At 32.4% G+C, this 57,671-nt stretch carries 46 protein-coding genes (1 of these 46 running past the window's edge); 31 read left to right on the plus strand and 15 right to left on the minus strand.

Annotated elements, in window-relative coordinates:
- Together WA340_RS06040 and pbpC are read right to left on the minus strand one after the other, a co-directional pair.
- On the minus strand, window positions 1–5,307 hold a 5,307-nt coding region (locus WA340_RS06040; protein ID WP_336127893.1), incomplete at its 3' end, for a choice-of-anchor L domain-containing protein.
- Window positions 5,308–5,489: 182 nt separating this feature from the next.
- Complete coding sequence (pbpC, locus tag WA340_RS06045) at window positions 5,490–7,841, minus strand: penicillin-binding protein 1C (RefSeq protein WP_336127895.1); 2,352 nt, start codon at window positions 7,839–7,841, stop codon at window positions 5,490–5,492.
- Between the two features lie 88 nt (window positions 7,842–7,929).
- Between pbpC and WA340_RS06050 the strand changes: the two genes are divergently transcribed.
- A complete protein-coding gene (locus WA340_RS06050; protein WP_336127897.1) occupies window positions 7,930–9,801 on the plus strand; it encodes a T9SS type B sorting domain-containing protein in 1,872 nt (623 codons plus the stop codon).
- Between the two features lie 6 nt (window positions 9,802–9,807).
- On the opposite strand, the gene WA340_RS06055 is transcribed toward WA340_RS06050, so the two are convergent.
- The 3 genes from WA340_RS06055 to WA340_RS06065 form a co-directional block, all read right to left on the minus strand.
- A complete protein-coding gene (locus tag WA340_RS06055) occupies window positions 9,808–10,284 on the minus strand; it encodes a hypothetical protein (protein ID WP_336127899.1) in 477 nt (158 codons plus the stop codon).
- Between the two features lie 161 nt (window positions 10,285–10,445).
- Complete coding sequence (locus WA340_RS06060; protein WP_336127901.1) at window positions 10,446–16,022, minus strand: alpha-2-macroglobulin family protein; 5,577 nt, start codon at window positions 16,020–16,022, stop codon at window positions 10,446–10,448.
- A gap of 106 nt (window positions 16,023–16,128) precedes the next feature.
- Window positions 16,129–17,196 (minus strand): isoaspartyl peptidase/L-asparaginase family protein, encoded by a 1,068-nt coding sequence (locus WA340_RS06065; protein ID WP_336127903.1) that lies wholly within the window; start codon window positions 17,194–17,196, stop codon window positions 16,129–16,131.
- A 116-nt stretch (window positions 17,197–17,312) separates the two neighbouring features.
- Here WA340_RS06065 and amaB point away from each other — a divergent pair, with 116 nt between their 5' ends.
- The 3 genes from amaB to WA340_RS06080 all read left to right on the plus strand — a co-directional run bounded on the left by amaB (window position 17,313) and on the right by WA340_RS06080 (window position 20,535).
- The gene (amaB, locus tag WA340_RS06070; protein WP_027879688.1) at window positions 17,313–18,866 is read left to right on the plus strand and encodes an L-piperidine-6-carboxylate dehydrogenase; all 1,554 of its coding nucleotides are present in this window, start codon (window positions 17,313–17,315) and stop codon (window positions 18,864–18,866) included.
- A 190-nt stretch (window positions 18,867–19,056) separates the two neighbouring features.
- Entirely contained in the window at window positions 19,057–19,971 is a 915-nt protein-coding gene (locus tag WA340_RS06075; RefSeq protein ID WP_336127905.1) for an OmpA family protein, read from the plus strand.
- A 12-nt stretch (window positions 19,972–19,983) separates the two neighbouring features.
- Complete coding sequence (locus WA340_RS06080) at window positions 19,984–20,535, plus strand: hypothetical protein (RefSeq protein WP_336127906.1); 552 nt, start codon at window positions 19,984–19,986, stop codon at window positions 20,533–20,535.
- A gap of 196 nt (window positions 20,536–20,731) precedes the next feature.
- Here the strand turns inward: WA340_RS06080 and WA340_RS06085 are convergent, their stop codons facing one another.
- From WA340_RS06085 to WA340_RS06095, 3 genes are read right to left on the minus strand one after another with little or no spacing between them, the layout of a single operon-like run.
- Complete coding sequence (locus WA340_RS06085) at window positions 20,732–21,862, minus strand: ATP-binding protein (RefSeq protein WP_336127908.1); 1,131 nt, start codon at window positions 21,860–21,862, stop codon at window positions 20,732–20,734.
- A gap of 34 nt (window positions 21,863–21,896) precedes the next feature.
- On the minus strand, window positions 21,897–22,526 hold the full coding sequence (locus tag WA340_RS06090) for an HD domain-containing protein (RefSeq protein ID WP_336127910.1): 630 nt from the start codon (window positions 22,524–22,526) through the stop codon (window positions 21,897–21,899).
- A 3-nt stretch (window positions 22,527–22,529) separates the two neighbouring features.
- Entirely contained in the window at window positions 22,530–23,279 is a 750-nt protein-coding gene (locus WA340_RS06095; RefSeq protein ID WP_336127912.1) for an SDR family NAD(P)-dependent oxidoreductase, read from the minus strand.
- A gap of 76 nt (window positions 23,280–23,355) precedes the next feature.
- Between WA340_RS06095 and WA340_RS06100 the strand changes: the two genes are divergently transcribed.
- Window positions 23,356–24,177, plus strand: a complete 822-nt coding sequence (locus tag WA340_RS06100) for a DUF4382 domain-containing protein (RefSeq protein WP_336127914.1) — start codon at window positions 23,356–23,358, stop codon at window positions 24,175–24,177.
- On the opposite strand, the gene WA340_RS06105 is transcribed toward WA340_RS06100, so the two are convergent.
- Window positions 24,178–25,044: an aldo/keto reductase gene (locus WA340_RS06105; RefSeq protein WP_336127916.1), complete on the minus strand. Its 867-nt coding sequence runs from the start codon at window positions 25,042–25,044 to the stop codon at window positions 24,178–24,180.
- Window positions 25,045–25,212: 168 nt separating this feature from the next.
- Here WA340_RS06105 and WA340_RS06110 point away from each other — a divergent pair, with 168 nt between their 5' ends.
- From WA340_RS06110 to WA340_RS06170, 13 genes are all read left to right on the plus strand, one after another.
- Window positions 25,213–26,214: an AAA family ATPase gene (locus tag WA340_RS06110; RefSeq protein WP_027879681.1), complete on the plus strand. Its 1,002-nt coding sequence runs from the start codon at window positions 25,213–25,215 to the stop codon at window positions 26,212–26,214.
- Window positions 26,215–26,327: 113 nt separating this feature from the next.
- Window positions 26,328–27,194: a DUF58 domain-containing protein gene (locus WA340_RS06115; RefSeq protein WP_336127919.1), complete on the plus strand. Its 867-nt coding sequence runs from the start codon at window positions 26,328–26,330 to the stop codon at window positions 27,192–27,194.
- 36 nt (window positions 27,195–27,230) lie between these two features.
- Entirely contained in the window at window positions 27,231–28,892 is a 1,662-nt protein-coding gene (locus tag WA340_RS06120; protein ID WP_336127920.1) for a hypothetical protein, read from the plus strand.
- Complete coding sequence (locus tag WA340_RS06125) at window positions 28,892–29,896, plus strand: vWA domain-containing protein (protein ID WP_106677080.1); 1,005 nt, start codon at window positions 28,892–28,894, stop codon at window positions 29,894–29,896. Before WA340_RS06120 ends, WA340_RS06125 begins: the two co-directional genes overlap by 1 nt.
- Window positions 29,897–29,930: 34 nt before the next feature.
- Window positions 29,931–30,968, plus strand: coding sequence for a VWA domain-containing protein (locus tag WA340_RS06130; RefSeq protein ID WP_336127922.1), 1,038 nt, complete (start codon window positions 29,931–29,933; stop codon window positions 30,966–30,968).
- A 77-nt stretch (window positions 30,969–31,045) separates the two neighbouring features.
- On the plus strand, window positions 31,046–31,246 hold the full coding sequence (locus WA340_RS06135; RefSeq protein WP_336127924.1) for a hypothetical protein: 201 nt from the start codon (window positions 31,046–31,048) through the stop codon (window positions 31,244–31,246).
- Window positions 31,247–31,390: 144 nt separating this feature from the next.
- Window positions 31,391–31,867 carry a tetratricopeptide repeat protein gene (locus tag WA340_RS06140; protein ID WP_336127927.1) on the plus strand — a complete coding sequence of 159 codons (477 nt, stop codon included), beginning with the start codon at window positions 31,391–31,393 and terminating at the stop codon, window positions 31,865–31,867.
- 47 nt (window positions 31,868–31,914) lie between these two features.
- On the plus strand, window positions 31,915–33,699 hold the full coding sequence (locus WA340_RS06145) for a BatD family protein (protein ID WP_336127928.1): 1,785 nt from the start codon (window positions 31,915–31,917) through the stop codon (window positions 33,697–33,699).
- A 12-nt stretch (window positions 33,700–33,711) separates the two neighbouring features.
- The gene (locus WA340_RS06150; RefSeq protein ID WP_336127930.1) at window positions 33,712–34,470 is read left to right on the plus strand and encodes a tetratricopeptide repeat protein; all 759 of its coding nucleotides are present in this window, start codon (window positions 33,712–33,714) and stop codon (window positions 34,468–34,470) included.
- 58 nt (window positions 34,471–34,528) lie between these two features.
- Window positions 34,529–34,819 carry a hypothetical protein gene (locus WA340_RS06155; protein ID WP_336127932.1) on the plus strand — a complete coding sequence of 97 codons (291 nt, stop codon included), beginning with the start codon at window positions 34,529–34,531 and terminating at the stop codon, window positions 34,817–34,819.
- Between the two features lie 87 nt (window positions 34,820–34,906).
- Window positions 34,907–36,493 carry a SulP family inorganic anion transporter gene (locus tag WA340_RS06160; RefSeq protein WP_336127934.1) on the plus strand — a complete coding sequence of 529 codons (1,587 nt, stop codon included), beginning with the start codon at window positions 34,907–34,909 and terminating at the stop codon, window positions 36,491–36,493.
- A gap of 23 nt (window positions 36,494–36,516) precedes the next feature.
- A complete protein-coding gene (locus WA340_RS06165) occupies window positions 36,517–37,146 on the plus strand; it encodes a carbonic anhydrase family protein (protein WP_336127935.1) in 630 nt (209 codons plus the stop codon).
- A 7-nt stretch (window positions 37,147–37,153) separates the two neighbouring features.
- Window positions 37,154–37,819 (plus strand): DUF2490 domain-containing protein, encoded by a 666-nt coding sequence (locus tag WA340_RS06170; protein WP_336127937.1) that lies wholly within the window; start codon window positions 37,154–37,156, stop codon window positions 37,817–37,819.
- A 45-nt stretch (window positions 37,820–37,864) separates the two neighbouring features.
- On the opposite strand, the gene WA340_RS06175 is transcribed toward WA340_RS06170, so the two are convergent.
- The gene (locus WA340_RS06175; RefSeq protein ID WP_336127938.1) at window positions 37,865–38,395 is read right to left on the minus strand and encodes a CvpA family protein; all 531 of its coding nucleotides are present in this window, start codon (window positions 38,393–38,395) and stop codon (window positions 37,865–37,867) included.
- 52 nt (window positions 38,396–38,447) lie between these two features.
- Between WA340_RS06175 and WA340_RS06180 the strand changes: the two genes are divergently transcribed.
- The 7 genes from WA340_RS06180 to WA340_RS06210 all read left to right on the plus strand — a co-directional run bounded on the left by WA340_RS06180 (window position 38,448) and on the right by WA340_RS06210 (window position 46,962).
- Window positions 38,448–38,804 (plus strand): hypothetical protein, encoded by a 357-nt coding sequence (locus WA340_RS06180; protein ID WP_027879668.1) that lies wholly within the window; start codon window positions 38,448–38,450, stop codon window positions 38,802–38,804.
- Between the two features lie 165 nt (window positions 38,805–38,969).
- A complete protein-coding gene (gene pheS / locus WA340_RS06185) occupies window positions 38,970–39,989 on the plus strand; it encodes a phenylalanine--tRNA ligase subunit alpha (RefSeq protein WP_027879667.1) in 1,020 nt (339 codons plus the stop codon).
- Window positions 39,990–40,135: 146 nt separating this feature from the next.
- Complete coding sequence (locus WA340_RS06190) at window positions 40,136–40,636, plus strand: GbsR/MarR family transcriptional regulator (RefSeq protein WP_336127940.1); 501 nt, start codon at window positions 40,136–40,138, stop codon at window positions 40,634–40,636.
- 4 nt (window positions 40,637–40,640) lie between these two features.
- On the plus strand, window positions 40,641–41,780 hold the full coding sequence (locus WA340_RS06195; RefSeq protein ID WP_336128257.1) for an efflux RND transporter periplasmic adaptor subunit: 1,140 nt from the start codon (window positions 40,641–40,643) through the stop codon (window positions 41,778–41,780).
- Window positions 41,781–41,807: 27 nt separating this feature from the next.
- Window positions 41,808–44,945, plus strand: coding sequence for an efflux RND transporter permease subunit (locus WA340_RS06200; protein WP_336127941.1), 3,138 nt, complete (start codon window positions 41,808–41,810; stop codon window positions 44,943–44,945).
- A gap of 4 nt (window positions 44,946–44,949) precedes the next feature.
- Complete coding sequence (locus tag WA340_RS06205; RefSeq protein ID WP_336127942.1) at window positions 44,950–46,359, plus strand: efflux transporter outer membrane subunit; 1,410 nt, start codon at window positions 44,950–44,952, stop codon at window positions 46,357–46,359.
- 6 nt (window positions 46,360–46,365) lie between these two features.
- Window positions 46,366–46,962: a TetR/AcrR family transcriptional regulator gene (locus WA340_RS06210; RefSeq protein ID WP_336127943.1), complete on the plus strand. Its 597-nt coding sequence runs from the start codon at window positions 46,366–46,368 to the stop codon at window positions 46,960–46,962.
- Between the two features lie 56 nt (window positions 46,963–47,018).
- On the opposite strand, the gene WA340_RS06215 is transcribed toward WA340_RS06210, so the two are convergent.
- Window positions 47,019–48,116, minus strand: a complete 1,098-nt coding sequence (locus tag WA340_RS06215; RefSeq protein WP_336127944.1) for an HmuY family protein — start codon at window positions 48,114–48,116, stop codon at window positions 47,019–47,021.
- Between the two features lie 12 nt (window positions 48,117–48,128).
- Entirely contained in the window at window positions 48,129–50,261 is a 2,133-nt protein-coding gene (locus WA340_RS06220; RefSeq protein WP_336127946.1) for a TonB-dependent receptor plug domain-containing protein, read from the minus strand.
- A 90-nt stretch (window positions 50,262–50,351) separates the two neighbouring features.
- Here WA340_RS06220 and WA340_RS06225 point away from each other — a divergent pair, with 90 nt between their 5' ends.
- From WA340_RS06225 to WA340_RS06250, 6 genes are read left to right on the plus strand one after another with little or no spacing between them, the layout of a single operon-like run.
- Window positions 50,352–51,254: a DUF6607 family protein gene (locus WA340_RS06225; protein WP_336127947.1), complete on the plus strand. Its 903-nt coding sequence runs from the start codon at window positions 50,352–50,354 to the stop codon at window positions 51,252–51,254.
- Window positions 51,255–51,257: 3 nt separating this feature from the next.
- Window positions 51,258–52,730, plus strand: a complete 1,473-nt coding sequence (locus tag WA340_RS06230) for an ankyrin repeat domain-containing protein (RefSeq protein ID WP_336127949.1) — start codon at window positions 51,258–51,260, stop codon at window positions 52,728–52,730.
- Window positions 52,731–52,740: 10 nt separating this feature from the next.
- Window positions 52,741–53,223: a DUF2271 domain-containing protein gene (locus tag WA340_RS06235; RefSeq protein WP_336127950.1), complete on the plus strand. Its 483-nt coding sequence runs from the start codon at window positions 52,741–52,743 to the stop codon at window positions 53,221–53,223.
- Between the two features lie 8 nt (window positions 53,224–53,231).
- Entirely contained in the window at window positions 53,232–55,421 is a 2,190-nt protein-coding gene (locus tag WA340_RS06240) for a PepSY domain-containing protein (protein ID WP_336127951.1), read from the plus strand.
- Between the two features lie 16 nt (window positions 55,422–55,437).
- On the plus strand, window positions 55,438–55,794 hold the full coding sequence (locus tag WA340_RS06245; RefSeq protein ID WP_336127953.1) for a DUF6686 family protein: 357 nt from the start codon (window positions 55,438–55,440) through the stop codon (window positions 55,792–55,794).
- Window positions 55,795–55,835: 41 nt separating this feature from the next.
- A complete protein-coding gene (locus WA340_RS06250) occupies window positions 55,836–56,231 on the plus strand; it encodes a hypothetical protein (RefSeq protein ID WP_336127955.1) in 396 nt (131 codons plus the stop codon).
- Between the two features lie 34 nt (window positions 56,232–56,265).
- On the opposite strand, the gene WA340_RS06255 is transcribed toward WA340_RS06250, so the two are convergent.
- From WA340_RS06255 to WA340_RS06265, 3 genes are all read right to left on the minus strand, one after another.
- On the minus strand, window positions 56,266–56,724 hold the full coding sequence (locus WA340_RS06255; protein WP_336127956.1) for a hypothetical protein: 459 nt from the start codon (window positions 56,722–56,724) through the stop codon (window positions 56,266–56,268).
- Window positions 56,725–56,797: 73 nt separating this feature from the next.
- Window positions 56,798–57,154, minus strand: coding sequence for a hypothetical protein (locus tag WA340_RS06260; protein ID WP_027879652.1), 357 nt, complete (start codon window positions 57,152–57,154; stop codon window positions 56,798–56,800).
- A gap of 52 nt (window positions 57,155–57,206) precedes the next feature.
- Window positions 57,207–57,671: the 3' end of an NAD(P)H-dependent glycerol-3-phosphate dehydrogenase gene (locus WA340_RS06265; RefSeq protein WP_106677130.1), read on the minus strand. The gene runs 537 nt beyond the window's last position; the window shows 465 of its 1,002 coding nt (coding positions 538–1,002); the start codon falls outside the window, past its right edge; its stop codon occupies window positions 57,207–57,209.

Here is a 57,671-nt window from a genome sequence, read left to right on the forward strand (position 1 = left end):
ATCATTTTGGTCATACCATACAATACTTACCTCGTTAGATGTGTAATTATCCGGTATCGCTGTTACTGTTATAGGTGTTGTAGCATTTGGACATACCTCATAAACTACATCGGTGTCAAAAATTGTTTCTGGTTGAATACCAAAGAATAAGTCAAATGTAGTTGTTTCAAAACAACCATCTGCATTTTCAGCTCTTACGTAAATTGTCGTAGCGCTTGATGCATAATTGGTAATGTTTGTTATTGCATTTGTACTTGTATCTGCATCTGTTTGGTCTAAATAGTAGCTAAAAGTTAACCCTTCTTGACCATTTGCTAACAAGGTTTCGTTTACTGTTAAGTCATAATCTGCTATACCGTCGTCATTATTATCACATCCTAATATGTCTTCAGGTGTTCCTAATACAGGTTTTGGAGCTAAATCAATATTAAAAGTTTCAACTTTATAACATCCAGTAATATCATTAGTTAATCTAACAAAAATCACTGCTGGTCCAGAAGTATAACTTGTAGGGTTTGTAATAATATTAGTTTGATCTATTGCATCTTGTTCTGTCTCATAATAATCAACAGTAATATCTGTTTGAGTACCTAAAATAATAGATTCGTTTTCAGTTAAATCAAAGGTTGTTATTCCTGTGTTGTCAGTATCACAAGCTGTAATAGTTGGAATGTCACCTACTTCTACTTCAGGGTTAGGGAAAAATTCAACTACAATATCATCAGAATAGAAACACGCAGCACTAACACCAGCAAAAGTGATATCAACTTGGTAAACTCCGCCTTCTGTTACTGTTAAAGATGTTCCGTTTTCTCCAGGAATTGGCTCTGTAATTCCGTTTGCTACAGTGTACCAAGTAATTGTTGCGTTGGTTGGAGGAGCAATACCTAAATCTAATACAACATCATCACCTTCACAAGAAGCAGTACCATTACTTATTAAAATGTCATTACCTAAATCTATTGTACCAATATCAAAACTACTTGCTTCTAAGAATACTGCAGAATCATAAGCAGTATCACCATCATCAGCAATTACTAATTTAATATGATAAGGATTATTAGGGATAACTGTAGAAGATGCTGTTAAAGGAACAGTTCTTCCTCTAAAGTCAATCGGACTTGCAATCGGGTTAGAGCCTACTCCAGGATAATCAAAAACATCAGAATAAAAATCGAAAAGAGCAGGATTAGATGATGCACAACCACCATTATACGCGTTATCTCTAATAGTTAATACAGAGACTGGTGTAGTTGTACCAGGTACTACAGCTAAATTAGTAGTTACTCCAGTAGTTAAATCGGTTAATAAGAAAACAAATGCATCAGAAAAACTACATTGGAAAGATCCATATTCTTCTGAAGCGAAGATAAAGTTAAATGACATTTGATCAATTAAAGGAGTAAAATCAAATTCTAATACAGATGCATTATTTGTAGTACCTTCATTAATAACAGCCTCTAAATCTGCATCTCCTGGCCATCCAAATCCGCCGCCACTTTGAGTTCCTGTTTCAGGACCAGGTACATCATTTACATTTCCTGTACTTAAAACGATTCCGCTTTGGAAAGGGAATGAAGATCCATTTCCATCAAAATATCCTATACCATTATCTGTTCCAAAATCAGCACCAGAAGACCAAGTAACATTATTTACAATAGCACAAGGTGAATTAACTAAAACATCTGTAACTAACTCAGGTACTGTGTATTGAGTGTCATTTGTTGTTATTGGTGGCGGAATTGTAAATACACATAAATCAAAACTCACATCTTGAAAAGCTATATCACTATCCGTATAAATTCTTATGTAATAAGTGGTATCTATAGTTAATCCATTAGCAATACTAGAGTTGCCTGTTTCACAATATAGATTAGTAAGGTTATTACAATCTGTACCTTCAAATAATCCGTGGTTTAAGTTTGTAGTATCTCCAACAATGTTAGTGATATCTATACCATGATCTGTAGCTGTAGCTGTAAACTGGAACCAAACATCATCATTAGCTGTGCCTGGACAAGTGTTAACTTGTGAAGAAGTTGTAGCTCCGTAAAGCGATGCACTTGTTATATTTGTACAATTTTCGTCAGGGTTAGGTGTTACAACTATTGCGTTTGAACACTCGTCATTTGCAGGTGGACAAACAGGTACATTTAATGTTGAACTTGTTACAACACAATTATTATCATCCGTATTCGCAACAGTTACAATAACATCAGTATCTAAAGGATAAGGACCAACTTGAGTTGTACCTGTACCAGAAACCACAATAGGAGTACTACCTTGGTTGTCTGTTATTGTTAGAGAGTTAGAGTCTCCAGCATCAGTCACGTTAACATCAACAAAAAACTGATTATTACCATTTGAACAATCTGTAATTGTCGTAAAGTCTACTGTTTGATAAATACAAGTAGCACAACTTACCGTTACATCAATAGATGTGTAACCTTGTGATCCACAATCGAAAATCCCATCAGACTGTACCTGAAATGAAATTGAAGAACCGGTAGATTGATATTGGATGCCACTAACGTCACCTCCATTACCATAAGGTGTAGCTGCATTTAAATCTGTTGTTCCGTCAGAGTCTAAAACTACTAGTTCATCAAAGTTTTGTTCTACTTGACCAGCATTAAACGTTATGTTTAATGGTGTTGTACCGTCTGCACTTGTAAATGTGAATACATTAGTATCATTATTTTCATAACAATAAGTTAGTGTTTGTGGTCCACCATTAACACAATCTAAAACAAAATTGGTTTGTACTGGTGTAGTGAAGAAATAAGGTCCTGCCCATACACTAGTATCTGCTCCACAGATTGCTTGTACATATACTTCATAATCTGTTTGAGGTGTTAGTGCTGATTCTGAAACTGTTGTTGTTCCAACTGTTGTTCCTGAGGTTGGTGTTCCTGTTCCTGCTGGTTGTACTATATAGTTCCATTGTGTTTCTGGTCCACTTGGTGTCCAAGAAATATCTGCTGAAGTTGCTGTAATATTCGAAGCTATTAAGTTTGTTGGTGCAATACAGAACGTTCCACAAGTTTCTACTTGTATTTGGTCAATAGCAATATCACCTTCAAATCCTGTTCCTGCACCTCCGTAACTAAATTCTACATAAATTACTTGTCCTAAATAAGCATCTAAGTTTATACCTATTGGTACCCATGCTTCTGTAGCGTCTGTTTGGTAGTCTCCTATCCAAGTATATTCTGTTGTAAATGGACCCGTTGGAGATGTAGACACACCTACATTTAAAGTTCCTATATCACCACCAAATGCATGCATATAAAATGATAACTCTGCGCCATCTACCGCTGGTGTTAAATCTATTGCTGGTGAAATAGCTGAGGCTATATCTGAAGCACTACCAGATGCCTCATATTCTAAGTGCGCTCCTGCATTACCATCCCATGTTACGTTTGGTCCCGTTCCAAATGAATTTCCGTTTTCTTCTGTAATACGCCAATTTCCGTTAGAACCATCAAAACCTGTTCCTGTCCATCCTGCTGGTGCTGTACCTGAAGTTGCTCCAAAAGTTTCTGTAAACACAAAAGTAGATCCTCCAGAAGAACATGTTACACCTACTGGTGGTGGTGGTGGTGTATTTAATGTTGTAAAGTTTATTGGTCCTGCCCAAACACTTGTACCGTTACCACAATCTGCTAATACGTATGCTTCATAAGCAGTACTCGAGTTTAATAATGTTGCAGTATATGGGTTTGTTGTTACAGCTGTTCCTGCTCCTGTTGGTACGCCTGTTCCTGCTGGTTGCACAACTACTTCCCAAGCAGTTTCACCATTGTTAGCTGTCCAAGAAATATCTGCTGTAGTATCTGTAACATTCGCTACAGCTAATCCTGTTGGAGCTACACAAAAGTTACCACAAGTTTCTACTCTTACTTGATCAATAGACATATCACCTTCAAATCCTGTTCCAGCTCCTCCGTAGCTAAACTCAATGTAAATGACTTGACCTAAATAGGCATCTAAATTGATTCCTATTGGCACCCAGGCTTCATCTGCTGTAGACTGGTAATCACCAACCCAAGTATATTCTGTTGTAAATGGTCCTGTTGCAGAAGTAGATACTCCAACATTTAAGGTTCCAATATCGTCTCCAAATGCATGCATATAAAAAGATAACTCTGCACCATCTACTGCTGTTGATAAATCGATTGCAGGTGTGATTGCTGAAGCGATAGCTGTTGCATCTCCTGACGCCTCATATTCTAAATGTGTTCCTGCATTACCATCCCATGAAATGTTTGGTCCTGTTCCACCTGAGTTACCATTTGGAGTTGTAATATCCCAATTACCATTACTATCTGCAAAGGTTGTTCCTGTCCAACCTGTTGGTACATAGTTTGTATCATTTCCAAAATCTTCTGTAAAAATAAAGGTTGATGTTCCACTAGAACATGTTACACCTACTGGTGCTGGTGGTGGTGTGTTAAACGTTGTGAAGTTTACTGGTCCTACCCAGTTGCTAAATCCGTCTGCGTTACAATTTGCTCTTACGTATACTTCGTATGCTGTACTTGGTGTTAAACCTGTTGCCTGATATGGATCATTAGTTGAAGTTACAACACCATCTGTTGTTGGTTCTCCTGTTCCTGCTGGTTGTATCCAAATTTGCCATTCAGTCTCTGATCCGCCTGTTAACCATGTTATATCTGCAGTGGTATCTCCTGTAGTTACAGCCGATAAGCTTGTAATATCAGGACAAGGTGGTGGCATTTGAGAATATAGTGTTGGAGAACTAAAACACATTCCCCATCCCCAAATTCCTCCGTCATCATAAAAAAGGCGGTATTTAAAGCCAGATAATTGAGTTGCTGTAAAACCAGCAATATTTAATTGGTCTGAAGTGTACGGCACTGAAGTACCTGAACAGAAACTGTCTGTTGGTGGAGTTGGTGAATCTGCTTGAATTGGAGCTCCCCAAGGATTCCAAGTTCCAGCATCTGCATCCCAATATTCAACTCCTATAGCGTCTGAACTAATCCAGTCGAAAACATAATCTGTGTCTACAAATAACCAAGTTTCACCTGCACTAAATGCTGCTGTTAAATCAATTACTGGTGATTCTGCTTGTATGGCATCTGTGCTACCACTACCTGCATCATCATCATCAAATGCAAAGTTTGCTGTTGTTGTAGGGTCTGCTTCAAAAGCTGTAGGATCTGTATTGTAAGTTCCTGTTACAATCCAATTGGTATTGGGCCAGTTTGCTGGCTGATTAATTACCTGAGCTTGTGCAATTATACTAAATAATAGTAAAATTAGGAGAGTAGTTTTTTTCATAAGTATGAAATGATTGTGTTAGTTTAATTTATGTGATAAACATCCCAAAATTTCATTTGGAATCTTAAAGGTATATTTTTTTATGAGACTATCTAAATTCAGATAGATATAATGCTTTTTTTTTCGTTGAAATGTTAGTGTTTTGTTAAAAGTAGTATTTAATTTTCTGTGTTTTAGCTTTTTTAATGGGAAATTTCTATGTTTTTTTTGATTTCGTTGCCGAATTCGTCAGTGACTGTAATTGTATATTTGCCTTCTTTTGGCTGGATTGCCAAATTATGAATTGTAGTTGTTTCACCTAAAAAAATATGGTCTAAATACCAATATAATTTTGTGTTTGGTTTAGAGTGTGTAACTTTTAAAATCAGATCGTTAGTTTTTTCATTGAAATCTTTAGGTAGAAAAATCTTTTTGATATCTTTAGGATAGATAAATTCCATTGTTTCTTTTTTAGAATTAATGCAATCCTCTCTAAAAGCAGGTAAGGGTTTGTAAAATGGATGTTTGTCTTTGTAGTAGTAAGCCATTAAAGGAGGTAAAACAAACCAAGATGTGTTTTTAATTTCGGTTATATTTTCGCAAGAAGAATTTACTTGAAAACTCTCAGTTTTATCTAAGTGTATTAATTTGTGATAAGGGCAAGCTTCTGTCTTTAAGCCACTTTTTTGTATATATTTTTCATCTACATTATTACAATTTACAGAAGCTCTGTAACCACTAGTTAAGCATATCTTTACCTTTTCCATTTCATCAAAAGGTTTTTGAAACCATTGACTATTAGGTAATAAATCAAACACATCAAAAAGTATTGGTGCAGCTGTTTGTACACCAACTAAGCCAGGTCTTCCTTCTCCATCTGCATTACCAACCCAAACACCAACAACATAATCTTTGGTTGTGCCTATTGCCCATGCATCTCTAAAGCCATAACTGGTACCTGTTTTCCAAGCAATTTGTTTAGAATTATCAAAAAACTCCCAATTATCATCGCCTTCAGGTCTATTTACTTCTTTTAAACTTTCATAAGTTAAGTAGATAGAAGCGGCGTCAAAAAGTGTTTTTTCGTTGGATTTTTTACCAAAATCTATTTTTTCGTCTTCGTAGAAAGTAGGCTCACAAAATTCGTTGTTAAAATATTCGCTTGATGTTTCATTAAAATGATTAATGGTTGAAGAAAACGCAGCATAACTTTTACATAAATCCCAAAGGTTACTTTCTGCTCCGCCAAGCACTAAAGATAACCCGTAGTGGTTAGCATTAAATCTAATATCTTTAAGATGAAGATTTTTTAAATAATAATGAAATCTGTCCAAGCCAAAATCTTGTAACATTCTAACAGCAGGAACGTTTAATGATCTTGATAAAGCTTGTTTTGCAGGTACAGCACCATCAAACTCTTTATTGAAATTTTCTGGTGAATAATCGCCAAATTGTGTTGGTACATCTGCAACTAAAGTATTTGGTAAAATATCTCCAGCGTCTAGCATTGCAGCATATAAAAATGGCTTTAAAATACTACCTGTGCTACGTGGTTTGTTTATAATATCTACACTGTTTTGATGATTTTTATCGGTTGGAGCATTACCTACATATGTTAAAACTTTTCTGGTTTTTACATCTAAAACGAGTACCGAAATATTATAAATTTCGTTTTGTTTTAAGGTATTATAATGATTAAAAACAATAGTGTTAGTTTGCTGCTGAAGTCTCTTGTTAACACTAGTTTTAATGCGTTGTCCTTTGTTGTTTTTTGAAATGGTTTGCAGTAAATGTGGCGCAATTTGTGGTAAAGGATAGGGTTTTTGTGGTAATCCTTCGGATATTGATAGTCTGTAAGTTAGACTATCAATAGTTTGATTATCTAAAAGTTTTTTTAGTAATCTATTACGTTTGTTTAATAGTTGTAATTGGTTTTTACCAGGATATATCAAACTTGGTGCATTTGGTAAGACTGCTAATGTTGCACTTTCTGCCCAAGATAAATCTTCAGAATTTCTATTAAAATATCGCCATGAAGCTGCATCTAAGCCAACAACATTTCCGCCAAAAGGCGCATGACTGGCGTACAATGCTAAAATTTCATCTTTATCGTATCTTAATTCTAGCCGCGTTGCTAAGATAATTTCTTTAAATTTTTCCCAGTAAGTACGTCGTTTTCCTTTTCGCGATAAGCGTATAACTTGTTGTGTAATGGTACTTCCGCCTCGTTTAATTTCACCAGAATTTATATTTTCTTTTAAAGCTTTAAAAATTGAAATTGGATTAAAACCAGGATGATTGTAAAAGTATTCGTCTTCAAAAGCTATGATACAAGTTTTAAATTTATCAGGAACCGAATCATTTTCAGGAAAACGCCATTGGCCATCATCTGCAATTATAGCACCTAATAACTCATTTTTATTACTTGTAATAACCGTTGCAGTTGGGTCTTTAAAAAGGTGTTTGGGTAAACAAAAATAGTAAGCCACAACCAGTAAAAATAATACAATTGTTTTCTTTTTATTGTTTTTAAAGTAGGCTAACAGTCTTTGCATTAAAAAATTATAGTTTGTAACAAAGTTTTAAAAAGTGAATTTAAGCATTTAACATTAAAAATGACTAATTAATATTTATCTTTAAAACGTGAAAAAAGATAAGTTACTTCTTAAAATAATTATAATTTTTATTGTTCTATTTTCTTTTGAAGATGGATATGCTCAGTTAGGTTTTTGTAACGGAAATTCTGGTGACCCAATCTTCACAGAAACCTTTGGGGCAGGTACAACACAAACACCTTTACCAGCAGGTACAACAACTTACACCTTTTCCTCTGCGACACCAAATGATGGGTTTTATACAGTTTCAAGTTCAACTGCGTTTTTTGATTGGCACGATGTATCAGATCATACAGAAGGTGATAGTAATGGGAAATGCTTAATTGTAAATGCAGATTTTACTGCTGGCGAATTTTACAGAACAACAATTACAGGACTTTGCGAGAATACATCTTATGAGTTTTCGGCATTCTTAATAAACCTTTCAAGAAGTACGGGTTGTGGAGGAAATAACATCCCAATAAACGTAAGGTTTGAAATTTGGGACGATACCGATACTACACTTCTTGCAAGTGGTGACACTGGAGAAATTGACGCACAATCCACACCAAATTGGGAGCAGTATGGATTAGTTTTTCAAACATTACCAGCGCAAACCGAAGTGATTTTAAAAATGAGAAATAATGGCGCAGGTGGTTGTGGTAACGATCTTGCAATTGATGATATAGTTTTTAAATCATGTGGAGATAATGTAACCATAGAAGACACAAGTAATGAAAGTGATGTTTTTATTTGCGAAACACAAGCACCTTACAATTTAAACTTACAAGCTAATCCTGACGGCACAATATTTAATTCCTATGCTTACCAATGGGAAACCTCTACAGATGGTATAAATTGGACAGAAATTGTAGGTGAAACCAATCAAAATTTAAACATCAATGTTAACACAACATCCTTATACCGTGTTAAAGTAGCCGAAGATGCTATAAATCTAGCTAATGCTTTGTGTAATGTGATTTCGGATGAATTTTCTATCACGATAGTACCAACGCCATTAGCACCTGTTAGTAACGGAGATATCACAATTTGCGAAAACGAAAATCAACCTTTAGAAGTTACTGTACCAACAGATGTAACAGTAAATTGGTACGATGCTGTTTCTGGAGGAAATTTGCTTGAAGAAAATAATACCAGCTTTTTGCCCGAAAATGAAGGTGTTTATTATGCTGAAGCCATTTCAATTAACGGAAATTGTATTTCAAATAGCAGAACAGCAGTAACACTTACTTATTCCCAATCGCCACAAGTTTTTGATGAAGCAGTCTTTTTCTGTCAAGATGAAAGTGTTGAAATAAGTGCAAACATCAATAACATGAGTTACCTTTGGAATACAGGTGAAACAACCGAAAGTATTACAGTTTCAACCGAAGGTATTTATACTGTAGACGTCACAAATCTTGATGGTTGTACTGTGACAAAAACAATTGAAGTAACACAATTAGATGCGCCTATAATTGCTGAAGTTTTTACTGAAAATAATGACTTAATAATTACTACCGAAAACCAAGGTAATTTCTCTTATTCTGTCGACGGAATTAATTATCAAAACACGCCAGTTTTTGAAAACCTTGAAGGAGGAAGATATACCGTTTACGTTAGAGAAAATAGTGATTGCGGCATAGATACTCAAACTTTTATTCATTTTATAGTACCAAAATTTTTCACGCCAAATAATGATACTTACCATGATACTTGGCGATTAAAAGATATAGAATTTTATGCGTCCTCTGAAGTGCAAATTTTTGACCGTTACGGTAAATTACTTTTTTATAGAAAGAACAAACCAATCTCTTGGGATGGAATGTTTAGGAAACAACCATTACCAACTTCAGATTATTGGTACGTTATTACTATTAATGGACAACGTCGTGTTGGGCATTTTACATTGAAACGATAAAATAATTTAATCTAAACTATCTAAAAAGGCTTTTAGTTCGTCAATTTTTTGAGAACCGATTAAAAACTTTTTTCCGTTTTTAAGCTCTAAAGCTAAACCCATTTTTCCTTTAATGTTGTAAACTGTTCCGTAATTGGTCCATAATCTAATTCCCCAACCGCCAACAAAACCATAATTTACAATTTGTGCTTTTTCAACTTCAGACCATTTTACAGCTCTTTTGGTTAACGGGAAGAAGTGTACTTTAATGTCTTGTTGCGTGATTTCGGTTCGTAATTGTATCATCCAGAAAAAAGTAATTAACGCAAAAACAAAAACAGAAAATACAATAAGCCCTTCATCAGACATAGGTTTATCTCCCATAGGTTCTCCTAAATAAAGTTGTTTGTAAATACCAACAACAGGTAAAACACCAATACTAAATAAGATTAGCCAAAGCCACCATTGTGTAAATTTTTGTTTTTCTATGAATAGTTTTTTCATGGTTTAATAAAATTCGTCAGTTTGAGTGAATTTTTACGATTGAAAAGAGTGAAAATTTGTATCGAAAACAAGAATTTAAATTTAGTTCTCGATACATTTTTTCGTTTTACTTCGACTACGCTCAGTAACCACTCAAAATCACTCAAACTGACGCTTATTTGTTATTTCTCAACTTCAATCCATTGTCCTTTATTTCTAACAAAAAACTCGTTATCATACATGGCTTCTGCTTGTATTCCTGGTAAATAATAAGAGCCTAAGTAAGATGCATTAAGCATAACGTTAAAGGTTTTGGTTTCTTTTTGTTTTAAATCAAAATAGAAATTAACACGGTCGTCTCTAATATCTGTAAAACGGGCTTGACTTGTGGTATTGTTCCCAAAATCTGTAAAACGTGTGTTTACAATTTCCCAACCAGAAGGGAAAATTTGCGTTAATGCCACATCATTAACGCTATAGTTTTTAGCATTAGTAATTTGTACTGTTGCAACAAAATCTTCACCTTGTTTAAGTTTTGAAATGTCTATTTTATCACCTTTTAAGTTTTTAAAGACAACGTTTGCAGTTAAGCCTCTTTGCTCGGTTAACTCTTCGCCTAAAGGTAATTTACCAGAAGTTAATAGGCGTATATAAACTAAATTGTCGTAGTTGTTTTTAATGCTAATTTGGTTAGCGCCATCTTTGATTTTCAAATCACGTTGTGCTAATGCATTATTACTATTTACGGTTTCAGATTTACCATTAATACTGTAGTTAATTTTTATGCCTTTTCCGCCATTAGCAATAACCATTTTACCCATTGCAAGTAAACTGTATGCTGTAGTTTGTGTACTCATCCAACGTTGACTAGACAATTCTTTAGCAATAGTTTCGGCTAAATCTTTAAGGCGTTTGTCTTTAGTAATAACCATAGTTTCTAGCGCCATAGCACGATTTCTGTCTACAGATCCATAAGTGTAATAATTATGTTTTACAGGTTGAAACTCGATATTAGCAGTTTTAGCAACTGCGTTACTAGCTTCGGTTTGACCTGCTAAAGCATAAGCTGCTGCAAGACGCCATTTGGCTTCGTTAGATAATTCTGAAAATTCGCGTAAGCGGTTCATTGCTGCTAAATCAGGACTATCAGCTAGTGCCAATGTATATAATCTGTAAGCTTGTGCTAAATCTGAGTTGTAGTTACTGTAACTAGGTCTCCAGTTTTGCGCTGCTTCTTTTTGATATTTTATCCAATTGCTTTTAAAAGTTAGTGGCAATACAAAACCTTTCTTTTCGGCTTCAATCATAAAATGTCCAGCGTAACTTGTTCCCCAATCGTTAGCGTTATTTTCTCCAATCCAATAACTCAGACCGCCATTTGGTCTTTGGAAGTGACCAAGACGCTTAATACCGTTTTTAATATTATCCTGAATTTTTAATTGTTGATCTTGAGGTAAATCAAAAATATCTGTCAAAAATAATTGCGGGAATACGCTAGATGTTGTCTGCTCTACGCAACCATGAGGATATCTAATTAAATATTCTAAACGACGTGTAAAGTCCATTGGAGGTAATGTAGAAAACTCAACCGTTGCGCTGTTTGTACCTGTAACACCAAAGGTTGAAAAATCTATAGTTTTACTGTTGTTAGCTGTTAAAGATTCGTTGTAACTTTTAGTAGATATTGGATTAACATTTTCAACATCAATTTCAACTTTGTAAGTTGAAGTTTCGCCATTTCCAGATGCTACAACTTCAATTGTATTGATACCTTTTGCTTTGCTAACGTCCAGTTCAAAATATTCCATTTTTTCATCTGGTTTTTCAAAACTTAAAGATTTTGAAGACTCGCCAACTACTGAAATTCCGTTGCTTAATTTCAATTTAAGTGATACGTTTTTCACCTTAGGTTCCATAGCAAAAACAGTTACCGGAAGTGTTACTTTTTCGTCAGGACTTAACTTACGTGGTAATGATGCTAATACCATTAAAGGTTGTTTAACTTGTACCGATTTTTCGGCATTACCGTAAGCTTCATTTTCTACATGACTAGCCACAACCATAGTTCTTACTGCACCAATATAATTTGGCATTTTTATGGTGTGCGATTTGCGGTCTCCAGCTTCTAACTTAAATGGACCTAAAAAGGTAACAACAGGTTTAAAACGGTTGGCTTTTTTGTTTTTTCCTGCTGCTGCATTGCCATCTCCACCAATTGCAAAGACTTGATCAATACTACCGCTGTAAGCGCCAATAACATCATCAAACATATCCCAAGTTTTTACGCCTAAAGCTTCGCGAGCATAAAATGCATCCCAAGCGTTTGGAGTTTTAAATCGGGTTAAATCCAGCAAACCTTCTTCTACAACAGCAAGTGTGTACGTCATTGGTTTGTTGTTTTTTTCTGAAACAAATACCGTGTAATCTTCTTTTGGTTTTAAGACACTTGCCATTTTAATTTCTGGATGTAAAATAGTGTTTGGATCTTCTACCATTATTGGGATTACACCATACAAACGCAACGGTAAATCGTTAGCAGTAGAGGCATGCGGTTGCAGTAACGATATGTTTACAAATACGTTTGGCGCCATTTGTTTTGTAATAGGAATATCTACTGTTGTTTCTCCAGTTTCCGTTTTAACCCATCTATGTTCTATAACTTCAGAGCCATTTTCTATACTAATTAACGCGCGACCAGAAGTACCAGACGGGAAAGTGATTTTTGCAGTTTCGCCAACATTGTAATTTTCTTTATCTGCAGAAAACACAAGCATACTTGCAGCTTCCTTGTCGTTTGATGGTTGACGTTTCCACCAATTTTTATAGAAATAAGCCGTTTGACCTGTAGAATGTCCAGAAACAGGATCTTTGATTGTGATGTAATAACGACCACCTTCTTCATCAGGGACATTAATATTAAAAGACGTTTTTCCTTTAGAATTGGTGTTTAATTTGCTTTCTAAAAATGGTTTGTAAAACGAACTTGAGGTGTATTTTGATAGATTATCTTCTGAAGAATTCCACCACCAACGCCATTCAATTTTATAAACTTTTACTTCTAAACCATTACGTTGTATAGCATTACCTTGATCATCTACAACGACTAAATCGAAGTTGTTATTAGCATCCGTTTCATAAGAACCGTAACGTTTTGGTTCTGGTGATTTTAAACCAACAAACGAGTTGTAAGGTGCGTAAGGCATTGTGAATGCATCCATAGAGAAATCGCCACCATTTTCAAAAGCTCTAACTAAAAATTGTGCATTTAACATACCTGGTGCGCCTTTACCAATAGATAAGTTTTTGGTAATGTTAGCTAAACCATCGGCATCTAAATTGCCTTCAAAAATGGTTGTTTCTTCGGTATTGAAAGATTTTGCAGGATCTCTAAATTTGTAATCTGGATAGTTTTTAAATCCTGAATACGAATTAGAAAACTTTGCTTTTACCTCTGCTTTTAAATTTTTTGCTGGAGCGCCATGTAACCAGTTAACGGCTAATTTTCCTTTTAAATTAGAATTGCTTTTTAGGATTTCGTCATTAAAATCTATCTTAATTTTTAGACGGTTAGGTTTAACGGTTTCAACTTTTAACCCTTTATAAAAATTAGCGCCACCAACGGTTACTTTTGCATTCCAATTACCAGTTTTGTCTTCGGTAGCTGTAGGAACAGTAAAGGTGTAAACATTGTTTAATCCGTTGCTTTTTACTTTTTTAAAGGCTAATTTTCCGTTAGGATCTGTAATTTCAAGTTTTACAGGATGACCTTTAGGTAGTTTATTTGCCGCATCATTAAGCATAAATGATAAATGAATCGTATCTCCAGGTCGCCAAACACCACGTTCTCCGTAGATGTAACCTTTTAAACCACGTTGTAGCGTAGTACCAGAAACATCAAATTTACTTAAAGATAAAGAGTTACCATCGTTAAGTTTTACATAAGTAGTGTTGTAGCCTTTTGTTACAGTTGCAAAAGCAGCGTGCTTATTAGCGCTTATAGTTGCAAAACCATTACTGTTAGTGGTTGAACTAACTATCTTTTGTTGTTGAAAATTATATAATGCTATAGTTGCTCCTGCTTCTGGATTAGTATTTAAGATATTGCTTACTGCAAATAAATAGTTGTTATTAGCTCCTTTTTTAACAATAGTACCAAGGTTAGAGCTAATTAAATTTTGAGCAATAACACGGTTAGAATTATAGTACGATTCGTGGCAAGGATTGTTGCGTTCTCTCCAGTTGTAGTTATCGTTGCGATAGCTATAGGTTAGATTATCCCAATACTCTTCTTCTTTAAGGTCTTCGTCTTCGGTGTTGGTTTGGTTATAATTATCGTTGTAATAATCGTCGTAATAGTAATCGTCTTCATAGTAATAATCTTCATCTTCGTCATCATTACTACTAGAAGCTGTGGTATTACAGTCGTAAAGTGAATAGGCTTTTTTAAAGTCAATTTCAACTCTATAAATAGCGCCAGGATCTGCTTTAATATATTTTGAAAGATCTACGCTGTAGGTTTTCCATTTTCCGTCGTTATCTAAAGGGTTTTCAATTAGGTTAATGGTGTGTTTTGCAATGCGTCTTCCTACACGTCTAATGGCTCTATTATTGTTGCTATACAGTTCATTGTCTTGAAGAAATTGAAGTACGTTATCTTCAAAAATTTTGATGACTCTAAGGTCTACAGCTTTTAAATTTACTGCTTTAAAGTTGAATTTTAATTCTTTAGAATTTGGTAAAAACACACCGCTATTTACCAGTTTTACTTGTGGTTTTATATCTTCAAAAGCAATAGTTTGACTGTAAGGTGTTTTTAATTTGTATCCATATGTGTTTTTTATACCTTGAAATACATCAATTTTTAAATTACCTGACATTTTGGATTGCGGATACACTTTAAGTACATTACCATCTACAATAAATTTTGGGTTTTTAGCATTTTGAATAGTTACTAAACCATCAAAATTTTGTTGTTTTTTTATTGGGTCTGAAAAATTAATAGATAAAAATTGCTCTGGTAATTGAAACACTTCTACACCAACAATTTTAAAGTTGTTAATACCAGGAATAGTTACTTTGTTCTCTCCAGAATTGTCTGCATTTATTGGCTTTCCGTTCCATTTTACTAAGATATCTGCATCATCAATTTTTCTTGTAATACTATCAATTTTAAATTCAAAATATTTTGAAGGAAGCAGTTTTTCATCCCAAACAATATTTAATTTTTTTCCATCTTGACTGGCTTCAACCAGTAGCTTTGCTTTATCAATAGTAGTGATATCTGCTAATTTTAACGCGCCATTTAAATACTGTAATTCTTTGGTGTAAGATTGTAGGTTGTTGGTTTCAATAATAAAATTTGGTGTAATAGTTTTAAAGCTAAAATCATAAGTGTCAAAACCATCTGGTAAATCGTTATAAAGATCTTTTAGTTTTACAGAAACGGTATATTCTGTGTCTGGCGATAAGTTTTCGTCAGGAATAAAAGTAAACGCGTGGTCATTTACAACTTTAAGTTGTCCTTCTACAAAAGGTTTAATTTTAAAAAGACTTTTGTCTAATTCTTTATCAGCTTCCCAACCGGCTACAGTTTTTGCAAGACTAACATTAATATGATCTGCAACAGATACTCTACCAGCAGTTGTGTAACTAATATAGTCTCTATATTTAAAAAGATTGTCTGTTTTAGGTGTTTTTTCTTTACATGAAAATGTTATGAAAAAAACTAATAAAATGGTGTAGAAAGATTTTAACTGCATTGATTAATAGGTTTGTAGATGAATGTTTATCAAGAGAAATAGTGTTAAATAAATTACGTTAACATTTTATGATTTAGTTTGTATGAGATGTTAAAAAAAAGATAAATTATTGATTGTAGATACCAACATAAACTTCTCCTTTGTCATTAACAGAAGCTCTATACATGCCAGCAGTGTTAGAGTCCATAACAATGTTTCCGTATTTATCAATAGCAATAATACCACCGTTTCCACCAAGATCAGGTACCTTTTTCTGAATTACTTCTTTTGCAGCATCTTTTAGGCTTAAACCTTTATATTCTACTAATGCAGATATATCATGAGCAACTGTTGCACGAATAAAAAACTCTCCCCATCCAGTTCCAGAAACAGCGCAAGTAGTATTGTTTGCATAAGTACCAGCTCCAATTATTGGTACATCACCAACCCGACCAAATCTTTTATTAGTCATTCCTCCAGTAGATGTGCCAGCAGCTAAATTTCCGTTTTTATCAAGAGCTACACAACCAACGGTTCCAAATTTTGAATTTTTTATTTCAGCGTCATAAAAAGCTATTTGCTTTTCTTTATTAGTTTCTTTCTCTTTAATTCTTTTTAAACTTTTAAGTCGTTTTTCTGTTTTAAAGTAATTAGGGTCTACAATTTCAAGTTGTTGTTCTTTTGCATACTTTTCTGCACCTTGACCTGTCATCATTACATGTGGAGAAACATCCATGATTTGTCTAGCTAAATTAATAGGATTTTTAACGTTTGTAATAGCAGCACATGCACCAGCATTTAAGGTTTTTCCATCCATAATTGAAGCATCAAGCTCAATAGTTTCTTCATTTGTAAAAACAGCACCTTTACCTGCGTTAAATAAAGGAGAATCCTCTAATATATTTATTGTTTTTTGTACAGCATCAAGACTGCTGCCTCCTTCTTTTAAAATGTTGTAACCAACCATTACGGCTTCTTCTAATTTTGCTTTGTAGGCTGCTTCATTCTGTTTAGTCATATTCTTTTTTAAAATAGTGCCTGCGCCACCATGAATAACTATTGCAAACTCATTTACTTGAGTATTGGTAGTTTTGCTAACTATGTCTGATTGTACATTTTTTGATTTTTCTGTAGAATTGCAGCTTAGGTTTAATAGAAATAAAAGTGATAGAATAGATTTTAGTAAAGTCTTCATTAGATAAAAATTATAGCATTAAAATTAGCAATTTTTAAACGGTTTTTATGCTAAATAACCAATGAAATATTAGTATATTCGCTAAAAATTAAATAATTCGTAAAAAAGAAACATTTATGGAAGCAATTGCTACCGATTTCGGAATAAAAGAAGCTTTAAAACAATTAGGTATTAAAGACGTTAATGATGGTACTTCTACAGGCTCTGATAGCTTTGGAAGTGGTGAGTTAATTTCATCTTACTCTCCAACAGATGGACAATTAATTGGTAAAGTTTCTACTACAACAAGAGAAGACTACGATAAAGTTATAAAAACAGCTCAAGATGCCTTTTTAGAGTTTAGAGCAATGCCAGCACCGCAAAGAGGTGAAATAGTAAGACAGTTTGGTAATCGTTTAAGAGAATTAAAAGAACCATTAGGTAAGCTAGTATCTTACGAAATGGGTAAATCTTTACAAGAAGGTTACGGAGAAGTACAAGAAATGATAGACATCTGCGATTTTGCAGTAGGTTTATCAAGACAATTAAACGGGCAAACTATTCCTTCGGAAAGACCAGGTCACGTTATGAGAGAGCAGTGGCACTCTTTGGGTATTGTTGGTATTATTTCAGCATTTAACTTTCCAGTTGCAGTTTGGTCTTGGAACACAGCATTAGCATGGGTTTGTGGTGATGTTTGTGTTTGGAAAGCTTCAGAAAAAGCACCACTTTGTGCAGTAGCTTGTCAAAATATTATTGCTGAGGTATTAAAAGAAAACAACTTACCAGAAGGTATTTCTTGTATTATAAACGGAGATTACAAAGTAGGAGAATTTATGACAACAGATCATAGAATTCCGTTAATCTCTGCAACAGGATCTACACGTATGGGACGTATTGTTGGTAAAACAGTAGCCGAGCGTTTTGGTAAATCTTTATTAGAATTAGGAGGAAACAACGCTATAATTATTACACCTACTGCAGATTTAAAAGTAGTTGTGCCTGGTGCAGTATTTGGTGCTGTTGGTACTTGCGGACAACGTTGTACAAGTACACGTCGTTTAATTATACACGAGTCTGTTTACGATAAAGTAAGAGACGCTATAGTTGGTGCCTACAAGCAGTTAACTATTGGTAATCCATTAGACGAGAAAAACCACATTGGACCATTAATCGATAAAGACTCTGTAAACACGTATTTATCTGCTATAGAAAAAGCTAAAGCTGAAGGTGGAAATGTACTAGTTGAAGGTGGTGTTTTAGAAGGAGAAGGTTACGAGTCTGGTTGTTATGTAAAACCAGCGATTATTGAAGCTGAAAATGATTTTGAAATTGTACAAACCGAAACTTTTGCACCAATTTTATATTTAATGAAATATTCTGGCGATGTAGAAAATGCAATCGAAATGCAAAACGGAGTTGCGCAAGGATTATCTTCTGCAATTATGACTAACGAAATGAAAGAAGCAGAAAAATTCTTATCCTTTGCAGGAAGTGACTGCGGTATTGCCAACGTAAACATTGGTACTTCTGGTGCTGAAATTGGAGGTGCTTTTGGAGGCGAAAAAGAAACTGGTGGCGGACGTGAGTCTGGATCTGATGCTTGGAAGGTTTACATGCGTAGACAAACCAACACGGTAAACTACTCAGACCAGTTACCTTTAGCGCAAGGTATTAAGTTTGACTTATAATATTATTTCGCTTTCGCGGAAGTTAAGCCACATCAAAAAAGATGTGGCTTTTTTATTTTCATAAAATTTAACCTAAAATTTTAGTTTTTTATCGATTATTTGTGTTTAATTCAAATAATTAATAATCAAACAGTTAAAAAATCACGATTTTTTAATAACTTAATACTCATAATATTAAAAACTAACCATTATGAGTAAAAAATCTAGACACCTTCTTGGTATTTTACTTACCATCATAATCGGTACAGTCTTGTACTGGTTTTTTTGTTGTCAATATTGCACCGGTAATATTGAGAATAACCAAAAAGATGTGTCCGTAGCACCAGAAGTAACTATCAAACCAATTACACTTAATGATCCAGATGGAGATTTTAATTTAGAAATTAAAGACAATTTTAGTTTCAAATTTTCAGATTACCATTTTATCGAGCCAATTTCACCCGAATTAAATCAAGGTTTAGATCAAATAGCAACTTATTTAAATAATCATCCTGAAAAATCACTTGATGTTAAAGGTTTTTACAAGTCTGTAGAGATTAATAACTCGGCATTTCCTACCATTGGGTTAGCACGTGCTAACGTGATAAAAAATCTTATGGCTTCAAAAGGTGTAAATTTTAAAAATATAAATACATATGGTGTTTTAGATAACGATTTAAATCGAGAAAATGATACTATAAACGGAGGTGTAAGCTTTAAAATCTCCGCATTTAAAGAAAGAAACTCTGATCAAGATGAAGCTTTAAAAGATTTAGCTAAAAGTATTAAAGCTAATCCGTTAATACTTCATTTTGAAACAGCTCAAACTAATATTGTTCTAACTAAAGAACAACGACAAAAAGTGGCAGATATGGTTGATTATGTATATAAAGTAGATGGTGCAAGTATTACGGTAACCGGACATACAGATAATCAAGGTAGCAGAGATACTAATATAAAAGTTGGGCAAGAAAGAGCAGATTTTGCTAAAAACTATTTAATAGATAACGGTATTTCTTCAAGTAAAATATCAAGTACTTCTTTAGGTCCAGATCAACCTATTGCAGATAACACTACTGAAGAAGGTAGAGCAGAAAACAGACGAGTTGTAATAACCATTAACTAAAAAAATAAAACCATGAGAATATTATTAATTAGCATACCGTGTTGGTTAATTCCTACTTTGGTAGGATTAATTTGTGCAATTTTAGGATACTTATTAGGTAAACTACTAAACAGAAGTAATGATAATAATGAAAATATTGATATTTATAAAAACCGAATTTCTAAATTAGAAACAGATTTAGCAGCTTGTATGTCAAGTAAAGAAGTGTCTCATTCTTCTGGATTAGCAAATACTATTGCTCCCAAAGCATCAGGTATTGAAGCTGTTGTTTTTAATGCAGATGCAGCTAAAGCAGCTTTAGGAAAAAAAATAAAAGAAAATGATCTAACTGTTGTTGAAGGTATTGGGCCAAAAATAAAAGAATTGTTCCATAATCATAACGTTACAACTTGGGCAGATTTAGCCAATTGTACAATAGAAAAATGTAAAGAAGTTTTAAAGTCTGGCGGAAAACGTTTTGAAATACATAAGCCAGGTACTTGGCCAAAACAAGCAGAAATGGCTGCTAAAGGCGAATGGCAAAAACTTAAAGATTGGCAAGATCAATTAGATGGAGGTAAATAAGAAACAATAAAGTTTTAAAAAGTAAAACCACTTTCTATTAGAAAGTGGTTTTTTATGTAAACCTTAATTCAATGCCGAAACTTTATCGGGAGAACTAAGATTTTTTTAAATGTTAATTAATACATTAAAACATTGTTTAATTAACTAATTTATAGACAGTTTTAAATTTATTTCTAACAATTATCTAGATTAACCGCTAACTGTATTTTACCTTTCTTAAAATTCTAATAGCATCTTTATATTTTTGATACACTTTGGGATGCTTTTTTAAATAAGGCTTTGCTTCATGAAGTTTATCTATGGCTTCATGAAATAAATTTAAATAACATATAAGATACGTTTCTGGTAGGTTGTTTAGATCTTGTAATTCTACTTTATTTAAAGAAATTCCTTTTTTAAGTTTTTCTAAAACAGAATTATTAGCATTGTAAATGTGATGTAATACTTTTTTGTCGTACTGTGGTGGATTGAAAACCAGGGTAGAATCTATATTATAATTTGCATTATCATTAAAACTAATAACAGTTTCTTCTAAAGGGTAATATTTATAATGGTCTTGAATACCTAGCTTTACATAATCTAAAATTGAAAACGAATTTTCATCATATTTTATAGCAACTTCATCTAAAGTTGAATAAAACAATCGTACTTGCTCGTTAACCAGTTCTATATCAACTCTAGAGTAAAATGTTTCGTCTTTAACGGTTTTTTTAATACCTGACCAACACACAATAAAATATTCTTTAAAAACAATATATTTTGGGTTGTAATCCTGTCTTTTCTGCATAAAATCCATAACGCCATCTAAAATATGCTGAATATTATTTTGAGCATGTTTCTCGATAGAAGCTACAATTTCTGAATTAACATCTTTAATCTCTATGTCAAAAACCTTAGGCATACTAATGCTACCTTCTCTAAAAAACACAGAGCCACCATAGTATTTCCAGATGTTTTTTCTTAAAGATGTAATACCTGTACTTGGTCTAATAGTTACTAGGCCAACTACTTTATGATCTGGTAGATGCGGAAAAGGAATATTTTCATATTGTACAATTGGCGGATTGGTTAAATAGGCATTTATTAAATTCTGAATTTTAGAATCGTCAAAAAAATCTACGCCTACTATTTTATTATCTTCGTCTTCTACGCCAATGACGATATAAGAATTATTTTTTGGGTTAGAGTTTGAAAGTGCACAGACGTGTTTTAAAAATTTAGCTTTTCCTTCCTTTTGGCCAATATCAATCTTTCGTTTTTTGTCATAAAAACTGTTCTCATCGTTATGAGCTAGTAAGTTTTTAATTAAAAGACGTTTATTGATCATATGTCTGTCATTACTGAATTGTTAAGGAAACTTTTTAAAGTGTTTCTAATTCTCTTTTTATATTCTCTCTAGCCTTATTTTCAAATTGTATTTTATAAGTTTTTGTAAAGTATAAAGTGTCTCGTTCTAAAAAGTGTTGAAGCACTTTTTTTCGACCAGATTTGTACATAAAATCAGGATATATTTTATACTCTTTTCTAATTTGTTGAGTATAATTTTTATAAGTTTCCCAATTAGATCCAAGAATCGATAAATCTAAATCTAATAGGTAAGCATTATCTTGATTTTGATTTAAAATTACGTTATGTTTTTTAGTTGAAAGGATTAGTTCTTCAACTTTTTTAATTGAGTTTAAACTGAAATTAAATGATTTAAGTCTGTTTTTAGCAAATGCTGCGCTTTTTTCTTCGTTGTCTTTTTTGGTTGATTTGTAGATAATATCGTGATACCAAATTGCAAATTTGATTTCTGGAAGATTAGCTATTTCATTTTTAATAGTTTCAAGTTGAACTAGCATATTATGAATATGTTCTAGATTATGATAATATCTTGATTTTTTTGAATACTGAGATTTAATGTCTTCCCAATAGTTATAGATTAAATCTTTATCACTAGAATAATTTGAAGCTAAAGCAATCCATTCATTTTTCAACCAATCTATCATAGGTTACTCTTTTTTCACAATAGTACTACTAGCTTGTGCAGTACAAAACATTAATACGTCTGCAAGGTTAACATGTGCAGGACGTGATACAGCAAAATAAATAACTTCGGCTACATCATCTGCTTGTAACGCTTTGTAACCAGTATAAACCGTATCTGCTTTGGCATCTCCTTTAAAACGTACTTTAGAGAATTCGGTTTCTACCAACCCAGGATTTATAGCTGTAACTTTAATCCCAAAAGGGTTAAGGTCAATACGCATACCTTCGGTAATGGCAACAACTGCATGTTTGCTTCCGCAGTAAACATTACCGTTAGGGTAGACTTCTTTTCCTGCCGAAGAGCCAATGTTAATAATGTGTCCGCTTTTACGCTCGGTCATATTTGGGATAATGGCTTTGCTTACGTAAAGCAAACCTTTAACGTTAATGTCCATCATTTTATCCCAATCTTCTAAATTTCCGCTTTGTATAGGATCTAATCCATGTGCATTTCCTGCATTATTAATTAAAATATCTATGGTTTTAAATGTTTCTGGTAAAGAATTTATTGCGTCAAAAACGGCAACTTTATCACTAACATCAAAATTAAGTGTATGTACGTTAGTTTGTTTTGATAAGGCTTTTTTAATGGTATCTAATCGCTCTTGACGTCTTCCGCAAAGTATAAGATTGATGCCATGTTTGGCAAATTGGTGTGCTGTAGCTCTTCCTATGCCGCTTGTTGCTCCTGTTATTAACGCAGTTTTAACCATTATGCTAAATTAAAGTTAAAGAATAATCTATGTTACAATTGATTGCGTAATCACTTATAAATAAAAACCTCAAGATATGAAGACTTTAAAAATTTTTAAACTAATTTCAATTACTTTTTTATCAATTTTCTTAGGAAGTTGTAGTGACGACGATTCAGATTCGCCTGCAACAGAGCAAACATCACAAATTTCTATTAAAATGGTCGATGCACCAGGAGATTTTGAACACGTTTATGTAGATGTGCAAGATGTCATGGTAAAGGTAAATGGAGATGTTAATAGTGACGCTGGTTGGGTAAGTTTAGGAGCCGAAAATACAGGTGTAGTAGACTTATTAGAATTAACAGGAGGTGTTAGTTTAGAACTAGCAAATGATTATGAAGTGCCATCAGGAACTTTAAATCAAATTAGATTGATTTTAGGTGAAAACAATACCGTTGTTATAGATGGTACAACCTATGATTTAAATACGCCAAGTGCACAACAATCGGGATTAAAAATTAATGTAAATACAACTTTAGAGCCTAATTATAATTACACATTTGTTTTAGACTTTGACGCTAATCAATCTATTGTATTTGCACCAGATGTAAGCAATATTAATTTAACACCTGTGATTAATGCAAGTATTGAAGCTGAAACTGGAGTAATTTCTGGTTTAGTAACAGATTTTGATACTTTAGGTTCTCAAGTAATGATTGAAGCTAATAACGGTGTAGATACTTTTACAACATACGCTAACGAAACAGGTAATTTTGTACTTGCAGCATTACCAGAAGGTAATTATACTGTAACACTTTCAGTAGAAACTTCTTTAGGGTTAGCAGATATAGTGTTTACAGACGTAGCTGTGGAAGCAGGACAAACAGTAACTTTAGATTCAATTTTATTTGAATAATTAAGGTACTTTATGACCTTGACAAGCTACTAATATTAAGAACCAATCTTCCAGTTCTAAATTAATTTTAGTAGCAGCATAAGCATCTTTTAAGCGTTGTTTTGTTGTAGTACCAACTACAGGAATAATGTTTGAAGGATGTTTTAGTATCCAAGCTAATAATAATTGATCTTCGGTAGCATTATATTTATCTAATAAAGCACCTAATTGCTTGTGTATACGTCTTGTTTGCTCTGTATCTTCTTTAAATACGTAACCTAATGGTGACCAAGACATTGGTTGTATATTGTTTAGCATCATGTGGTCTAAGGTACCATCATGCATTGCTGTATGTTGCGTTAAAGAAAACTCTATTTGATTAACCTCCACACCAACGTATTTATTTAATAAATCGGTTTGACTAGGTGTAAAATTAGAAACACCAAATGACTTTATTTTTCCTTCTTTTTTTAATGTTGATACTGCTTCAGCAACAACTTCTGGTTGTAATAATGGACTTGGTCTATGCAATAATAACAGATCTAAATAATCTGTTTTTAGATGTTTTAAGCTATTTTCGGCAGACCAAACGATATATTCTTTTGTGTAATTATAGTGTTTTACTTTTAAGTCTGGTCTAGACTTACCAATATACTGTATACCGCATTTGCTTATTAACTCTATTTGACTTCTTTTAATACCACTTTCCGCGAAAGCGTTACCAAAATCTGCTTCTGTGCTGTAGTCTCCATATATATCAGCGTGATCAAATGTATGTATGTTATTTTCTAAACAATGATGCATCAAATCTATCATTTCTTGTTTAGACAGTTTTTTTCCCCATTGTCCCCATGTCATTGTCCCTGCTGTAATTTTAGAAAAATTCATACTATATACTTTAGTTTTTATATTTGTGCTAATAATGTAAAATTACTCTTAAAAGTCTTATAAATTAAGAACTTTTAACCAATTCTTAACATCGGTAATTGAAAAAAAATTACAATTTGCAGAGCTTGAAATTATTAGAGTTTCAAATTCCTAAAAAACTAATTTATAATGGAAGATACTAGTACTGTTGATATTGCATCAATAAATGCAAAAATTGAAAAGGAAAGCGCATTTGTAGACTTACTTATGCTAGAGATGAATAAAGTAATTGTTGGACAAAAACACATGGTCGAGCGTTTACTAATTGGATTATTAGGACAAGGACATATTTTACTAGAAGGTGTGCCAGGTCTAGCAAAAACATTAGCTATTAATACGTTGTCACAAGCAATAGATGCTAGTTTTAGTAGGATACAATTTACACCAGATTTACTACCAGCAGACGTTATTGGTACATTAATTTATAATATAAAGGAAAACGACTTTACTATAAAAAAAGGTCCAATCTTTGCTAATTTTGTGTTAGCTGATGAGATTAACCGTGCGCCAGCAAAAGTACAATCGGCTTTATTAGAAGCTATGCAAGAAAAGCAGGTAACTATTGGTGACGAGACTTTTAAATTAGATAAGCCATTTTTAGTAATGGCAACTCAAAACCCAGTAGAACAAGAAGGAACATATCCTTTACCAGAAGCGCAAGTAGACCGTTTTATGCTAAAAACGATTATAGATTATCCAAAACAAGCCGAAGAGCAGCTAATCATGCGTGCTAATTTAAAAGGAGCTTGGGATAAAGTAAATCCAGTAGTGACTACAGAGCAAATTATAAGAGCACAACAAGCGGTAAGAGAAGTGTATATGGATGAAAAGATTGAAAAATACATTCTAGACATTATCTTCGCTACACGTTATCCAGAACAATATAGACTAGACGATTTAAAACCATTAATCTCTTTTGGTGCGTCGCCACGTGGTAGTATTAACTTAGCTACTGCAGCAAAATGTTACGCATTTATTAAGCGTCGTGGTTATGTAATTCCTGAAGATGTACGTGCTGTTGTACAAGATGTATTACGTCACCGTATCGGAATTACTTACGAAGCTGAAGCAGAAAATGTAACTGCAGAAGATATCGTAAACAAGATTGTAAACGAAATTGAAGTACCTTAATCAGTTGGCATTATTTAGTCAACAGTCTTCAGTAAAGTTTAATTTACCGAATTCTTTTAACTAAATACTATTTAGCACTGCAAACTGCACACTGAACACTGCATACTGAAACAATGGATACTAAAGAAATACTAAAAAAAGTTCGAAAAATAGAGATTAAGACACGTCGTTTGTCTGATCATATTTTTGGAGGCGAATACCATTCGACTTTCAAAGGTCGTGGTATGACTTTTTCTGAAGTACGCCAATACCAATTTGGTGACGATGTAAGAAACATCGATTGGAATGTTACCGCACGTTATAATGAGCCTTACGTAAAAGTTTTTGAAGAAGAACGCGAGCTAACCATGATGCTTATGGTAGACGTTTCTGGATCTGAATTTTTTGGAACAGAACAACAATTTAAAAACGAAATTATTACTGAAATCGCTGCTACTTTAGCCTTTTCGGCAACTCAAAATAACGATAAAATAGGTCTGATTTTATTTTCAGATGACATAGAACTTTACATACCGCCAAAAAAAGGAAGATCTCATGTATTGCGTATTATTCGTGAGTTAATCGAGTTTCAACCTAAAAGCAAACAAACCAATATTGCCGAAGCTTTAAAGTTTTTACGCAACGTCATGAAAAAGAAAGCAATTGTTTTTATGATGAGCGATTTTATTGCAGAAGATTACAAGCAAACCCTAAAAATAGCAGCTGGAAAGCACGATATAACAGGAATTAGAATTTACGATAAACATGAAGAAAACATACCAAATTTAGGTATGGTAAATATGCAAGACGATGAGTCTGGCGAGTTAATGTTAGTCAATACAAGTTCTAAAAAAGTAAGACAAGAATACGTAAAGTTTTATACGCAAAAGGTTGGCTACTTTAAAGATAGTTTTGCAAAATCTGGCGCAGGAAGTTTGTCTTGCAGAACCGATGAGAGTTACGTAAAAAAACTATTAGGCTATTTTAAAACAAGAGGATAAATTATCAGGTTTAGCGCAGTCGAAACCTAATTTAATATGAAGAAACAGTATTTAAAATATAACAAAGTAAACACAAAAGGCTTTTGGTCTTTAATCTTTTTTCTTTTCTCGTTTTTATCATTTGCGCAAGTCACATCATCAATAGATTCTACTTCTATAAAAATTGGTGAGCAAATCACCTATAAAATTGAAGTCGAAACCGATACAACTAACGCTGTTATTTTTCCTGAAGGACAAACATTTATGCCTTTAGAAATGATAGAATCCTATCAGCCAGACACTACAAAATACGACGCTAAATATAAACTGATTAAAAAGTACGGTTTAACACAGTTTGATTCTGGTAAATATGTTATCCCAAAGCAAAAAATAATCATTGGCGGAAAGACGTTTGCAACAGATAGTATGTTGGTTGAGGTTAACGATATAGTTGTAGATACAACCAAGCAAAAACTATACGATGTTAAACCAATGATAGACGTTAAAAAACCTTCTAGCAATTGGTGGTTATGGTTATTGCTAATTATTGCTATCGCAGCAATAATAGCCTTTTTAGTATATTGGTTTGTATGGCGAAAAAAACCGTTAACCGAAGAAGAAAAAATAGCACAATTACCACCTTACGATCGTGCAAAATTAGCCTTAAAGCAATTAGATGAAACCAAGTATTTAGAACGTGCCGAAATCAAAGAGTACTATTCTGAGCTAACCTTTATCATCAGAAAATATTTAGATGAAAAAGTTTACGACAAAGCATTAGAAAGTACTACAGATCAATTAATAGATCGATTAAATATTTTGCAAGAAGGTAATCAAATAGAGCTAAGCAAAGATGATATAAAAAATATTGAAGCTATTTTAAAACGTGCCGATTTGGTAAAATTTGCAAAATCTGCTCCAGATATCGAGCTTGCTAAATTAGATAGACAAACGGTAGATACAGAAATAGATCAAGTAAAAGACGCTTTACCAGAACCAAGCGAAGAAGAATTACTTAAAAACGAAGAATACCAAAAGCTAAAAGCTAAAAAAGAAAAGCAAAAAAAAATCTGGATTACAGCAGCAATTGCATTTATACTTTTAATAGGTACTGTTGGTGTTTTTAGTTATAAATACGGTATTAATTACGTTATAGATACGGTAACAGGTAAAGACACTAAACAATTATTAGAAGGCAATTGGGTTACTAGTCAGTATGGTTTTCCGCCAATGACAATTTCTACTCCAGAAGTATTAAAAAGAGAAGATGTTGAGGTAGAACAAAGTATAGCACGACCAATTACAAAAACAGCATTTAGTTACGTTCTAGAAAATCAGTTTTATGTAACCGTTTCTACCACAACAATAGAGGTTAATCCGCAAGCAGAAAACAAACCATCTGCAGAACAAAATATCCAAAAAGCAATAGAAGATAATTTTAAAGCACTAGAAGACAACGGAGCAAGAAACATCTTGCCTGTTAACGATAAGTTTGTTACACCTAATGGTGTTGAAGGCTTAAAAACATCAGGAACATTAGAGTTTCCTGTTGATGAAGCTAAAGAGAAATACGTATCAGGTCAGTTTGAATTATTAAGTTTTGCTAGTGAAAACGTCATGCAACAAGTTATGATATATTATCTAAAAGATGATGTCTATTTAGACCAAGTTGTAGAGCGTGTTTTAGCTTCAGTAGAATTAAAATCTAAAGAAGAATAATGTTACAAGGTATCACTTTTGAAAATAAAATATTTTTCTGGTTGCTGTTAGCATTACCACTAGCTATACTTTGGTATGTATTAAAACATAAACGTCAAACAGCTGAGCTTAAAATTTCAAGTTTAAAAGGATTTAAAACCAAACAATCTTGGTTGCCAAAATTAAAACATGTATTATTTGCATTACGATTAATTGCATTAGCCTTATTAATTACCGCGTTAGCACGACCACGAACTTCAGAAACTAAAAGCAAAACTAAAACCACACGAGGTATCGATATTGTTATGGCAATAGATGTATCTGCAAGTATGTTGGCTAAAGATTTGCGTCCAAACCGTTTAGAGGCTTTAAAAGATGTAGCGTCAGAATTTATTAAAGGCAGACCAAACGACCGTATAGGATTGGTCGAATATGCTGGAGAAAGTTACACCAAAACACCAATTACTAGCGATAAAGCTATTGTGTTACGCAGCTTAGACGAAATTAAATATAATACCATTATAGAAGGTGGTACAGCAATTGGTATGGGATTAGCCACTTCGGTTAACCGTTTAAAAGATAGTAAAGCAAAAAGCAAAGTCATTATTTTACTAACCGATGGAGTTAATAATTCTGGAGCAATAAACCCAACTATTGCTAGTGAGTTAGCTGTTGAGTTTGGTATTAAAGTCTACACCATTGGATTAGGTACAAATGGTATGGCATTGTCGCCTGTCGCAATATTACCAAACGGAAGATTTCAATACGATCGTGTACAAGTAGAAATTGATGAAGAACTACTAAAAAGTATAGCAACAGCAACTGGCGGTAAATATTTTAGAGCAACCAACAACCAAAAGTTAGCAGAGATTTACGACGAAATTAATAAACTAGAAAAAACAGAAATAGACGAGATAAAATTCACAACCTACCAAGAACATTTTAGACCATTTGTTATTGCAGCAATGGTATTGTTGTTGTTAGAATATTTAATGAGAATTACAGTCTTTAGAAGTTTTGTTTAAAAGAAATTCCGCGAAAGCGAAAAAATAAAAATTTATGTTTCAACTAGAAGAAAAAATATGGTTTTGGGCACTACTTATCATTCCGGTGATAGTTGTTTTCTTTTTGTTGCTACTGCTTTGGAAAAAGCAAACCCAAAAAAAGTTTGCAGACAAAGCTCTTTTAAAGCGATTAAGTCCAAATCAGTCGGTATTTAAATCTGTACTAAAAATAATCGTGTTAAGCTTAGCATTTGCAAGTTTAGCAATTGCGTTAGTTAATCCAAAAATTGGAACAAAGTTAGAAACCGTAAAGCGTGAAGGTGTAGATATTGTCTTTGCAATTGACGTGTCAAAAAGCATGTTGGCAGAAGATATTAAGCCAAATCGATTAGAAAAATCAAAGCAATTAGTATCTCAAATCATTAATAACTTAGGTAGCGACCGTGTTGGAATTATTGCTTACGCAGGAAAAGCGTTTCCGCAGTTACCAATAACTACAGATTATTCGGCAGCAAAACTGTTCTTACAAAACATGAACACAGACATGCTGTCTTCACAAGGAACAGCTATTAATGAAGCTATTTTACTTGCAAAAACGTATTATGACGATGATGAACAGACTAATCGCGTATTAGTGATTATTTCTGATGGAGAAGATCATAGTGAAGCTGCAGTGCAGGTTGCAGAACAAGCTAGCCAAGAAGGTATAAAAATCTTTACCATTGGTGTTGGAGAGACTAAAGGAGGACCAATTCCCTTAAAACGAAACGGAATCGTTACTGGATACAAAAAAGACAGTCAAGGCGAAACTGTAATTACTCGTTTAGATGAAACCACGTTAAAAAATATAGCAGCACAAGCCAACGGACAATACATAAAAGGAAGAACAACAGATAAGGTGGTAAACCAAATGAAAGACATTTTAAACAAAATGGACAAAACCGAATTTGAAGCCAAACAAATTGCCGATTTTAAAGACCAATTTCAGTGGTTTTTAGGCTTAGCAATTTTGCTGTTTTTTATAGATATTTTCCTTTTAGAACGTAAAACAGCTTGGCTAAAAAAATTAAATCTTTTTAATGAGAATTTATAAAACCCTTAACAGCAACAATTAGAGGTCTTTAGTATATTTACAAGTTGTTTTTTGATAAAAGCAGGCAGTATAAAAAAATGAAAAAAACATTAAGCTACATATTATTTTTCTTCACAATTGCACTTATAGCGCAAGATAAAAATGAAGAAAAAGCATTGCAAAAGCAGACTAATAAAGCATTATCTTATGTTGCAGAAGCTAATGATTATGCTAAAAGCGACGATTTTGTAAATGCAGAAATGGAGTACCGTAAAGCATTATCAACAAAACCAAGCTAGTCAGTTGGAGCTTATAATTTAGCTTATCAATATTACCAAAAAGGAAGTTTAGACGAAGCACTATACCGTAACCAACAAGCAGCAAAAAATGCAACTGATAAAGTTGAAAAACACAGAGCATTTCATAACATTGGTAATATTTTAATGAAAAAAGAAAAGTGTAAAGAAGCAGTAGAAGCTTATAAAAACGCACTACGTAATAATCCAAAAGATGACGAGACGCGCTATAATTTAGGTTTAGCAAAAGATTGTGCAAAAAACCAGCAAGACGACGAGCCTCAAGAAGACGATAAAGACGGAGAAAATAACCGTGATAAAGACGAAAACCAAAACGAGGACCAAAAAGAAAATAACGAAAAACAACAAGAAGACCAAGATCAAAAAGACCAGAAAGATCAAGGCGACCAAGATAAAAAAGAAGGCGATCAAGACCAAGATGGTAATCCTAAAGATAATAAAGATCAAGATAACAAGCAACAACAACCACAACAAGGACAATTATCGCCTCAGCAAATTAAAAATTTGCTAGAAGCTATGAATAATCAAGAACAAAAGGTACAAGAAAAAATAAATGCTCAAAAGGTAAAAGGAGCAAAAGTACAAACCGATAAAGATTGGTAAAAAATTATAAATTTGAAGCTTAATATTCAGAATTAAACCAATTAAAAGTGAAATTAATTAAACACATATTCATTTTATTACTTGCTATTGCACCAATATTTGCTTTAGCGCAAGATGAAGATGAAATAACGTTTCAAGCAAAAGTAAGTAAGAAAAAACTTGGCTTAAACGAACGTCTACGTGTCGATTTTGAGATGAATAAAGATGGAGATAATTTTAAATCTCCAAACTTTGATGGCTTTACCGTAGTAGGCGGACCAAATCAATCTGTTAGTCACTCTTGGTTTAATGGTAAACGTAATTTTTCAAAAACGTATAGTTACTTTTTAGCTCCAAAGCAAATGGGTACATCTACTATTAATCAAGCAACTATAGAGATTGATGGTATAACTTATAAAACATCTCCAATTACAATAAAAGTAACAAAACCAATAGAAGTACCAGAAGATCCTAACGATCCAGATTATATCTTAAAAGAAAGTATTCATTTGGTAACAGAAGTATCAAAAACTAACCCATATTTAAACGAGCCTATTACCGTTGTCTACAAACTTTATGTGGCACCAAAAGCAGGTATTAGCAACTTTAGAGAGATTGAAAGTCCAAAATTTAATGGGTTTTGGAGTCAAAATATAAATATAAAAGGATTAAAAGCACAAGAAGGAACTTATGATGGTGAAGAATATAGATATGTTGTATTAAGAAAAGCTGTACTATTTCCTCAAAAAACTGGAAAGTTACAAATAGAGCCACTTAGTTTAGATTTAACCATAGATGTTCCAACTAACAAAAGAGATCTTTTTGGAAGAAGAATTACAAATCAAGCACATAGAACTATTACTGCAAACCCAAGGTCTATAAATGTTAAAGATTTACCTTTAGAAGGAAGACCAGACAATTTTACTGGAGCTGTTGGAGACTTTGATTTTAATGTATCAGTATCTAAAACAGATTTAAATGCAACCGAAGCTTTAGATGCAAAAATAGAAGTTTCAGGTAACGGAAACCTTAAACTTTTTGAACTACCAAAATTTAAGGCACCAAGTGCATTAGAAGTTTATGAGCCAGAACACGAAGAAAATATTAGAACCAACTTATCAGGAATGCAAGGTAAAATTTCTGATAATTATACAATAGTACCTCAGTTTAAAGGCAAATTTCCAATACCACCAGTTACATTTTCGTATTTTGATTTAAAAACAGAAACATACAAAGAATTGTCTTCTGAAGAAATTGTTATTAATGTTTTAGAAGGTCCAGCTTATGCAGATGCCGATAATAATTTACCTACTAATACCTCAGGAAAACAACCAGTAGTTTTAAATGAAAATCAATTTGCATTTATAAAAACTAAGTCTAATTTTTCATCTATAAAAGAAGAAGATTTTTTCAATACAACAGCATTTTGGACAGGATTATTAGCGCCATTATTAGCAATACCTTTAGCATTAGTATATAGAAGAAAACGAGAAGAACGTAATGCAGATGTTGTTGGTAATAGATTAAGAAAAGCAGACCGATTAGCTAAAAAATACTTAAGCGAAGCTAAAAAAGCACTAGGTAATAAAGAAGCATTTTATATAGCATTAGAAAAAGCGTTACATAACTATTTAAAAGGACGTTTAAATATTGAAACAACAGACTTAAGCAAAGAAAAAATTAAAGAATTACTACTAAGCAGAAATGTAGAGAAAAACGTAATTTTAGATTTTGAAACGCTTTTAAAACATTGCGAATTGGCAAGATATACACCAATGACTCAAGTAGCAATGGAGCAAGATTACAATAATGCAGCTACAACAATTAGTATTATAGATAAACAACTAAAATAAAGTAGTTAGAAGATGAAAAAATTACTTTACATATTAGTCTTTGCACTTTCAGCAATAAGTTTAGCTCAAAATAATGAATTATTTGATCAAGCAAACGCATTATATAATGAAGGTAAATTTAGTGATGCTGTAAATAAATATGAAGCTATTATAAAAAATGGGCAACATTCTGCAGAGCTATATTACAACTTGGGGAATGCACATTATAAACTTAATAATATTGCACCTAGTATTTATTATTACGAAAAAGCGCTACAGTTAAAACCTAATGACAAAGAGATACTAAATAACATTGCTTACGCAAAAAATATGACTATTGATGATATAGAAGCAGTACCAAAATTAGGATTGTCAAGATTCTTAAATAAAGCAATAAATACATTGTCTTTTGATAATTGGGCTACTTTATCAATTATCTTCGTTGTAGGTTTTGTGTTGTTATTTGTAACCTATTTCTTCACATTTAGTACTTCAAAAAAACGATTAGCTTTTGTTTCTGGATTAGGAAGTTTATTAATAGGTTTAATCTGTTTATCTTTTGCCTTTAAAAAGCAAAACTTAGATAAGAATAATAATCCAGCTATAGTTTTTGCAAAAGAAACAGAAGTGAAATCTGAACCCAACTTGGGTAGCACAGAAGCTTTTGTACTTCATGAAGGTACCAAAGTTCAAGTTTTAGATACTATTAATAATTGGAAAAAAATAAAACTTGCAGATGGTAAAACAGGTTGGATAATATCTGGAGACATAAAATTACTAAATACTTTTTAGTATATTTGCCTTTAAAAAATACTAAAAAAGCTATATTTGTTTCTTACCTAATCAGACTATGTCTAAACAATTAGTATCTATATTTTTTTCAATTTTATTTTTTGGGCTAATTACAGCTCCATCAATTATTATTGCTATAGATGCAGATGTAGATGTTTCTATTTTGTATAGTGTCTCTGAAGAGGAAGAAGAAAACAAAAGCATAAAACTAGTAGTAACAGAACAAAAAGAAACTACAGAAAGTATTTATAAAAAAATTGCTTTTCAAAAGTTAGACTATTTGTTTAAATCTTACACAAAACCAGCACTTAATTTAATATCTCCACCTCCAGAAATTTTCATATTATAATTTTGTTTATATGAGACTGTAAAGTCTTCTCTTTTATTAACTTTTTAAAGTTACCTTGGTAAAAAGGTAACAATCAAACTTTATAATATGTTTAAATATATTAAAAACGATTTACCGGCAAGTATAGTCGTATTTTTTGTAGCATTACCATTATGTTTAGGTATTGCTTTAGCTAGTGGCGCACCATTATTTTCTGGACTAATTGCAGGGATTATAGGTGGTATTGTAGTAGGATCATTAAGTGGTTCTAAAATTGGTGTAAGTGGTCCAGCAGCAGGTCTGGCAGCAATTGTATTAACTGCTATTGGTACTTTAGGTGGTTACGAAAACTTCCTAGTAGCAGTTGTTTTAGGAGGTATTATCCAATTAGTTTTTGGATTATTAAGATTAGGAATCATAGGTTACTACTTTCCTTCTTCAGTAATTAAGGGAATGTTAACGGGTATTGGTATTATCATTATTTTAAAACAAATCCCTCACTTTTTTGGATACGATCCAGATCCAGAAGGTGATTTTGCTTTTTTTCAAGTAGATGGTGAAAATACATTTTCTGAAATTTTAAATTCGATTAATCATATTACACCAGGATCGTTATTAATTGGTGTTATCGGTTTAGGCATTCTATTATTATGGAGTAATGTGTTATCCAAAAAAGGTAAAATATTTCAATTAATACAAGGTCCATTAGTAGCAGTTGTTGTTGGTATTATCTTTTATGTGTTAACTAAAGATAGTTCAAGTATGGCAATTCAAAGTTCGCATTTAGTTAGTGTACCTGTTCCAGAAGATTTTTCGTCATTTTTAGGGCAATTTAGTTTTCCTAATTTTTCAGTAATAACTAATCCAGAAATATGGGTTGTAGCCTTTACTATTGCATTAGTTGCAAGTTTAGAAACACTACTATGTGTAGAGGCAACAGATAAATTAGATCCTTATAAAAATGTAACACCTACTAATCGCGAGTTATTAGCACAAGGTACCGGAAATATCCTTTCTGGTATGATTGGAGGATTACCTATTACGCAAGTAATTGTTCGTAGTTCGGCAAATATCCAATCTGGAGGACGCAGTAAAATGTCGGCAATTATTCATGGTTTCTTTTTATTGATTTCTGTAATATTAATACCTAAATTGTTAAATATGATACCTTTGTCTGTGTTAGCTGCAATCTTATTAATAGTAGGTTATAAACTTGCAAAACCAGCTTTATTTAAAACAATGTACAATTTAGGTTGGAAACAATTTTTACCATTTATTGTTACCGTTACAGGTATTGTATTTACAGATTTACTAAAAGGAATTGGTTTAGGTTTAGCAGTTGGTATTGTAGTAATACTAATAAAAAGTTACCAAAACTCACACTTTTTACATAAAGAAGGAGAAGATGTAGACGATGGTAAAATTAAAATGACACTTGCAGAAGAAGTAACCTTCTTTAATAAAGGAGCAATTTTAAAAGAATTAGATCGTTTACCAGAAGATTCTTACTTAGAATTAGACGTAAGAAAAACACGCTATTTAGATAATGATATTATCGAGATTTTAGAAGACTTTTCAATTAAAGCAAAAGAAAGAAATATCAATATCAAGTTAATTTCAGAAAGAGGAACGATAGAAAACCCAGAAAGTTTTATAGAGTTCTTTAAATTAAAACCTAAAACACAATTAAACTAACAAACAACACAATAGAAGATAATATGAAAGCACATACTAAAGAAACACAAGCTACAATGACTCCAGAAAAGTCATTACAGTTTTTAAAAGAAGGGAATCAAAGATTTCAGCAAAACTTAAAAGCAAATCGTAATTTATTAGAGCAAGTTAATGATACAAGCGAAGGACAATTTCCGTTCGCAACAATATTAAGTTGTATAGATTCTCGTGTATCTGCCGAGCTTGTTTTTGATCAAGGATTAGGAGATATTTTTAGCGTACGTATTGCAGGTAACTTTGTAAACGAAGATATCTTAGGAAGCATGGAGTTTGCTTGCAAATTAGCAGGAACAAAACTAATTGTAGTATTAGGTCACACAAGTTGTGGTGCAGTAAAAGGTGCATGTGATCATGCCGAAATGGGTAACCTAACCAAGTTAATCCAGAAAATAACACCAGCTGTAAATGCAGTTTCAGAACCAAAGGATGAGAGTTTAAGAAACTCTAAAAACTTAGAATTTGTAGATGAAGTATCAAAGAAAAACGTAGAACTTACAATAGATCGCATCCATGCAGAAAGTCCAATACTTTCTGAAATGGAAAAAAATGGCGAAATTAAAATTATAGGCGCTATGTACGATATTAATACAGGTGGTGTACAGTTTTACGAATAAGATTAACATGAAAAAGAACACATTTGCAGCATTACTAGTTTTAGTAATGCTGCCTTTTTTAGGGTTAAGTCAAAATAGCGAATTAGGTAATTGGTTAATCGTTTTTGGTAATAAACAATTAAATAGTAAATGGAATTTACATGCCGAAGTCCAATACCGTAATTACGATGCTATAGGCGATCTAGAGCAACTACTGTTAAGAACAGGAATAGGATATAATCTAACCGAAAATAACAACAATCTACTATTAGGTTACGGTTACATAAAATCTGAAAATTACATAGGTCAAACAGACGATAAAATTAATGTAAACGAACACAGAATTTTTCAGCAGTTTATAACAAAACAGCACCAAAACAGATTAAATATAACACACCGTTATAGGTTTGAACAACGTTTTGTAGAAGACGATTTTAAAATGCGATTAAGATACTTCCTATCTCTAAATTATCCATTAAATCATAAAAATTTAGAAGATAAAACATGGTATTTATCAAGTTATAACGAGCTGTTTATTAATACCAAAAATGATTTGTTTGAACGTAACAGGATATATTTTGGTACAGGATATAAACTAAATAAAGCTATAAAATTTGAGCTAGGTTGGATGAATCAAATATTCAGTTCAGGATCCAGAGATCAAATAAACATGATAGCATTTATTAACTTTTAAATAAAAATAAGAAGGTAATGGTACTTAAGCTTGCACGTCGTTAGTCTATTCAGCAGGATCTATAATATCATTATCTTCATCTAAAGTTTCATCATCAGATTTAATAATATCAGGAAAAATCATTGGTGCCAGACCCTTAACAGGTTTGTAAAGTAAAGAATCTTCAATATTCTCTTCATCAACAAACGTAATCGTGTTATTCATTTTATCAAAAACAATAAGTAACACACTTAAAATTAATCCAATTTTTAAAGCACCAAAAACAGCACCTAAAAGTTTGTTTAAAATACCTAAAGAGGCAAAATCTGCTAATTTGGTAAGCGCTTTACCAGCCAAACTAATTAGTAAAATAATAACAACAAAAGTTATAGCAAAAGCAGTAATATTAATAGTTTTCTCGTCCCATTCGGTCTTATTCTCTAAAAAGTTAGCTACAAAATAACTAAAATGTATAGCACCGTAAACACCACCAACAAGAGCAATAATAGAAGCTAATTCAACAAAAAGACCTTTAAACAATCCGCGTATTAAACCAAACAAAATTAACGCACCTAAAACAATATCTATAACCGCCATAAAGTTTACAATTTAAACAAATATAAACTAACTTTGCAACTTTAATAAAATTATGTCTAGAGACGAACAATTAAAACAACGCTGGGAAGAGATAGTAACCAAATTGTCTAATCAATTTGCAGATGGAGATACCTTAGATTTAGACGCAATAATCTACTTAATTGGTGTGCAAGAGTTGGGACAATTACATCGCAGATTTAAAAAAGATCACAAATTAGATTTAATGCACATAGCCATATGTAAACTATTAGAACCTTACGGCTATTATGAGTTTGATTTTGTTGATGAAGATGGTTGGCCACACTATAAAATAAAAGAGCAATTACCAACATTAAAAGCAGGAGAACAGTCCATTTTAATGAAAGAAGCCATAGTAAACTACTTTTTAGAAACCAACTATATACAATAATTTTTACAGCGTTACCCTATCGGGTCAGGCTCTCGCAAGTCGCAATCAAAGATGTGCTCCAACAATTGCTCCATCCTTAACGCGTCAATCCGCCAACAAAAAGCTTACACTAAGTAAGGTGTAAACCATAAAAAATAGTAAATTTGCCCTTTATTTTATGATGTCATGATAGATAAGATTAAAGAGCTTATAGCCGAAGCAGAAGCGTTTAAAGCACAAACCAAAGAAGAGGTAGAAGCATACCGTATTAAACTTTTAGGACAAAAAGGATTAGTAAAACAATACTTTGCCGAGTTTAAAAACGTAGCTAACGACCAAAAGAAAGAGTTTGGACAAGCCATAAACAAGTTAAAACAAACGGCGCAAGACAAAGTAAACCAGCTAAAAGAAGAGTTAGATAATAATGCTCCAGAAACAAGCATATCTGGTGATTTATCAAGACCAGGCGAACCTTTAATTATCGGTTCTCGTCATCCAATTTCAATAGTAAAAAATCAAATAATAGATATCTTTTCTAATATCGGTTTTAACGTTAGTGAAGGACCAGAAATAGAAGACGATTGGCATAACTTTACAGCATTAAACCTACCAGAATATCATCCAGCAAGAGATATGCAGGACACGTTTTTTGTGCAAACTAATCCAGATATTTTATTACGTACACATACCAGTTCTGTACAAGTACGCTACATGGAAAATAATCAACCACCAATACGTACAATATCACCAGGTAGAGTTTATCGTAACGAAGCTATTTCTGCACGTTCGCATTGTTTTTTTCATCAGGTAGAAGGATTATACATAGATAAAGATGTAAGTTTTGCAGATTTAAAACAAACGCTTCAATATTTTACAACCGAGTTGTTTGGAAAGTCTAAAATAAGACTTCGTCCATCTTACTTCCCGTTTACAGAGCCTAGCGCAGAAATTGATGTATATTGGGGATTAGAAACCGAAACTGATTACAAAATAACCAAAGGAACAGGTTGGTTAGAAATTGGTGGTTGTGGTATGGTAGATCCAAATGTATTATCCAATTGTAAAATAGATCCAGAAGAATACTCTGGTTTTGCATTTGGAGTTGGTATAGACCGTATAGCAATGTTATTACATCAAATAGGAGATATTAGATTATTAAGCGAAAACGATGTACGATTCTTAGAGCAATTCAAATCAGCTTTATAATAAATTAACAATGAATTATAGTTAAAGGCTAATATGTTAAGAAATTTACATATTAGCCTTTTTTATTTAACAACAAATTAACTTCGTTTAGTTCGGTTTGTTCCGAACCTATTGTATTTTTGCGGCATAATTTTTTAGAATAATTTATGATTAAAGATATATGTAGCAAAAAAATGGCACTGGTTGAAAAACTTGGTGTGCATTTAGAAGGTAGAGAAAACCTAGCGCCTGTTGCTGCGCGCATTATGGCGTACGTGATTTTAACAGGTAAGCGCGGTACTACGTTTGATGAAATGGTTACTGTACTTCAAGCTAGTAAAAGCACCATTTCTACGCATTTAAACCACTTACAAGATTTAAAGAAACTAGAATACTTCACTAAAACAGGTGATCGTAAAAAATATTTCATCATTAATAAAGATTCTGTTTTACATCATATTAATGAAATGATAAAACAATGGGAAGAAGTTGCGGCACTTCACAAAGAAATGAAAGCATACAAAGAAGCCATTAACGAACATATTACAGATGAAGAAGAAAAATTCGATTTAACCTTTCATAACGATTATTTGCGATTTGTAGAAGATGCTTCGGCTTCAATAGAAAACTTAAAAGAAAACCTAATTAAAAATAAATTCAACCTTTAAAATGATGACAACAAATAAATTAATTTCAATATTAACCATAGCTAGTGTGTTTCTAGTCGTGGTTAGCTGTGGTAATAAAGACAATGCGCAAGCAGCTGCAGCACAACAACAGCAAGCCTTACCATTTCCGGTAACTCAAATTCAAACGCAAACTGTAGAAGGGTATAACGAATATCCTGTAAATATAGAAGGTATTATAAACAGTGATGTACGTGCAAAAACTTCAGGATACATTCAAAAAGTATTGGTAGACGAAGGTGCTAGAGTACGCAAAGGTCAACCACTTTTTAGGTTAGAAACACAATCGCTAAGTCAAGATGCAGAAGCGGCAAAAGCACAAGTTAATTTGGCTCAAGTTGAGGTTGATAAGTTAAAACCTTTAGTAGAAAAAAATATTATTAGTCCAGTACAATTAGAAACAGCAAAAGCCAATTTAGCACAAGCCAAAGCGGCTTACAGCAGTATTGCTGCTAATATTGGTTATGCAACGGTAAAAAGTCCGGTTGATGGTTATGTGGGTTCAATTAATTTTAGAGAAGGCGCTTTAGTGAGTGCTGCCGATGCAACACCATTAACTACGGTTAGCGATATTAGTAAAGTATATGCGTTTTTTACTTTAAACGAATCGCAGTACATAGACCATTTAAAACGAATGACAGGTAAAACCAAAGCAGAACGTATCAAAAATTTTCCAGACGTTAGTTTAATATTGGCAAATGGCGATATATATTCTGAAAAAGGTCGTATTCAAACCAGTACTGGTCAAATTAGCGAAACAACTGGTACTGTTAAAGTAAGAGCAGCTTTTGATAATCCAAACGAGCTGTTAACAAACGGAAACAGTGGTAAAATACGTATTCCTTCAACTTATGAAAATGCAGTGGTTGTACCACAATCATCAACCTTTGAGCAACAAGGTAAAGTAATGATTTACACCTTGGGCGAAGACAATAAAGTAAGCAGTAAAATTATTGAAGTTGAAGCTAAAGTAGATAATCTTTACGTGGTAAAATCGGGTATAGATGCTAATACAAAAATAGTCGCATCTGGTGTTTCAAAATTACGAGATGGTATGCCAATTGCGCCACAAGAAATTCCGTTTAACGAAGCCACTAAAAAAGTAGCTACTTTATTTAAAAACTAAATTATTCCTTAAACATATTTATTAGTTATGTTAAAAACATTTATTGAAAGACCAGTGCTTTCAACAGTAATCTCTATTATCATAGTTATATTAGGTGTTATCAGTATAACATCCTTACCTATAGAGGAATATCCAGATATTGCACCGCCAACTATTAAGGTTACGGCTAACTATACAGGTGCTAACGCAGAGACTGTTTTAGAGAGTGTAATTGTACCTATTGAAGAGCAAATTAATGGTGTAGAAGGTATGACGTACATTACATCTACAGCATCAAATAATGGTACTGCCGAAATTACCGTGTATTTCGACCAAACTATGGATGCCGATATTGCTGCGGTAAACGTACAAAACCGTGTAGCACGTGCAAATCCGTTGTTACCTTCAGAAGTTATTCAAACTGGTATTGTAACGCAAAAGCAAGAAACTAGTGCATTAATGTTTATTGCTATGTATTCTGATAGCGAAGATTATGATGCTACTTTTATTCAGAATTACTTAAAAATAAACGTAATTCCTGCTATGCAGCGTATTAAAGGTGTTGGTGATGTATCTGTATTTTCGCAACAAGATTACGCAATGCGTGTTTGGTTAAAACCTGAAAAATTAGCGGCTTATAATTTAATTCCATCAGATATTACAGCTGCTTTAAACGAGCAGAATTTAGAAGCTGCAGCTGGTGCTTTAGGTGAAAATAATGGTGAGTCGTTCTCTTATATTTTAAAGTATAGCGGACGATTTAAAGAAGAAGGACAGTATGCAGACATCGTAATTAAGGCTTTAGGAAATGGCGAATATTTACGATTGAAAGATGTCGCAGAAATCGAGTTAGATGCGCAATCCTATTCATCTAACGCTACAAGTTTAGGACATCCAGCGGTTTTTATGGGAATTTTCCAAACCAAAGGATCTAACGCTGCCGAAATTATTGAAAACATTAAAACTACTTTAGACGATGTAGAACAAGGTTTGCCTGAAGGTTTAAACTTCTTTGTGCCTTACGATACAAGTTTATTCTTAAACGCATCTATAGACAAAGTAATTAGCACACTTTTAGAAGCCTTTTTACTAGTGTTTTTAGTGGTATTTATCTTCTTACAAGATTTTCGTTCTACATTAATTCCTGCAATTGCAGTACCAGTCTCGATTATTGGTACCTTCTTTTTCTTGAATGTCTTTGGCTATTCCATAAACCTATTAACGCTTTTCGCATTAGTGCTGGCTATTGGTATTGTGGTAGATGATGCTATTGTTGTTGTAGAAGCTGTACACGCCAAAATGGATGAAGGTGAGAAAAAACCGAAAAGTGCCACATTAAAGGCTATGAGTGAAATTTCTGGGGCTATTATTTCAATTACATTGGTAATGTCTGCTGTATTTATTCCAGTAACCTTTGTAACAGGTCCAACAGGTGTATTTTACGAGCAGTTTGGTGTTACTTTAATTATAGCCATTTTAATTTCGGCAGTAAACGCCTTAACGTTAAGTCCGGCATTATGTGCATTGTTACTAAAAGAACATAAAGACGATGAAGAATTAAAAGGAAAAAATGCACTTCAAAAATTCTACACGTTATTTAACAGAGGATTTGACGCAACTGTAAATAAATACGTTAAGTCACTACAGTTTTTATATAAAAACAAGTTTGTATCAGTAATGCTATTAATCATTGCTGGTGTAGGTATTTATTGGGCGGCAACAACAACGCCAACTGGATTTGTACCAAATGAAGATAGAGGGATTATTTTTGCTAACATAGAATTACCTGCCGGTGCATCATTAGACCGTACCGAAGCAGTAACTAAAGAATTATACGCAAAAATTAAAGACCTTGATGGTGTTATAGGTGCTAGTTTTGTTAAAGGGCGAAGCTTAATTAGTGGTGCTGGTAGTAACTTTAGTATTGGTTTCGTCAAGTTAGACGATTGGTCTGAAAGAGAATCTGAAGCCTTATCTGCACAAGCCATAACTGGTAAATTATTTGGTATTGCAGCTACCATTCCAGAAGCAAAAATTATTTTCTTCTCGCCACCAAGTATTCGTGGTTTTGGTAACTCAGCTGGTTTTGAGGTAAATTTACTAGACAAATTCGGTGGTGAATTTACCGATTTAGATAAAGCTAATAAAGAGTTTGCTGCAGCCTTAATGAGTCATCCAGAAATTCAATATGCGCAATCGGCATTCAACACTAATTATCCGCAATACGAAATGGAAGTTAATGTGCCTTTAGCAAAAGAAAAAGGTGTGGCTATTAACAGTATTTTCGGGACGCTTCAAGGTTATATTGGTGGAATTTACGCTTCAGATTTTAGCCGATTTGGTAAACAGTATCGTGTATACATACAATCGTTACCGGAAGATAGAGCAGATGAAAACGACCTAAACAGTATGTATGTTAGAACAAGTTCTGGTGAAATGACGCCAATTACACAGTTTGTAACTTTAAAACGTGTGTATGGTCCGCAATCGGTAACGCGTTTCAACCTATTTAATTCAACAAATATAACAGGTGCAACTAATCCTGGATTTAGTACAGGTGATGCCATTAGAGTGATTGAAGAAGAAGTGGCAAAGCTGCCAAGTAATTACACCGTTGCATATTCTGGTCTAACACGAGAAGAGGTAAATGCAGGTAACCAAACTACGTTTATTTTCATCTTAAGTATTCTGTTTGTGTATTTCTTATTAAGTGCGCAGTACGAGAGTTATATTTTACCATTTTCGGTATTATTATCGCTGCCATTTGGTGTATTTGGTGCGTATATAAGTACGAAATTCTTCGGGTTGGAAAACAATATTTACTTCCAAATTGCACTGATAATGCTGGTTGGTCTGTTGGCTAAAAACGCTATACTTATTGTTGAGTTTGCATTGCAAAGACGCAAACAAGGCGAAAGTATTGTAAATGCTGCAATGGATGGTGCCAAAGCACGTTTACGACCAATTTTAATGACATCATTCGCCTTTATACTTGGGTTAATGCCGCTAGTATTAGCCAAAGGTGTTGGTGCCGAAGGAAATAATTCTATTGGTACAGGTGCAGCAGGTGGTATGTTAATAGGAACCATTTTAGGTGTATTTGTTATCCCAATTTTATTCATCTTTTTCCAATGGTTACAAGAAAAAGTATCGCGTAAACCAGAAGTAGAAACAATTGAAGCTTAAAAAAATGAAATCGACTATAAATAAAAATTTTAGTAAAGGCGCATTAGTTTTAATGCTGGCGCTAACACTGCAAAGTTGTTTTGTGGCTAAGGATTACACACGTCCTGAATTAGAAGAAACAGAACATTTGTATAGAACCGATAACTTACCACAAGACAGTATATCGTTAGCCGATGTATCGTGGAAGGATATGTTTAAAGACCAATATTTAGCGCAATATATTGAAGAAGGTCTTCAAAATAACCTAGATATTCGTGTGGCTATTCAGCAAATTGCTATCGCTAATGCATACATGAAACAAGGTAAGGCAGGTTATTTACCGACGTTAACTGGTACAGCCCAAGCAACGTATCAAGAGCTGTCTGAAAACAGTCAGTTTGGTGGTTTTTTCTCGTCTGTAGATCAATATGAATTATCAGGAAGTTTATCTTGGGAAGCCGATATTTGGGGTAAAATAAGAAGTAATAAACGTGCAGGTGAAGCTAGTTATTTACAAACAGTAGCAGCGCATAAAGCTGTAAAAACCGAATTAATCTCAGCAATTGCTTCAACTTATTATCAGTTATTAGCGTTAGATGAGCAATTAGAGATTACCGAAAAAACAATTGCTACTAGAGACAGTAGTGTTTACACTATTAAGGCGTTAAAAGATGCTGGAAACGTCACACAAGTTGCGGTAGACCAATACATAGCGCAGTTTAACAATGCCAAAGCCTTAAAAGTAGATTTACAAGCAGCCATTTTTAGAACCGAAAACACGTTGAATTTCTTATTAGGAAGACCAGCAGAACCAATAGAACGTAGTAAGTTAACCGAGCAACAGTTAGATGAAAAGATTACACTTGGCGTACCAGCAACCTTGCTGAGAAACAGACCAGATGTAATTGCATCAGAGTACAATTTGATCAATGCGTTTGAGCTAACCAATGTGGCAAAAAGCAACTTTTATCCATCGTTAACCTTAACGGCAAGTGGCGGATTTCAAAGTTTAGAATTAGATAAATTATTTAATGCTAATTCATTATTTGCAACAGTTATTGGTGGTTTAACACAGCCAATATTTAATCAGCGTAAAATAAAAACACAGCACGAAGTAGCCAAAGCACAGCAAGAACAAGCACTTTTAAACTTTAAGAAAACCTTGTTAACTGCAGGTAACGAAGTGTCTAACGCACTTTACGTTTACAATGCTGAAACCGAAAAATTTGAATACCGTAAAAATGAAGTTGAAGCCTTAAGACAAGCAGAAGCAAACTCAGAGGAATTATTGCAAAATGGTTTAGCTAATTATCTTGATTTGTTAACCGCAAGAGAAAGTGCGCTTAATGCCGAGTTAAACGTTATTGATAACAAATTACAACAATTACTAAGCGTCGTTACTTTATACGAAGCACTTGGTGGTGGTTGGAAATAAAAAGCTATGATTACCAAAAGCGAATTGCTACAATGTGCAATTGCCAAATTTACAAAGTTTGGTAGTAAACACGTGACTTTAGATGAGTTAGCAACAACGCTTGGTATATCTAAAAAAACCATATATTTATTTTTTAAGAATAAAGAAGATCTTGTCGTTGCAAGTATTGAAACTTTATTAAATGAATATAAGGAAGATATAAATAGAATCATTTCTGAGAATGAAAACGATCCTATTTTGAGTGTTATATTTATCTATAAAAGAGGGTTTGAATATTTAAAATATTTCAAGCCTTCTTTTCTTTTTGGATTAGAAAAATATTACCCAAAAGCCTTTAAGTTATTTACTGAATTTACTGAGAGTTTAGCAGAAAATACTGCTAGTGTCTTACTTAAAAAAGCCCAATCACAAGGCGATTTAATTGAAAGTGTAGATGTAGATTTGTTAGTGAAAATTTACTTTTTTAGAGTAGATAATTTATTGTTTAAAGACAATAATTTGTTTGAGATATATTCAGAAGACATGCTTTTAAGGCACATGGTAATTTATAATTTACAAGGTGTAGTAAATACAAGGTATCAAAATAGATTTTTTAATAATTAAAAAGCCTTAGTTTTTAACTAAGGCTTTTTTCACTTTTTAATTAATTACAATTAACACTATTGTAATAAGCTGTATACAAATTCTGGATAGCCACGTTCTCCGTTTTCGTTAGTTAGGGCTAAGAATTTTAATTTGTAAAGGTTACCATCTGTATCGTTAACAATATAAAACACATTGTCTTTTAAAGACGGTAAAGTACCTGGTCCACCACCATTTCTCCAGCTACTACCAATGGTTCTTCTATCATTTTCAACAAATAAAGAAGTTTCTACATCTGCTAAAGTAAAATTGTCGTAAGATAATTCTGTGTCTACTTCTGTATCTATCATATAAACAATAGCATTTTCTAAGGTATTATTAAGAACATAATCTGAATATCCATAAGAGCCATAACCAGGTATCTCGTTTGTGAAAACAGTAAAGTTTAAGTCCCATTCTTCTTTTTTAGGTTCTACATTCACAATACTATTGGTATTAAAACTAAAAAATGTAAAATTGTAATCAGCATTTTTAGATATGGTAACTTCTTGGTGTGTAGTATCGTCAAGATTTGCGTATTGTAGGATGTAGTTATTACCATCTTGTAAGATTCTTACTTTTTTCCATCCTCTAGACTCGCCAGAAATTTCAACGCTTCCTGTACTTGCAGTTGCTGTTCCTACTTCGTCACCTAAGTTTACTAAATACACATAATTGTTTGTGTTTGTTGCAGAGATTTCAGCGAAAGCTGTATTTGATAAATCTCCATTAGGCGCATCTATATAAGCCATATTTGCATCATCAAAAGTACCAACAGCTACTTGAGGTTGTAAGTCTTGAACTTCTTGATTATTTGAGTTTACGGCATCAATATCTGTTGAAGATAATTGTCCTGCCGCCATAAATATAGAGCTGTTTATGATAACTTTAAAGTCTGATCCAGTATAAAAACCTAAATCCCAAGAATCACGTTGTACACTAGTCATTGTGTTAGTGCTTAAGTCTATATATACTTGGTTTTGTTGATTTGGACCACCAACTGTTGGTGCTACATCTGCACCTTCGATAATAACTTGTATTGGCTCTGATGGTAAGTTATTGTCATTATCACTGCTACAATTAGTTAGAGCTAATGCACCTAAACATAGAACTAATGTTAAAAATTTGTTTTTCATTTTGAGTTAGTATTAAAAATTTAAATTATATAATAGTTTGAAATAATATGATCTACCATAGCCTAGTAATAAACTAGAGTTATTTGTGCTGTGTATACCAGATGTTGATGCACCATTTATTGCTACAGTGGTAACATCAAAAATGTTTCTGGCACCAATTGTAAAGTCTACTTTTTTATTAAAAAATGTCTTTTTTATAGAAGCATCCATCCAACTAAATGCATCTGTAGTGTATTTTTTAAATAATGAATTTCCTTGGTCGTCACTACCTTCGGCAATGTAATTTTCTTGTTTACCATTATGCTTTAGCAATATTGTAAATGCAGTATTCCAATTTTTTACTAAATATGATGCGCTTGTGTTTAATTGCAAGGCGTATAGGTAGTCGTTTTTAGCATTTTCTTCATTATTCATAATTCTTGAAATACCTTGATATGTAGCACCTAAATTAAGCGTCCAATTATCTTTTTTTATTGTGTTTTCTGAAGTAATTCCCCAAAGTCTGTATCCGTCTATATTTATATATTGATATTGTAATGGCGTTGGATTTATGACAGCTAGTTCTATTTTATCTTTTAAATCTATATAACTTAATTTAATGTTATTTGATAGTGATATATCCTTAAACCAAGTTCGTTTTTTTAAGTTTAAAAATGATGAGAAACCACGTTCTGGAGATAAGTTTTGGTTGCCTCTAATATCATGATTAGAGTCTACTAAATAATAGTAAAGTTCTTCAAAATTAGGTGTACGATACGATGATCCTATACTTGCTCTAATTTCATACCCTTTATTAAGTAGATATCTAGCATTTAATGATGCTAATAATTGAGATTGGAACATGGAGTTATATTCGTATCTTAATCCAGGTCTTATGGAAAACTTATCTATTAGTTTTATTTCTGCAGATCCAAATACAGCATAGTTTTCTTGTTTTAAGGTTTGGTCTTGTTGTGTTACATCGCCAGATGCTTGTGTATCAAATCCTTTTATAAAACGTGTTTCGTAACCTAATTGATAATTAATTTTGTCACTTTTTGATAGATTATTTATAGTTCCTTTAGAAAAGAAAACATCACTAGATTGATAAGTTTCGTCGGTTTCGTTAGTTTTCTCTTCAGTTAAGATATAATAGTTAAATTGGTTTAAATCTCTTTTCTGTGTTTGATAGGAAAATGTTGCGTTATAGACTACACCAGTTTTTAAATGACCATTAATATTTAAATTATTTATTAGTCTATTAGTTTTAAAAATTCTGTCTGTAGCAGATGGATTACTTGTTTGCGATTGTACATCTATATTAGCTCTAACAGAAGCGTCGTAATAATTTAATGTTTCATTAAAATATTCGAATTTATAAAAAGCATTAAAATTATTTGAGTTGTAGTTTATAGCGGCTTTTCCGTTAAACTGTGTTTTAGGTAACCAGTCATAACCTCTTAAACCATCATTAAAATAGTGGTTTTTTCCTTTTTTGTTATTAAAAAAACCAGCAAAATCATTTCTGTTGGCACTTATTTTTGCATTCCAAGTATCATTTATTCTATGTCCAATACTTAAGGCTTGAATGTGTCTACCTTTATCAAACCATTCATACTCGTCACTAACAGTTTCTTCTTGTATAAAGGTTTGAATTTGCCAATCATGATCTAGTTTTTTCTTAGTTATAATATTAATAACTCCAGCAACCGAGTTTGCTCCGTATTCTACACCCATAGCACCTTCTACAATCTCTATACGCTCTACGTCATCTAAGTTTATTTGTGTTAAATCAATGTTGTTACCTAATCCATTATCACTAACGATTTGAACATTATCAAGCATGATATTAAAGTATTGGGCATCTAATCCAAAAAATGAAATTGTAGATTTTCCTGTTTGAGCATTAGGGATAATGTTTAAGTTTAAATTAAAATTTAAGACATCAGCTAAGGTGTTAGCAGCTTGTTTATCAATTTTTTCACGGTCTATAACAATAACGTTATGTACCGACTTTTTTATAGATTGGGGATTGTATTGTCCAGTAACAACAACTTCTTCTAACTGCTCAATCTTAACAGAATCACTAACTTTTTCTTGAGCAAAAAGGAGAGCAACAGAAAAAAATGAAAAATAAAGCGTTAAAAGTTTTTTATTTAGAATCATTCTTGATTAAATTTGCTGCAAATATAAACGTTATTTTAATTCAGTCTAAATAAGAACAATATTTTTTAAAAAAATTAAAATTCATCAAAAATGAAACATTATCTAGTTATTACTTTATTATTCTTTGTAGCATTTAGCGCTACTGCACAATCTAAAAAAGAAAAGGATCAGGCAGCTATAAAAAAAATGTGCGGATGTTACGAAGTCACTTTTAACTTTGCAGAAACCTTTAATTACAGTCAAGATTCTTTATATAAGCCATCTAAAACTAAAATAGATAAAGGTTTAGAATGGGCACATTTGGTAGAAGACACAGATAATAAAATTTCAATCCAACATTTATTACAAGTAGGTAGTCCAGAGCAACCATATATAGTAAAACATTGGCGTCAAGATTGGTTGTTCCAAAATAAAGATTTTTACATGTTTGATGGTGATAATAAATGGAATTTTGAAACCAAAACAGAAGATGAGGTAGAAGGACAATGGACGCAAAAAGTATATCAAGTAGATGATAGTCCACGTTACGAAGGTAGTGCGACTTGGGTACATGTAGACGGTAAAAGCTTTTGGGAAAACACAACAACTGCACCATTACCAAGACGTGAGTATACAAAACGTAGCGATTATAATGTAACCTTAAGAGGTAATAGACACGAGATTACAGAATATGGTTGGTTACACGATCAGGATAACGCTAAAATTATTCGTCAAGAAGGCAAAGAAGATATTACCTTAGCCAAAGAAAAAGGTTATAATACTTATGTAAAAGTAGAAGATAGTCGTTGTCAAGGAGCTATAAACTGGTGGAAAGAGCATGACAAAAAATGGGCAACCGTTCGTGCAAAATGGAGTGAAGTTTATAACAGAAATAAGGATTTACATCTAGAAGATAAAGTAGATAATAAAGTATTATTTAAACATTTATTTGATGAAGAATTAACCAACAAAGAAGACATCGATAAAACGATAGAATCTTTTGTAAAAAAATAGAATATGAAACATGTACTTACAACACTTATACTATTCATAAATTTTAGTGTAATTGCTCAAAATAACAAGTTGTTAGATAGAAAATTTTGGTCTAATACAACTACTGTAGAAGCTGTTAAAACAGCTATAGAAGAAGGTAATGACCCTACACAATTAAATCCGAATAGTTTTGACCCAATGGTGTATGCCATATTACAAGATGCACCATTAGAAACATTACAATATTTACAATCTATAAAGGGTAATGATGTTAATAAACTAACTCATGATGGACGTACTTATATCTTTTGGGCAGCCTATAAGGGTAATGACAGCTTTATGCAATATTTATTAGATAATGGTGCAAAAACAGATATCTTAGATGATCACGGATTAGCACCTTTAAACTTTGCTGCAAATGCAGGACAAACAAACACAAAGGTGTATGATTTATGTATTAAATACGGTGCAAATCTAAAAAAAGACGTTAATCATAGTGGCGCTAACGCTTTATTACTAGCAGCGCCAAGTGATAAAGATTTTAAGTTAATAGATTACTTTACCAGAAAAGGATTAGATTTAAATTCTACAGATAATAATGGTAACGGAATTTATAATTATGTAGCAAGAACAGGTAATTTAGAGTTGTTACAAAAACTTTCTACTAAAGGAGTAAAGGGTAACGATCAAGCGTTTCTATTTGCTAGCCAAGGAACAAGAAATGTATCAAATGGTTTAGAAGTGTTTACATTTTTAGAAGCACAAGGTTTAAATCCAAATACATCATCTAATGAAGGCGTAACACCATTACACTACATTGCTGCTAGATCACAAAATATAGATGTATTAAATTATTTAATACGTAAAGGAAATAATGTAAATGCAAAAGATAAAGACGGAAGTACTCCTTTTTTAAATGCAGTTTCAAGAAATTCAATTAAAGTGATAGAAACTCTTATACCACAAGTAAAAGATATAAACGATCATAATAAAAAAGGTCAAACAGCTTTAATGTTAGCCACACAAAGTAATACACTAGAAGTGATTAAATTATTAATAAGTAAAGAAGCTAAAGTAGATGTTGTAGATGCCAATGGTAATAACTTAAATTATTATTTAATTGAAGCTTTTAGCCCAAGACAGCCTAAAGATTTTGCAATTAAATTAGAGTTTTTAAAATCTAAAGGTTTAGATATTTCAAAAAAACAGAAAGATGGTAATACGTTATTACATCTTGCTGTAAATAAGCAAAATTTAGATTTGATTAAGCAAGTTGTAAATCTAAAAGTAGCAGATGTTAATGCTATAAATAATGATGGTAATACAGCTTTACATTTAGCGGCAATGTCTTCTAAAGACGAAAAAATCATAAAATACTTATTAAGTATTGGAGCAGATAAAACAATTAAAACCGAATTTGGAGAATCAGCTTATGATTTAGCTTCAGAAAACGAATTATTAGAACAAAATAATGTTTCTTTAGAAATTTTAAAATAAATATTAAATAATGAAATCATTAAAAATAACCATATCAACTATACTGCTATCATTTGCATTATTGTCATTTACCAATATAAATACTAGTAAATACAAATGCATGATTCAATTGACTAATTATACCGGTGAAGGCGCTTATGTTGTAGTCTCTTTAATTAATCCAAATGGCGAATACGAAAAAACACTGTATGTACAAGGCGATGACGACGAGTGGTATTTTGATATTACCGAATGGTGGAAGTTTCAAGGTAAGGTTAGAGCTAATATAGATGCGGTAACAGGAGCAACAGTATCTGGTGGACAACGTACAATAAGCATATTAGATATCGAAGATTCTAAATTAAATAAAGGTTATAAACTTAGATTTGAAACAGCTGTAGAAGATCAAGAATATTATACAAGCGATGTCGAGTTTGAGTTAACTATAGAAAATGTCAAAGCAAAACACGAAGGTAAAGGCTTTATTAGATACGTTAGATTAATGCCTAACTAGTATTTTGTATGACCATTTCTATCTGGAGATATAGTCATTTAGCATTAGCTATTACAGCGTCTGTTTTTATTTTATTAGCGTCTGTTACAGGTATAATTTTAGCATTTCAGCCTATATCAGAACAACTTCAACCTTATAAAGTAGAAGATTTAAAAACAATTAGTCTAGACCAAACAGTTAATATCTTTAAACAAACTTATCCAGAAGTTTTACAAATAGAAGTAGATGCAAATCAGTTTGTATCTGCTTCTGTTATTACTAAAGATGGCAAAAATCTAGAAGGCTATTTTAATCCTAAAACAGCTAATTATTTAGGTGAAAAAATCTCGCCATCAAAATTTTTTCAATTTACAACCAATTTACATCGGTCTTTATTTTTAAAAAGTACCGGTCGGTTTTTAGTCGCTTTAGGTTCTTTTTTATTGCTTTTAATTGCAATTACCGGTTTTATTTTAGTCGTTAAAAGACAAAGCGGAATTAAACACTTTTTTGCCAAAATTGTAAAAGAAAATCCGTCACAATATTGGCATATTGTACTTGGTCGTTGGTCACTTGTACCAATTATTATTATTACAATAACTGGTGTGTACTTATCGCTGCTTAAGTTTGATGTAATTACCGATCAAGCAATTAAACACAATGTAGATTTTGAAGCGTTAGAGGCATCTTCAACAGAAAAATCAGATTCAATATTTGGTGCGATTACTTTAGATCAAGTTAACCATTTAGAGTTTCCTTTTTCTGAGTTTGTCGAGGATTACTACACTTTAAAACTTAAAGATAAAGAGCTACTAATACATCAATATTCTGGTGAAATTTTAAGCGAACAAAACACATCTTTAACGTCTTATTTTTCAACACTAAGTTTAAATCTACATACAGGAAAAGGCAGTATTATTTGGTCAGTAATTTTATTAATTGCAACCATAAACATCTTGTATTTTATGTATTCTGGGTTTGATATGACCCTAAAACGAAAGAAAAATACTGTAATCCCAAAGAATAAATACACTAAAGATCAAGCAAAATTTATCATTCTTGTAGGATCAGAAACAGGAAGTACTTATAGATTTGCTTCGGCATTATTCAATAGTTTGATAAATGCAAAACACAGTGTTTTTATTTCTGATTTAAACAGTTACTCAACCTACAAAAATGCAGAACATTTAATTGTTTTTACAGCAACGTATGGCGATGGTGAAGCGCCAATAAACGCTAATAAATTTTTAGATACATTTAAAAATACGCCACAAAACCAAAGTCTAAACTTTAGTGTTGTTGGATTTGGATCGTTACAGTATAAGGCTTATTGCCAGTTTGCAGAAGATGTAAGTAATGCACTAAATAATAGTCAGAATTTCACTCAATTTTTACCGTTAAAAACAATTAACAATCAGTCTTTAGATACGTTTAAAAATTGGTGTATAGCGTTTAATTTACAATCGCAATTAGACATAGAAATACCTAAAGTAAAACAACTACAAACACCAAAAAATCTTCAAGATTTTAAAGTAGTTTCAAAATCTGAAATTAACCAAGATCATACTTTTGTGTTGACTTTACAAACCCAAAAAATAGAAAAAATACAATCTGGTGATTTATTATCTGTGTTTCCTAAAGAAGATCAAATAGAACGATTATACTCTTTAGGAAAATTTGAAGATAAATTGGTTTTAAGTGTCAAAAAACATCAGTTTGGCGTTTGTTCAAATTATTTTAGTCAGTTAAAAGAAGGTGAAGTTATCAAAGCAAGAATTAATAAAAATCCATCGTTTTACCTTCCAAAACACACAAAACATGCTGTTTTTATCGCAAACGGTACAGGAATTGGACCTTTTTTGGGTATGATTAATCAAAACCCAAATATTAAAAAGCATTTATTTTGGGGTACGCGCACGCAAGCTTCAGTTAATATTTATGATACTTATTTAAATGAAGCAAAACAAAAGCAGCTACTAACCACATGTAATATAGCATATTCTAAAGAAGGAAATAAAGCGTATGTTCAAGATATTATAGCACAAAAAGACAACATTATAGCTTCTGTATTAGAGCAAAAAGGTGTTGTAATGATTTGTGGTTCGGTTGCAATGCAGACTTGTGTTTTAAACCAATTAGATACGATTTGCCAAAACAATTTAAGTAACAACGTAAGTTACTTTATAGATAACGGTCAAATAAAGATGGATTGTTACTAACATAAAACTTAAAATAATGTGTAATAACGTAAAATCAATATCAAAAACATCTCAAGGCGAATTGTCTTTGTGTAAAAACTGCAAGCATTTTCACTTAGAGTTTAATAATATATATTTTGAATTTACTGTTAACGAGTTTAAGCAATTTAAGCAGTATGTTTTAAATTTAGAACCAGAATTTTGGGAGTGTAAATATGCTGAAGCAAACATATCTAAAAAGATACCTATACCTACTTTGCAAGACAATCTTATTCTGATGTTTAACCGACAAGAATTTTTACAATTAAAAGTATTAGTCAATAAGCCAATATTGAATATTTACAAAAAAAGTATAAGTGTAAATGATATTGATTACACATTAATTTTAAACTAATTTAAAATACTATTTTTGTGTACTTAAACTAAAAGATTAGTATGAAAAAAGATATTCATATTCCAAAAGTAGAAGGTGTTTACATTGCAATAGTTAACGAGTATAATGACGTGTACCAAACCCAAGATTGGAATGCATACATTATAAACGATAAAGAGGTAGATTTAGATACTGTAATAATAGTTACAAGTGGTTATTCTGATAGTAAAACAACCTCTGTTTTTAGAAAAAAAATAGATAAGCTTCCTAAGAAAAGTTATGCCAAAATAGAGCTTATCCAAGAAGAACTTTTTGCGCTTAACAACCAATTTAAAGTCACGTTTTTTGAGGGTAATACAATGTATGATAAAACATATACTTTTAGAAAAAACACGATTAATAAAAATGCCTTACAACCTGTACCATTAATGAAGGTACGTGGTGTAGTAGTAAAATAAGCCTTGAATTTTCAAGGCTTATTTTTTTATAGTTTTATTGCTTAATACATTGGTTTATAGTGTTAGTCCATTTTTGACCAACTTCTATTTCGCCGTTAATCAGTCTATTAACGTCACTATTAAAAATATTAAAACCGACAATATCATTATTTACTATTTTAAAGTTTATAATAACGTCTGTTACTTGTTCGGTTGTTTTATTAATTCGTTTCTTTTTAATATCTAAAGCTGCACCTTCAAAATTCTTTAAATCGACAATTTTGTGTGTAGATAAGTTAGATAATAAAGCTATTTTTTTATTTGTATCAATACCAAAAGATAGATGGTTAAAGATGTCTATTTTATTAATAGTTAGTCCATTATCTTGCGCAATGGTTTTAAATATTTGAGTTTTTTGTTGTGTTTTTTTCTTTTTAGAGATATACATTAAAAAGAAAGGAATACCGCAGCAAAGGGTAATCACAACACCTATAAGGGTATTTGCTGTATCCATTTGTTTTAATTTTTTAATAAGAAATATGAGTTAAGGTGTTTATACCTTAATAAGTCTAGTATTAAAACAAATGCTATAGATGGGTATGAAAAGGATAAGCTATGTCTGTAGTTTTAAAGCTAACAGGAATAGCATTTAGGTAATGTAGTTTAAGATTACATTTTTTAGAGAAATAAGTTAAAAACTGTTTAAAGTTAAAATCTAAATCTTTATTTAGACTATTAGGGTAATCAACAAGGTTGACCTCTAAAAAAGTAATAATTATAGGGTCTGCTGTGTTAGCAACAGTGTTGTGCTTGATAGGAGAAGATACAGTTTCACTTTTAGTTGAAACTATAGTGGCTTGGTCACTAAAATTATAGTTAATTGTAGTGGCATTTAAGCTAACTGTTACACTTAATAAAAGTAATATTTGTAAAAACTTCTTCACGAAGCAAATGTAAATTACTAACGATAATTAATTAACAAATAAAACGTTAATTTTAATTTAATTTATCAGTAAGTTTTTTAAACACTTTTTTAGGATCTTTACCTTCATATAAAATATCATAAACTGCATTTATAATAGGTAATTTAGTTTTCTTTTTATTCTTGTCGTTTAATAAATGGGCACTTTTTGTAGCGTAGTATCCTTCTGCAACCATATTCATTTCCATTTGTGCAGATTTTACAGTGTAGCCTTTACCAATCATGTTTCCAAACATACGATTACGAGAAAACGTAGAATAACCAGTAACCAATAAATCGCCTAAATAAGCAGAGTTATTAATGTTACGTTTCATCTTATGCATTTTTTTGATAAAACGTTTCATTTCGCGTATAGCGTTACTCATCAACACACTTTGGAAGTTATCACCGTAACCTAAACCATGTGCTATACCAGCCGCAATAGCGTAAATATTTTTAAGCATTACTGCATATTCAGTCCCAATAACATCGTCGCTAGT

Source organism: Mesoflavibacter sp. CH_XMU1422-2 (assembly GCF_037029245.1).
Taxonomy (GTDB): domain Bacteria; phylum Bacteroidota; class Bacteroidia; order Flavobacteriales; family Flavobacteriaceae; genus Mesoflavibacter; species Mesoflavibacter zeaxanthinifaciens.

What these genes read in the sequence shown, in the direction of transcription:
- pbpC (WP_336127895.1), bottom strand. Translation starts at nt 7,841, where the DNA reads ATGCAAAGACTGTTAGCCTACTTTAAAAACAATAAAAAGAAAACAATT.
- WA340_RS06055 (WP_336127899.1), bottom strand. Translation starts at nt 10,284, where the DNA reads ATGAAAAAACTATTCATAGAAAAACAAAAATTTACACAATGGTGGCTT.
- WA340_RS06060 (WP_336127901.1), bottom strand. Translation starts at nt 16,022, where the DNA reads ATGCAGTTAAAATCTTTCTACACCATTTTATTAGTTTTTTTCATAACA.
- WA340_RS06065 (WP_336127903.1), bottom strand. Translation starts at nt 17,196, where the DNA reads ATGAAGACTTTACTAAAATCTATTCTATCACTTTTATTTCTATTAAAC.
- amaB (WP_027879688.1), top strand. Translation starts at nt 17,313, where the DNA reads ATGGAAGCAATTGCTACCGATTTCGGAATAAAAGAAGCTTTAAAACAA.
- WA340_RS06075 (WP_336127905.1), top strand. Translation starts at nt 19,057, where the DNA reads ATGAGTAAAAAATCTAGACACCTTCTTGGTATTTTACTTACCATCATA.
- WA340_RS06080 (WP_336127906.1), top strand. Translation starts at nt 19,984, where the DNA reads ATGAGAATATTATTAATTAGCATACCGTGTTGGTTAATTCCTACTTTG.
- WA340_RS06085 (WP_336127908.1), bottom strand. Translation starts at nt 21,862, where the DNA reads ATGATCAATAAACGTCTTTTAATTAAAAACTTACTAGCTCATAACGAT.
- WA340_RS06090 (WP_336127910.1), bottom strand. Translation starts at nt 22,526, where the DNA reads ATGATAGATTGGTTGAAAAATGAATGGATTGCTTTAGCTTCAAATTAT.
- WA340_RS06095 (WP_336127912.1), bottom strand. Translation starts at nt 23,279, where the DNA reads ATGGTTAAAACTGCGTTAATAACAGGAGCAACAAGCGGCATAGGAAGA.
- WA340_RS06100 (WP_336127914.1), top strand. Translation starts at nt 23,356, where the DNA reads ATGAAGACTTTAAAAATTTTTAAACTAATTTCAATTACTTTTTTATCA.
- WA340_RS06105 (WP_336127916.1), bottom strand. Translation starts at nt 25,044, where the DNA reads ATGAATTTTTCTAAAATTACAGCAGGGACAATGACATGGGGACAATGG.
- WA340_RS06110 (WP_027879681.1), top strand. Translation starts at nt 25,213, where the DNA reads ATGGAAGATACTAGTACTGTTGATATTGCATCAATAAATGCAAAAATT.
- WA340_RS06115 (WP_336127919.1), top strand. Translation starts at nt 26,328, where the DNA reads ATGGATACTAAAGAAATACTAAAAAAAGTTCGAAAAATAGAGATTAAG.
- WA340_RS06120 (WP_336127920.1), top strand. Translation starts at nt 27,231, where the DNA reads ATGAAGAAACAGTATTTAAAATATAACAAAGTAAACACAAAAGGCTTT.
- WA340_RS06125 (WP_106677080.1), top strand. Translation starts at nt 28,892, where the DNA reads ATGTTACAAGGTATCACTTTTGAAAATAAAATATTTTTCTGGTTGCTG.
- WA340_RS06130 (WP_336127922.1), top strand. Translation starts at nt 29,931, where the DNA reads ATGTTTCAACTAGAAGAAAAAATATGGTTTTGGGCACTACTTATCATT.
- WA340_RS06135 (WP_336127924.1), top strand. Translation starts at nt 31,046, where the DNA reads ATGAAAAAAACATTAAGCTACATATTATTTTTCTTCACAATTGCACTT.
- WA340_RS06140 (WP_336127927.1), top strand. Translation starts at nt 31,391, where the DNA reads ATGAAAAAAGAAAAGTGTAAAGAAGCAGTAGAAGCTTATAAAAACGCA.
- WA340_RS06150 (WP_336127930.1), top strand. Translation starts at nt 33,712, where the DNA reads ATGAAAAAATTACTTTACATATTAGTCTTTGCACTTTCAGCAATAAGT.
- WA340_RS06155 (WP_336127932.1), top strand. Translation starts at nt 34,529, where the DNA reads ATGTCTAAACAATTAGTATCTATATTTTTTTCAATTTTATTTTTTGGG.
- WA340_RS06160 (WP_336127934.1), top strand. Translation starts at nt 34,907, where the DNA reads ATGTTTAAATATATTAAAAACGATTTACCGGCAAGTATAGTCGTATTT.
- WA340_RS06165 (WP_336127935.1), top strand. Translation starts at nt 36,517, where the DNA reads ATGAAAGCACATACTAAAGAAACACAAGCTACAATGACTCCAGAAAAG.
- WA340_RS06170 (WP_336127937.1), top strand. Translation starts at nt 37,154, where the DNA reads ATGAAAAAGAACACATTTGCAGCATTACTAGTTTTAGTAATGCTGCCT.
- WA340_RS06175 (WP_336127938.1), bottom strand. Translation starts at nt 38,395, where the DNA reads ATGGCGGTTATAGATATTGTTTTAGGTGCGTTAATTTTGTTTGGTTTA.
- WA340_RS06180 (WP_027879668.1), top strand. Translation starts at nt 38,448, where the DNA reads ATGTCTAGAGACGAACAATTAAAACAACGCTGGGAAGAGATAGTAACC.
- pheS (WP_027879667.1), top strand. Translation starts at nt 38,970, where the DNA reads ATGATAGATAAGATTAAAGAGCTTATAGCCGAAGCAGAAGCGTTTAAA.
- WA340_RS06190 (WP_336127940.1), top strand. Translation starts at nt 40,136, where the DNA reads ATGATTAAAGATATATGTAGCAAAAAAATGGCACTGGTTGAAAAACTT.
- WA340_RS06195 (WP_336128257.1), top strand. Translation starts at nt 40,641, where the DNA reads ATGACAACAAATAAATTAATTTCAATATTAACCATAGCTAGTGTGTTT.
- WA340_RS06200 (WP_336127941.1), top strand. Translation starts at nt 41,808, where the DNA reads ATGTTAAAAACATTTATTGAAAGACCAGTGCTTTCAACAGTAATCTCT.
- WA340_RS06205 (WP_336127942.1), top strand. Translation starts at nt 44,950, where the DNA reads ATGAAATCGACTATAAATAAAAATTTTAGTAAAGGCGCATTAGTTTTA.
- WA340_RS06210 (WP_336127943.1), top strand. Translation starts at nt 46,366, where the DNA reads ATGATTACCAAAAGCGAATTGCTACAATGTGCAATTGCCAAATTTACA.
- WA340_RS06215 (WP_336127944.1), bottom strand. Translation starts at nt 48,116, where the DNA reads ATGAAAAACAAATTTTTAACATTAGTTCTATGTTTAGGTGCATTAGCT.
- WA340_RS06220 (WP_336127946.1), bottom strand. Translation starts at nt 50,261, where the DNA reads ATGATTCTAAATAAAAAACTTTTAACGCTTTATTTTTCATTTTTTTCT.
- WA340_RS06225 (WP_336127947.1), top strand. Translation starts at nt 50,352, where the DNA reads ATGAAACATTATCTAGTTATTACTTTATTATTCTTTGTAGCATTTAGC.
- WA340_RS06230 (WP_336127949.1), top strand. Translation starts at nt 51,258, where the DNA reads ATGAAACATGTACTTACAACACTTATACTATTCATAAATTTTAGTGTA.
- WA340_RS06235 (WP_336127950.1), top strand. Translation starts at nt 52,741, where the DNA reads ATGAAATCATTAAAAATAACCATATCAACTATACTGCTATCATTTGCA.
- WA340_RS06240 (WP_336127951.1), top strand. Translation starts at nt 53,232, where the DNA reads ATGACCATTTCTATCTGGAGATATAGTCATTTAGCATTAGCTATTACA.
- WA340_RS06245 (WP_336127953.1), top strand. Translation starts at nt 55,438, where the DNA reads ATGTGTAATAACGTAAAATCAATATCAAAAACATCTCAAGGCGAATTG.
- WA340_RS06250 (WP_336127955.1), top strand. Translation starts at nt 55,836, where the DNA reads ATGAAAAAAGATATTCATATTCCAAAAGTAGAAGGTGTTTACATTGCA.
- WA340_RS06255 (WP_336127956.1), bottom strand. Translation starts at nt 56,724, where the DNA reads ATGGATACAGCAAATACCCTTATAGGTGTTGTGATTACCCTTTGCTGC.